Annotated in this window: 46 protein-coding genes, 1 tRNA gene, 2 rRNA genes and 1 riboswitch (1 of these 50 running past the window's edge); of the genes, 12 read left to right on the top strand and 37 right to left on the bottom strand. The window is 38.6% G+C overall.

Annotation, left to right across the window (positions count from 1 at the left end; all coding sequences use genetic code 11):
* From HNP77_RS11950 to HNP77_RS11925, 6 genes are all read right to left on the bottom strand, one after another.
* Positions 1-576, bottom strand: partial view of an endonuclease/exonuclease/phosphatase family protein gene (locus HNP77_RS11950; protein WP_184653690.1) — the 5' portion only. It extends 417 nt beyond the left edge of the window; 576 of the gene's 993 nt are visible here — the first part of the coding sequence; the start codon lies at positions 574-576; the stop codon falls past the left edge of the window.
* A 236-nt stretch (positions 577-812) separates the two neighbouring features.
* Positions 813-1862: a 5-methylcytosine-specific restriction endonuclease system specificity protein McrC gene (mcrC, locus tag HNP77_RS11945; RefSeq protein ID WP_184653688.1), complete on the bottom strand. Its 1050-nt coding sequence runs from the start codon at positions 1860-1862 to the stop codon at positions 813-815.
* A 1-nt stretch (position 1863) separates the two neighbouring features.
* Positions 1864-4098 (bottom strand): AAA family ATPase, encoded by a 2235-nt coding sequence (locus HNP77_RS11940; protein ID WP_221266596.1) that lies wholly within the window; start codon positions 4096-4098, stop codon positions 1864-1866.
* A 62-nt stretch (positions 4099-4160) separates the two neighbouring features.
* Entirely contained in the window at positions 4161-4631 is a 471-nt protein-coding gene (locus tag HNP77_RS11935; protein WP_221266595.1) for a YiiX/YebB-like N1pC/P60 family cysteine hydrolase, read from the bottom strand.
* 47 nt (positions 4632-4678) lie between these two features.
* Positions 4679-5047, bottom strand: coding sequence for a fluoride efflux transporter CrcB (gene crcB / locus HNP77_RS11930; RefSeq protein WP_184653686.1), 369 nt, complete (start codon positions 5045-5047; stop codon positions 4679-4681).
* A gap of 6 nt (positions 5048-5053) precedes the next feature.
* Positions 5054-5254, bottom strand: a complete 201-nt coding sequence (locus HNP77_RS11925) for a hypothetical protein (RefSeq protein WP_184653684.1) — start codon at positions 5252-5254, stop codon at positions 5054-5056.
* Positions 5255-5526: 272 nt separating this feature from the next.
* Between HNP77_RS11925 and HNP77_RS11920 the strand changes: the two genes are divergently transcribed.
* Complete coding sequence (locus tag HNP77_RS11920) at positions 5527-5679, top strand: DUF3737 family protein (RefSeq protein WP_083425775.1); 153 nt, start codon at positions 5527-5529, stop codon at positions 5677-5679.
* A gap of 134 nt (positions 5680-5813) precedes the next feature.
* Here HNP77_RS11920 and HNP77_RS11915 read toward each other — a convergent pair whose 3' ends face one another.
* The 6 genes from HNP77_RS11915 to istA form a co-directional block, all read right to left on the bottom strand.
* Positions 5814-6737 (bottom strand): radical SAM mobile pair protein B, encoded by a 924-nt coding sequence (locus HNP77_RS11915; RefSeq protein ID WP_184653682.1) that lies wholly within the window; start codon positions 6735-6737, stop codon positions 5814-5816.
* Positions 6713-7411 (bottom strand): radical SAM mobile pair protein A, encoded by a 699-nt coding sequence (locus HNP77_RS11910; RefSeq protein WP_184653680.1) that lies wholly within the window; start codon positions 7409-7411, stop codon positions 6713-6715. The genes HNP77_RS11915 and HNP77_RS11910 overlap by 25 nt, the downstream gene beginning before the upstream one ends.
* Complete coding sequence (locus tag HNP77_RS11905) at positions 7408-7845, bottom strand: radical SAM mobile pair system MarR family transcriptional regulator (RefSeq protein ID WP_184653679.1); 438 nt, start codon at positions 7843-7845, stop codon at positions 7408-7410. Before HNP77_RS11905 ends, HNP77_RS11910 begins: the two co-directional genes overlap by 4 nt.
* Before the next feature lie 872 nt (positions 7846-8717).
* Positions 8718-10085: a carboxypeptidase-like regulatory domain-containing protein gene (locus tag HNP77_RS11900; RefSeq protein ID WP_184653677.1), complete on the bottom strand. Its 1368-nt coding sequence runs from the start codon at positions 10083-10085 to the stop codon at positions 8718-8720.
* Positions 10086-10322: 237 nt separating this feature from the next.
* Complete coding sequence (gene istB / locus HNP77_RS11895) at positions 10323-11069, bottom strand: IS21-like element helper ATPase IstB (RefSeq protein WP_221266594.1); 747 nt, start codon at positions 11067-11069, stop codon at positions 10323-10325.
* The gene (gene istA / locus HNP77_RS11890) at positions 11056-12564 is read right to left on the bottom strand and encodes an IS21 family transposase (protein WP_184653675.1); all 1509 of its coding nucleotides are present in this window, start codon (positions 12562-12564) and stop codon (positions 11056-11058) included. Before istA ends, istB begins: the two co-directional genes overlap by 14 nt.
* A gap of 478 nt (positions 12565-13042) precedes the next feature.
* On the opposite strand from istA, the gene HNP77_RS11885 reads away from it, so the two are divergent.
* A complete protein-coding gene (locus HNP77_RS11885; RefSeq protein ID WP_184653673.1) occupies positions 13043-13702 on the top strand; it encodes a tyrosine-type recombinase/integrase in 660 nt (219 codons plus the stop codon).
* Positions 13689-14717, top strand: a complete 1029-nt coding sequence (locus tag HNP77_RS11880; RefSeq protein ID WP_184653671.1) for a tyrosine-type recombinase/integrase — start codon at positions 13689-13691, stop codon at positions 14715-14717. Before HNP77_RS11885 ends, HNP77_RS11880 begins: the two co-directional genes overlap by 14 nt.
* A 201-nt stretch (positions 14718-14918) precedes the next feature.
* Here HNP77_RS11880 and HNP77_RS12545 read toward each other — a convergent pair whose 3' ends face one another.
* From HNP77_RS12545 to HNP77_RS11830, 10 genes are all read right to left on the bottom strand, one after another.
* Positions 14919-15287, bottom strand: coding sequence for an integrase core domain-containing protein (locus HNP77_RS12545; protein WP_184653669.1), 369 nt, complete (start codon positions 15285-15287; stop codon positions 14919-14921).
* Complete coding sequence (locus HNP77_RS11870) at positions 15288-16154, bottom strand: BRO-N domain-containing protein (RefSeq protein ID WP_184653667.1); 867 nt, start codon at positions 16152-16154, stop codon at positions 15288-15290. It lies immediately after the preceding gene.
* Positions 16151-17305 carry a winged helix-turn-helix transcriptional regulator gene (locus tag HNP77_RS11865; RefSeq protein WP_184653665.1) on the bottom strand — a complete coding sequence of 385 codons (1155 nt, stop codon included), beginning with the start codon at positions 17303-17305 and terminating at the stop codon, positions 16151-16153. Before HNP77_RS11865 ends, HNP77_RS11870 begins: the two co-directional genes overlap by 4 nt.
* A 94-nt stretch (positions 17306-17399) precedes the next feature.
* A complete protein-coding gene (locus tag HNP77_RS11860; protein ID WP_184653663.1) occupies positions 17400-17786 on the bottom strand; it encodes a GxxExxY protein in 387 nt (128 codons plus the stop codon).
* A gap of 46 nt (positions 17787-17832) precedes the next feature.
* Complete coding sequence (locus HNP77_RS11855) at positions 17833-17997, bottom strand: hypothetical protein (RefSeq protein WP_184653661.1); 165 nt, start codon at positions 17995-17997, stop codon at positions 17833-17835.
* Positions 17994-18392, bottom strand: coding sequence for a PaaI family thioesterase (locus HNP77_RS11850; protein WP_184653659.1), 399 nt, complete (start codon positions 18390-18392; stop codon positions 17994-17996). The genes HNP77_RS11855 and HNP77_RS11850 overlap by 4 nt, the downstream gene beginning before the upstream one ends.
* Positions 18393-18400: 8 nt before the next feature.
* Positions 18401-18832 (bottom strand): ACT domain-containing protein, encoded by a 432-nt coding sequence (locus HNP77_RS11845; protein ID WP_184653657.1) that lies wholly within the window; start codon positions 18830-18832, stop codon positions 18401-18403.
* A gap of 53 nt (positions 18833-18885) precedes the next feature.
* Complete coding sequence (locus HNP77_RS11840) at positions 18886-20196, bottom strand: phenylacetate--CoA ligase family protein (protein WP_184653656.1); 1311 nt, start codon at positions 20194-20196, stop codon at positions 18886-18888.
* 333 nt (positions 20197-20529) lie between these two features.
* Complete coding sequence (locus HNP77_RS11835; protein WP_184653654.1) at positions 20530-22209, bottom strand: ammonium transporter; 1680 nt, start codon at positions 22207-22209, stop codon at positions 20530-20532.
* A 21-nt stretch (positions 22210-22230) separates the two neighbouring features.
* Positions 22231-24336: a glutamine synthetase III family protein gene (locus tag HNP77_RS11830; protein ID WP_184653652.1), complete on the bottom strand. Its 2106-nt coding sequence runs from the start codon at positions 24334-24336 to the stop codon at positions 22231-22233.
* Positions 24337-24805: 469 nt separating this feature from the next.
* Between HNP77_RS11830 and gltB the strand changes: the two genes are divergently transcribed.
* Both gltB and HNP77_RS11820 read left to right on the top strand, forming a co-directional pair.
* A complete protein-coding gene (gene gltB / locus HNP77_RS11825; protein ID WP_184653650.1) occupies positions 24806-29422 on the top strand; it encodes a glutamate synthase large subunit in 4617 nt (1538 codons plus the stop codon).
* A gap of 9 nt (positions 29423-29431) precedes the next feature.
* Positions 29432-30988 (top strand): glutamate synthase subunit beta, encoded by a 1557-nt coding sequence (locus HNP77_RS11820; RefSeq protein WP_184653648.1) that lies wholly within the window; start codon positions 29432-29434, stop codon positions 30986-30988.
* A 121-nt stretch (positions 30989-31109) separates the two neighbouring features.
* Here the strand turns inward: HNP77_RS11820 and HNP77_RS11815 are convergent, their stop codons facing one another.
* From HNP77_RS11815 to asnB, 6 genes are all read right to left on the bottom strand, one after another.
* Positions 31110-31673, bottom strand: a complete 564-nt coding sequence (locus HNP77_RS11815; RefSeq protein WP_184653646.1) for an ANTAR domain-containing response regulator — start codon at positions 31671-31673, stop codon at positions 31110-31112.
* A 12-nt stretch (positions 31674-31685) separates the two neighbouring features.
* Positions 31686-32906: a glutamine synthetase family protein gene (locus tag HNP77_RS11810; RefSeq protein WP_221266593.1), complete on the bottom strand. Its 1221-nt coding sequence runs from the start codon at positions 32904-32906 to the stop codon at positions 31686-31688.
* Between the two features lie 13 nt (positions 32907-32919).
* Entirely contained in the window at positions 32920-36102 is a 3183-nt protein-coding gene (gene carB, locus HNP77_RS11805; RefSeq protein WP_184653644.1) for a carbamoyl-phosphate synthase large subunit, read from the bottom strand.
* A gap of 128 nt (positions 36103-36230) precedes the next feature.
* Positions 36231-38189, bottom strand: coding sequence for a hypothetical protein (locus HNP77_RS11800; protein ID WP_184653642.1), 1959 nt, complete (start codon positions 38187-38189; stop codon positions 36231-36233).
* A gap of 77 nt (positions 38190-38266) precedes the next feature.
* Positions 38267-38410, bottom strand: a riboswitch (cobalamin riboswitch).
* 50 nt (positions 38411-38460) lie between these two features.
* Positions 38461-39579, bottom strand: a complete 1119-nt coding sequence (locus HNP77_RS11795) for a carbamoyl phosphate synthase small subunit (RefSeq protein WP_184653640.1) — start codon at positions 39577-39579, stop codon at positions 38461-38463.
* A complete protein-coding gene (gene asnB, locus HNP77_RS11790) occupies positions 39563-41353 on the bottom strand; it encodes an asparagine synthase B (RefSeq protein ID WP_184653638.1) in 1791 nt (596 codons plus the stop codon). Before asnB ends, HNP77_RS11795 begins: the two co-directional genes overlap by 17 nt.
* Positions 41354-41675: 322 nt before the next feature.
* Between asnB and iorA the strand changes: the two genes are divergently transcribed.
* Entirely contained in the window at positions 41676-43457 is a 1782-nt protein-coding gene (gene iorA, locus HNP77_RS11785) for an indolepyruvate ferredoxin oxidoreductase subunit alpha (RefSeq protein WP_184653636.1), read from the top strand.
* A gap of 25 nt (positions 43458-43482) precedes the next feature.
* Entirely contained in the window at positions 43483-44049 is a 567-nt protein-coding gene (locus tag HNP77_RS11780; RefSeq protein ID WP_184653634.1) for an indolepyruvate oxidoreductase subunit beta, read from the top strand.
* Positions 44050-44357: 308 nt separating this feature from the next.
* Here the strand turns inward: HNP77_RS11780 and HNP77_RS11775 are convergent, their stop codons facing one another.
* On the bottom strand, positions 44358-46001 hold the full coding sequence (locus HNP77_RS11775; RefSeq protein WP_184653632.1) for a class I adenylate-forming enzyme family protein: 1644 nt from the start codon (positions 45999-46001) through the stop codon (positions 44358-44360).
* 80 nt (positions 46002-46081) lie between these two features.
* Here HNP77_RS11775 and HNP77_RS11770 point away from each other — a divergent pair, with 80 nt between their 5' ends.
* The 4 genes from HNP77_RS11770 (at position 46082) to HNP77_RS11755 (ending at position 48681) form a co-directional block, all read left to right on the top strand.
* Positions 46082-46609, top strand: a complete 528-nt coding sequence (locus tag HNP77_RS11770) for an NUDIX hydrolase (RefSeq protein WP_184653630.1) — start codon at positions 46082-46084, stop codon at positions 46607-46609.
* Positions 46602-46901 (top strand): hypothetical protein, encoded by a 300-nt coding sequence (locus tag HNP77_RS11765; RefSeq protein WP_184653628.1) that lies wholly within the window; start codon positions 46602-46604, stop codon positions 46899-46901. The genes HNP77_RS11770 and HNP77_RS11765 overlap by 8 nt, the downstream gene beginning before the upstream one ends.
* Before the next feature lie 7 nt (positions 46902-46908).
* Positions 46909-48552 carry a Na/Pi cotransporter family protein gene (locus HNP77_RS11760; protein WP_184653626.1) on the top strand — a complete coding sequence of 548 codons (1644 nt, stop codon included), beginning with the start codon at positions 46909-46911 and terminating at the stop codon, positions 48550-48552.
* Positions 48553-48609: 57 nt separating this feature from the next.
* Positions 48610-48681: transfer RNA gene (locus HNP77_RS11755), tRNA-Cys, on the top strand.
* Between the two features lie 121 nt (positions 48682-48802).
* On the opposite strand, the gene nudC is transcribed toward HNP77_RS11755, so the two are convergent.
* The 6 genes from nudC to HNP77_RS11725 all read right to left on the bottom strand — a co-directional run bounded on the left by nudC (position 48803) and on the right by HNP77_RS11725 (position 56363).
* On the bottom strand, positions 48803-49573 hold the full coding sequence (gene nudC / locus HNP77_RS11750; protein WP_184653624.1) for an NAD(+) diphosphatase: 771 nt from the start codon (positions 49571-49573) through the stop codon (positions 48803-48805).
* Between the two features lie 45 nt (positions 49574-49618).
* A complete protein-coding gene (locus HNP77_RS11745) occupies positions 49619-51544 on the bottom strand; it encodes a sulfatase-like hydrolase/transferase (RefSeq protein WP_184653622.1) in 1926 nt (641 codons plus the stop codon).
* A gap of 114 nt (positions 51545-51658) precedes the next feature.
* Entirely contained in the window at positions 51659-52615 is a 957-nt protein-coding gene (locus HNP77_RS11740) for a DUF4340 domain-containing protein (RefSeq protein WP_184653620.1), read from the bottom strand.
* A gap of 14 nt (positions 52616-52629) precedes the next feature.
* Entirely contained in the window at positions 52630-54702 is a 2073-nt protein-coding gene (locus tag HNP77_RS11735) for a Gldg family protein (protein WP_184653618.1), read from the bottom strand.
* Between the two features lie 3 nt (positions 54703-54705).
* The gene (locus HNP77_RS11730) at positions 54706-55434 is read right to left on the bottom strand and encodes an ABC transporter permease (protein ID WP_184653616.1); all 729 of its coding nucleotides are present in this window, start codon (positions 55432-55434) and stop codon (positions 54706-54708) included.
* Positions 55431-56363 carry an ABC transporter ATP-binding protein gene (locus HNP77_RS11725; protein WP_184653614.1) on the bottom strand — a complete coding sequence of 311 codons (933 nt, stop codon included), beginning with the start codon at positions 56361-56363 and terminating at the stop codon, positions 55431-55433. Before HNP77_RS11725 ends, HNP77_RS11730 begins: the two co-directional genes overlap by 4 nt.
* A gap of 167 nt (positions 56364-56530) precedes the next feature.
* Here HNP77_RS11725 and HNP77_RS11720 point away from each other — a divergent pair, with 167 nt between their 5' ends.
* Complete coding sequence (locus HNP77_RS11720) at positions 56531-57355, top strand: purine-nucleoside phosphorylase (protein WP_184653612.1); 825 nt, start codon at positions 56531-56533, stop codon at positions 57353-57355.
* 38 nt (positions 57356-57393) lie between these two features.
* Here the strand turns inward: HNP77_RS11720 and rrf (HNP77_RS11715) are convergent.
* Both rrf (HNP77_RS11715) and rrf (HNP77_RS11710) read right to left on the bottom strand, forming a co-directional pair.
* Positions 57394-57504, bottom strand: a 5S ribosomal RNA gene (gene rrf, locus HNP77_RS11715).
* Positions 57505-57584: 80 nt separating this feature from the next.
* Positions 57585-57671, bottom strand: a 5S ribosomal RNA gene (gene rrf, locus HNP77_RS11710); the annotation flags it as partial.

Below are 57671 nucleotides of genomic sequence, written 5' to 3'. Positions count from 1 at the left end.
CTGCCTGTTTCTCCATTTTTCCGTTACCTCTTCTCCCCCACTCATACTTTTCCAGTGATTTACGGCAAGGGTAACTTCTGAATCTTTTATTTTTACATCCACGCATATAAGAGGACGCAAAGAAGGCTGCCCTTCATTTTCACTTTGAATGGCAGCTGAATGCACACTCATGTTATAAAGAGGAAAACGAGACAGAACTCCACAGCCTACAGCTCCGTGTTCTTCTTTTGCAAAACAGGCCCAGCGGTACACTTTAGAAGAATCCCATTCACCTGCAAGAAAATTATATAAATCATACAGATTTTTTTTATTTTCAAGTTCTTCCAGCACAATAATGTCAGCATCAATTTTCTTTACAGAAGCCGCCAGTCTTTTTAAGCGCTCAACATAAACTTCCTTATTCCATCTGTCGTTTTTCAGAAACTGTGAATATTCACAGCCATCATTTTTCCCGTCAAAGAATGTCTGAACATTCCACGTTGCCACAGTGAATGATTTTCTATCCGTCATACCGCTGCATGAAAAAAACAAAAATACAGATACCAGCAAGATTATAGTAGTGCAATAAGTTTTCATAAAAATTCCCCATATATATATTTGCACTGAATTTTCAAAAACTACACAAATGGGGGGAAAATTTTTAATCTTTAGTTCAGGATGATACAGTTTTCACGAAAAATATTTTTTTCTATCGGAACTTTAAAAGTCAATTCATTGTATATCGCGGTAGCAGCAATAAGCAAATCCATATCTTCGATTCATATACCTTTGTCAAACATTTTTGCCTTTATGTCAGCAAAAACTTCCATAACTTATAGCTGTGCAATATTTGATATTACTATCTCATCTAGCATATTTTTAATATCATCAAACGGAACATTCAAATCCAGTGTCTTTACAGAAATCTGATTACCACTCATTTGATATGTTTCATCCGGCTGAATGTCCTCATCTGTACGAGCATATAAAAGCATTCCGCTTACTTTATGGTTTTTATCTTTTAATTCAGCTTCTTTATTTTTTACATATGTAAAAATCTGATAGATATTTGCAGAATGAATCGAATGTTTATCAAATTGAACTTGAGTTGTATGACTATAATATTTTGCATCGATAATAAGAACTGTAGTTCCCTTCTCTAGCATAATATCAGACTGCATAACTGGGAGCATATTGTCTATACCATCGTCTAGCTGCCAGTCGATTTCTTTTGAATTTGCTTTTAATTCTGGATGCTCTTTTCTGTAGTATTCCAAAATAAATTTTTCATAAAGACGACACATTCTCTGTTCATCAAGGAAGTCCATAATTTTTACATCGGTTCCATTTTCACTATGAAGCAAACCTTTAACAGTAAAATAACAGATACCTATCAACATTTTGTAAGTCTGATTATTTCTGCTGTACTTTACATTCCAATTAACTGTATGTAAATCAATTATTGAAACTTCTTCCAAAAACATTAAGAGATTTCTGATATTTTTTTTACGCTCAGTTTTGATTTCAGATTTCATCAAAAGAACAAGAGTACTTTTTATAATCTGATTCAATGATGTATCTACTGAATAATCATCATAAATACATTCAAGTCGTTTCTTGATCAGACTATTTTTCTTAAGAGAAGCAGAAACATCTATTTTTCCACGCAAGAAAGACAATTCTTCAGATTTCTCTATATACTCCTTAGTAAGGCCTCGCTTAAGCTGCACACTTACTCCCTGAATCAGAATTGCAGCGAACAAATCTGCAGTATTCTTAAATTCTTCACTTCCAAGATGTTTATAGCCATCTTCCTGCAAGACCTTAAAGGCATACGAGAGCATGTAATATATGTTTTTAATCTGAATATTATGTTCAATCATTTTATCGAACTACACTCAACAAAGCATTTGACCACTGCTTAACTTTCTCAGGTTCGTCGAACCAGTATTCTTCCAACAATGGAATCATTTCGTATTCAACTATTTCCTGGAGCTTCTCATCAGAAATTGTTTCAGGTTTTAAATTACAGAAGTAACTATGACCAATACAGAAACCTTTCCCCAGAGAAGCGTCATTCTCGATTGCCTGATTCAAGTCTTTAATTTTCTGAATAAGTGCATCAAATTTTGTAAACTTCAATTCATCTTGATAGTCTCGGAAGCCTTCTGAATCAAAACCTGGCTTAATATTAAAAAATGCAAATCTACGGCGTAAGGCATAGTCAAGCATCGCCAAGCTTCTGTCAGCTGTATTCATGAGTCCAATAATATAAACATTTTTTGGAACACTGAACATTTCTTTTTTATAAAGGAGTCTAAGTTCCTGTCCACGTTTATCACTTTCAATAAGCATGAAAAGTTCCCCGAATATCTTGCTTAAGTTACCACGGTTGATTTCATCAATTATGAAGTAATATTTATTTTCTTCATCTTCAGATGCTTTTTTACAAAAATCATAGAAAGCTCCTGTTTCCAATTTAAAGCCATTTTCAACAGGACGATATCCCATAATGAAGTCTTCATATGAATAACTTTGATGGAATTGAATCATTTGAACTCTTGATGAATCTTTCTTTTCCATAAGGGCATAAGCAAGACGTTTTGCAGCGAATGTTTTTCCAACTCCAGGAGCCCCCTGAAGAATAATATTCTTTTTTGAAGTAAGAAGATGATCAATGGTGTTCAAATCTTTTTCGGACATGTAAACATCAGTTAAGAAATCATCTTTTGTATATGCTTTATAAGAAATATCTGATTCTTCAATTTCCTGAGTTAATTCTTCATCTCCAAGGAATAGTGCATTTAATGATTCTACATAACCGATATCTTTTGTAATATCTGTAAGAGTCTTCATTGTTGCCATTCCATCAGGATGTTCATGTTCTTCATTATGTGTCCATTTAACTTCTCGAAGATGTGGATAGTCACTTTCTTTATCATCAAAATAATAATTTGAAGTTACGATACCTCTACCAATCAAAGTATTTCGCCCCTTCTTTGCGAAAATAACATCACCTTCCTTCATTTCATATACAAACTGCCAAGCTGCCAGGGAATCCATTTTGAAGTTTCCTGTTCTGCCAGATACAGTTTGCATTTGAGCAACCATATCAGATCTGGTTGCATAAGAGGAAAGATTTCCTATTTTTTCAAAGGAAACACCCATAACTCCTTTTTCTCGGAATTCATCCCATTTATCAGCCTGTGTACCTGGTGAATAAAGCCAGTAATGAACTTTACTGTCAGAAGCAAAATTATCGTTTTCAGTTTCTGTATTTTCTTCGGAAATTTCCCATTCTCGCCAAAGACCAGACTTCCAGAAATTAGCCTTATCAACTGTTTCAGCCAACGCATGACTTTTCTCTGCAAATCCTAGTGTTTGATCAATATTATGTATTCTACACAAGTAATTTAAAGCCTTATCCTGGAATATGTTCATCATATTCTTATTTGAATACATGAATGCAATTTTCAGTTTTACTGACCTACTAAAATCAATCTTGTCAATTTCTGCAAAGTTTCCTTCGTTTGCAAGATGAGCTACTTTAGAGACTATCGCTCTAACATTTTTGAAAGCTTCCTGAGCAGTTTCACCATATTTCTTATACCAAGCATATTTATCATCCTGCATAATTCCAGAAACATTACAATCTTTCTGCTTTTTAGCATAAATTCCATGTTTAGCTGCAGTTCCTCCGCCAATACCACCAAGGGCACGAGTCTTGAACTCAATCAAGTTTGAAAAATTATCGTTAGAAAGACCGATAACATATTCATCAATATCCATCGAATCAAGTTTTTCCAGTGGAAACCTTTTTAAGAAATCCATATGAAGTTCATCTAATTCAACAGAATTTTCTACAACTGGATTCACTTCATTAAAGATATCAATTAACAAGCGACCATTATATTTCCAATAAGGTAATGGTGGCATATTATTCGAAAATTTACCTACCTGAACTGTTAGACTTGAAAGAGAAACCGTCTGTCCCTGATATATAACGTTATGTTCATCTTTTACAGTACACTTAATATTTTCATCATTCTTAAAAACCAGTTCTGCACCTGGTTCTATTTCCATTTCATCGAAACTAAATCGTCCGCGTTTTTTTGCCATATATAAACCTCTTTTCCTTATTCCTTACTATTCTTATCCTTCTATTATGATTATCGAATATTCTATCCATCAAATTTACCGACATATTTCAACCATTCAGACTTTGCAAGCTGACCGGGATTTGTGCCCGGCTTACCTACAGGAACCGGCACTCTTAATTCCTCGTAATACTTCTTCCAGTAATCAGAAATTTCATTTTCACTATCACCAAACTTCATCGGGATAATATCAAAAATCAGAAGGATTTCTGAAATGTATTGAGAACAGTAAAACTTTCCATTGTCTGGATAGAAGGAATGATTATATTTACAACCCAAATATCTCTCTGCCCTCTCCCTGATGATTTCGGCATCAATTTCCGGGTAGCGGTAAATGAAAACTTCATGTTTTTCTTCGGCAAGATATTCTTCAGGATTCTGTTTTGCCACGCCCCTTTTTCGTGAAGCATGGTAAAGCATTCCGTCAAAGTAGATTCCAACGTGACTATATTTTTCTGTTGTTTCGATAATTGCTTTTTGATAAGTCTGATTCATCGCTCATAAAAAGCAGGTCGCCGTTTTGTAAAATACTTTTATTCATCCTACTTCCCTACGACCACTTGCCCTGCAAATACCAGCCCTACTCCTACAACCACGCTCAGTGCAATATAAAGAAGCGCAAGTCCAATATGTCCTGTCTTAATAAGAGTCTCTGTTTCTAAGGCAAAGGTCGAAAAAGTCGTAAAGCCTCCGCACAAGCCGGTCTTTATAAAAAGTACACTCTTTGGTGAAAGCGAACTATTCTTTACGGCAAGTGCTGCAATAAGTCCGATAACAAAACAGCCAAGAAGATTTATCACAAGAGTCTTTATCGGAAAGGTAAATGGTTCTTTGAGGGGAATCAGACCTATCAGATATCTGAGGCAGGCACCGATTCCACCGCCCAAAGCTACTACTAAACAATTCAACATATAATCCTACTTTGCCATCTGCATGGCCATATACATCCTCATATTAACATCTTTATTGCGGGTGTTGAAGATTTTCTCAAAGTAATCTGTCCACTCGTAACTTCTCCAGCAACCGAAATCATCTATGTAACCGTTATCGAAATTGAGTCCTGCAAAGTAAACTCCGTTTATCTGATTTGCTTCGTACATACTTGAAAAACCTTTCATCGGTTATCCGAATATTAGGATAATTAAGTTTATCCTAATAAATTTATTATCCTCATATTTTTCAATATCTGCTTATAGTATAAACAAATAAAAATGAAAATATGAGGATAAAATATACAAGAGTCAAACCATTAGAAGATAATTTTGGCCCTTACCTCACAAGAGAAAACTGAGGTTTCAGTGTTGTGCGTATTGCCAATAAATAAAAATTATCAGTTAAAATCAATCAAAAGACTTGTCACATCTGGCAAGTCTTTTTGATCTTAAAAAAAATGCAGTGTAACCGCCACACTAAAGTATGCGGAAAAATCGACAGCGTAAAAAATCCTCTTGCAGGAAAAATCACAGCAGATTCAATCGGTCAGATAATTATGGAAGAAGAAATCTGCGATAAATCAAAAACGCAAATTATCTGCAAAGAATAAAATATCAGGAGAAATAAAATGGCAATTACAGTAAATCTTCGTTACACAGGAAGACTTCCAGAATAAAAATATGAGCTTCAGTCCTACTTGGGCTGAAGCTCCTTTGTGCGATTATCTTCCGGTTTATTCTTCCATCAAGGATTATGTATTACATTTCTCTTTCCACTATTGGCAGTTCCTCTTACTTCTTCGTGGTAAAAGTAATCTACAATTGTTGGATGTCCTTTCTCTACTCTCTCATACGGAGTTTCATTATCAACAAACCTGCAATCATACTTTTTAGCCAGCTCTTCTGCTTTCTTTTCCAGCGCTTCAAAATAGCTGCGGTTCTTTTTGTTATAAATTTCGTCATACAGTGGCACCAGATCCGGATGTTTATCGGAAATGTATTTCATGATATCTGCCTTAAAACCTCCGCGAAGATTCAGATTCTCAAGCCATACAAGGTCACACTGATCTTTTGTCCTGTCTATGATTGCTTCTATATCGGTAATCCCTGGGAACACGGGTGAAATGAAGCAAATTGTACGAATGCCTGCCGCATATACCTCTTTCATTGCAGCAAGCCTTCTTTCTATGCTTACTGCCGCATCCATATCATCTTTAAACTCTTCATTGAGAGTATTGATTGACCATGATACTGTAAGTCTGCTATTTTCATTAATCTCTTTTAGCAGATCCAGATCTCTTAGTACAAGGTCTGACTTTGTGCAGATAAGTATGTCCGCACCACTGTCCTTTAGTTCCTCCAGAAGTCTTCTTGTATTTTTATATGTTTCCTCTAGCGGATTATAACCATCCGTAACTGTTCCAATAATCACCTTCTGGCCGGCATACTTCTTTGGATTTTTTATTTCAGGCCAGTCTTTCACATCCATGAAGGTTCCCCATTCTTCCGTATGCCCTGTAAAGCGTTTCATAAATGATGCGTAGCAGTATTTACAGGCATGGGGACACCCCACATAGGGATTCACCGAATATCCTCCAATAGGAGTATTCGATTTTGTCATTACACTTTTTGTTTCTATATGATTTACTTTGATTTCTGGTTGTTCCATATTCTCTGTTCCTCCAGCACTTTGTTAAAAGCATCCGGCATTTCCTGTATCATTTCTTCTCCCATAATCGGAACAAGATCTTCTTTCCAGAATACAGGAATGTTCAGTTCATGAGCCTGTTCTGTCAATGAATAAACCCACCCGGAATCTGTTTTAACAGTCCTGCTCTTTGCACCTGTCATAGTTCCCACCACAATCCAGTCAATGCCTGTAAGATCAACCTTACCCGGATCATCGAACAAAGGCTCAAAGGTCACATGATAATGCTTTGCCCTTACATTGCTCCGCAGTGCATCAATACGCCATAACTCAGACTTTCTCGTAACTGTAACGCCAAACCATGCATTATCAAGATTTGTTTCAAAAGACAGAAGATCCGGTCGTTTGGTAAGAAAAAGAAACTGGTGCTGAGGATTCTCTGCTATCTTTTTAAAGACTTCCTCTCGCCATTCCTCATGCCAGCCCGAGAGATCGCTCATACCGGTCAGCAGAAAATTCTGCGGCTTTTTCTTTTCCATCATACGAAGCTTGCCTTGAAAAAACTGTGGCTTTTCAAAATCATCTATGATGTGATAACGCCTCGTATTGTTTCTGGCATAGCAGTACGGACATCCAACAGTGCACCCTATAACAAGATTCATGTTCTGAATCTGATCTTTAATACAGATACTCATTTGTCACTCCATTCCTCAAGGTTTACCCTGATGCGGTTAAGATACTCTTCAAACTGAAGAATCTCTTTATCCGTAAAATCACGATAATAAATATTCCCCATCTCATTGGATACGGAGTCATAAGCTTCTTTAAGTTCTTTGGTTTTATCTGTGAGGAACAGAAGAGTTTTTCTCTTATCAGCTTCATCCGTTTTGCGGCTTATCAGTCCGTTTTTTTCCATCCGCTCAAGCATGGTCGTAAGTGAAGTAATTGCAAGTCCGCTTTTCTCGGAAATAATTTTAATAGGAACGCCATCTTCCTGCCATAAGACATACAGAATCCTTCCCTGAGCTCCGTTAAATGCATCAATGTTTTTTTTTGCCAGTATCCTTTCAAATATACGATCACCCAGCTGTTTTATTTTTGTAACAAGAAATCCACCATTTGTCTTCATAATTAAATATTCCTATATCGTAGTTTTATACTACCATATAGGAGTATTTGTATCAAGCGCACATATCATAACTTCCAATTTTGTGTTCCAGCATTCATCACGACAAACAGGAATTTGTATCACAGAACCATCAGCAATGTTCCGGCTCCAATTTAGAATGAAGGACGGACATTTTGAAAACATCTGTCCTTATTATCATGAATTGTGAAAACGGACTGACCTCTGATCCATTCATCAATAAACTTCATCTCTTTAATCTTATAATTTCCGATGAGGCTAGATTGAAAGCGGCTGTCAAAGACCTCTTTTGGGAAAATGTGACTGTATGTAACCCGCCAGACTTCATCTAAAAGAGTATACCATTCATATCCGTCTTCTTTTCTAACGTATCCGCAAATTAAATTTAAGTTTAGCTAATTATTGCACACATTAAATCCATTCTCCTGATGAAATGGGAATTCCAATATAGTTGTTCGCAAATGGTGACATTTCCATCAGGAAGTATGAATAAACGACTGCTTAGTACAAAACTTGCGGCACCGTGAAACTTTTTACTGCTTCCTTTATCGGAGTAATACCTTTTATTTATTATGGCATGCTTCATTAGGAAATCTTTGCATGAAATTCAGTACGTTTATAATAATATTTCGCTTATATACTATATTATAAATATACTGAATTTCTGCAAAGATAAAAAATACTATTATGTAATAGTTTACCAAATATTTATCTGACGTTAAATATATTAACGAGTATCATATGGATAGTGGTTTTATTTAATATTGTTTCCATTAAGGGAAACTGTGCTGAGCAAAGACTCTTTGAGAATAATGGCTATGTAAACAGGGGCAAACTTGCTTTTGCCTATCACTTCAGTCTTTCCAAAATTTATCGACATCAGGTGTGCCTCGGCTATAACCAACAGCCATTGGGTCGAAATTCAACAAGCCAAATAAATACCATGCGCTCGACGATATGCAAATATTTGTGTCTGCTCCCTTCCAAAGTTGCAAGCTGCCATAGGTAGTGCCAAGATTTGATGCATAGGGCAATCCTATGGAATTAGGATAGAGCGTGCTTGATATCAGTAACTTTCTCATTTCTGCCAAATAGGTTGTCGACTTGTAGGAGTCGGCAGCTTTTTGGTAAGCCACCACCATCTGTCCTGTGCCCTCAAGCCATACAATGTCTTTGTCGATGTCGGGTGCAAACCCTGTTATCAAGGCGCCATTGACTGTGGCTCTTTGGGTGTTTGCATACATTGTTGTTTTTTCGAGCACTGTTTTGGGGAAATCCTCAAATGTGCAATATCCCCAACTGTGGTTGTCGAGTGCATATTCATAATAATTTCCTAGCCATGACACCAACAAGCCATCAGTACTGTTGTATCTGTTTTCTTTAAGGTATGAGAGGAGTTTTTTGTGAAAGTCGTCATATCCCTGCACTGCACAGTAGGCATCAATCATACCTTCGGTATTTTTCGGGATAGTACTATTGCTTGCAGTGATGCCTCCCCAAAGTCCACCATCTTTGTCTTGCAGTGAACGAATCCAAATCTCCAGCGTCGACTTTAGTTTGTCATATTTTGTAGTCTCTACCTTTGCCGTGTAGTTGTTCAGTGCTATTAGCAGCCAGGCATTGTCACCAAGCCATCGGTCGCCCGAAGTGGTACCGTCGGTACTGCGGAACTGATAAAAACCACCATTGGTTGTGAGCTCACTACCTATGCGCTGATTAAAGAAATTGAAAATAGATTCAGCCTTGGAATACTTGCCCGTGGCAGTGAACACAAGTGCTGCTAGGGCGTTGTCGTAGAGCGATATCGTGCTGCTGCTCTCGGTGCTTGGCAGTAGTCCGTTGGAGTACTGCACATTTTCAAACCATGCCACGATGTTTTCGGCCTCAGCCGACAGGTTGATGGCTGTTTTCTCAGCAACAAAGGTAACAGTCAGTGTCGATGACGCTGTTGCCGATGCTGGCGTAAAGGTGTAGCCATCGGCCATAGGAGTTATTTTCACACTGCCCTTCAAGTTGGATACGCTCCACTCGCCCGATGCTAAACTGTAGACCGTCTGGTTTCCAATTGTTAGTCTTATGTTCGCAAGTCCACTGCCATCCGAATCAACAACTTTTCCTGAAACAGTAAACGTTTCGTCTACTTCCGAACTATTGTTGTCACTTGAACATCCTGTAAGTAGGAAAATGCTCAGTATAAAAAATGATATAATGTTTTCTTTCATATTATCTGATGCTATGTTTTTTAATTGTAAACAAACGAGGCAGATATTACATCGCGGCTATTAGGACCAATCATCACCTCGAATTCGCCTGGCTCACAAACATATTCTAATTCATGATTGTAGAATTTTAAATCCTCTGATGTTCTTTTGCAATAGAAATTCCAAATTATTTCCAACAAAATTCCAATAAATTTGCAAATGGAATTCCATGGAATTTCCATCTGCAAATTGCTTGATTTAATCTTTCATAAGGGCGTGTTCTAGACGCCAGTCTTTGTTTCCTGTATTAATCAGGTGACCATAATGAACAATCCTATCAATAATGGCAGCAGCAAGCTGGTCATCAGTGAACAGTGGCCCCCATTCATTGAAAGTCAGGTTTGTTGTAATTATCAGGGACAGTCTTTCATAGGCATTGGAAATTACAGAAAACAGAAGCTGTCCGCTTTCGAGATCCAGCGGCAGGTAACCCCATTCATCAATGCAGATCAGATTCTGTGCCATAAGTGTCTTATATGCCCTGTCCAAAGTTCCGTTGTTCTTTGCAGTCTTCAGATACATGACAAGGGATGTAAGCGTGAAAAACTTAACCTTGTAATCAGCATTACATGCATTAACTCCAAGGGCTATTGTTGCGTGAGTCTTCCCGGAACCGCAGCCTCCATAAAAGACAATTGTGTGTTTCTTTGTGATGAAGTCCAGGCTCAGCATTTCGTCTTTCGTGAAATTCTTTGGAAACTTGATTCCCCTGAAGTCATAGTCATCAAAGGATTTCATCGTAGGAAAACTGGCGCTTTTCAGGAAACGGGCCCTTCTTGAAACCGTTCTGACATTCTTTTCATCTTCCAGCAGAACTTTCATATTTTCCAGCTCTTTCAAGCCTGCCTTTTCCATGTATCTGTTGATTACAGGCTGGGAGAAGAACATTTTCTTCATCATTTCTCCAACTTCACTCTGTAATTCCTTTTTATCAGATTGCTGCATCGTTGTTTTCTCCTTCGTACATCATGAAACATCCATATTTATCAAAGCTGACACCAGTCTGGTTGAAGCTGAAATCAACCGGACATGAATTTACCCTTGAGCAGCATGCCATGACATTGCATTCCTTTGTCATATCTACTTCCCTTGCCGCCATTTCCGTAAAGGCTTCCATGACAACCGTATATTCAAAGCTGCCCATTGCCTTCTCAAACTCGTAGAAAATCCTGTGCCTAAGGTTTTCATCCCTTGTCCTGTCCAGATATTCCTTAAACGGATTCCCGTTGAGAAGATTCGCCCTGAAAATACTGTTGCTCCATGATCCCGGTTTTCTTACAAGAGACCTAAGGCTCGTAACTGCACTTATGGATTCTGTCCTTTCGCTGCCGTATTCCCGGTCAAATTCTTCGATCAGATTTCCGCAAAGATCATAAACAGCTACTTTCCATGCCCATGTCTCAACAATAACTTCGCTGTTCCTGTATTCTGACGGAAGCGTATATTTGTGGATGTTCTCCAGCGTGACGTTGGCATAATTGTCGGTTTTCCTGTTGAGGATTCTTTTTGCGGCAAAGCGTTTGGGTGGCAGAGGAAGCAGAGCCGTTTCCCTTTCTTCCTCAAAAAGCTCATCCACCGGTTTCTGATGGATGTAATGCATTCTTTCGCCCATAAGCTTTTCATTCATGACCAGAAGTTCAGTCTCGTTGAATTCCTGGATGTCAGACGGAATCTGGATTGGAGGCGAAAACATGTTCCGGCGGATATAGCCTACGTTTGTTTCTACATTCCCTTTTTCATGTCCTGCATACGGATTGCAGAACCGGCTTTCAAAGCCATAATGAATTCTGAAGCGTATGAAGACTTCATTCTCCTCAAGAATTTTGCAGGTTCTTCTTCCGATTCCTGTTGCATTATCAAACACTATCTTTCCCGGTACTCCTCCGATATATTCAAAAATGTACAGAAGCCCCTGCATCACACATTCGCAGTTCTCGCCCCTGAAAATCTGAACGAAGGCTTTGTTTGAATAGGGAAAGGAAAGTACAAGATATTTCAGACGCTGCCGGCCACAGGATGTGTCAAAGTCTGCTTCTCCAAAATCCGCCTGTGCTTCTCCGGGATACCACGTAAGGTGACTGAATCCTGCATCTTTTTTATTCTTCCTGTTGTATTCATTTAGAAAGCGGTTTACTGAACTGTAGGATGTTTCCGCTGCCGGTTGCGCCTCTTTCAAAAGCTTATAGACACGTTTTGCGGTCAGTTTCTGTTTGTACCAGTTATGCTCATTCTCTTTCAGAAGCTGCACTATCCAGTCTTTATACTGGTCTACAATTTTGGGCTTCTCACTTCTGGCTGGCAGCGGCTCGCTGAAATCTTCTTTTTCGATGTACTTTTTTGCTGTCTTGTAATCGACTTTTTCTTCACGGCAAATCTGTGCAATGGTCATGCCATTTCTGTGTTTTTGCCGTATACTTTCTACGGTGGACATTGAAATCATCTCCTTGACTCCTCTTAGTTTTTTGCGTTACCAAGAGTGTCTCATAAAACGGGGATGAGCTCATGTCCCCATTTTATTTGTGTGCAAATTCCATGGAATTCCTGTTGGAAAATATTGGAATTCTTGTTGGAAATTTGTTGGATGATTTATTGTAAATTAACATACTCTTTCCTTATCAGATTTACATATTTGAGAGGTTACTGATGAAGAATACTATATTTTCAAGTTCACTTGGATATTTGTTCGAAGGGTTTATACGGCAGAAGCAAAATGAAGGTTTTAGTTACGAGGAGCAAATTTCTCGACTAAAAAATTTTTGATAAATATTGTTTAAAAAAGAATATTACTGCTGATTCTATAACAAAAGAAAACCTGAGAAACTATTTGACTATAAAAGAAACTGAATCAAAAAATTCGTTTTATGCACGATTCTGTTTAATTCGACAATTTTTGATTTATATGAATGCACGGAGGATTCATGTTTCTATACCTAATATTTCAATTTCAAAATCTAAGCCAGTTCCTTTATGAGCAGGTAGAGGCATTTATTTCTAGTGTTGATAAGAATCCACCAAAGAGAAATTTTAATTATTCTGTGTTTTTCAGACTGCTATGTACAACAGGATTAAGAGTAAACGAGGCTCTTAAGTTACGAATTAATGATTATGACGAAATTAATAAAAGTTTGACTGTCATACATGCAAAAGGAAACAAGGATAGAATTATTTATCTGGCAGATGATATGAATCAGTTGCTAAGAACTTATTTGAACAGCAGGAAGAGAAGGTCACCATTCATATTCTATGGAAATGATATAAATAAACCACATACTTATGGAGTTGTGAGTAAAACTTTTAGAAAAAGATGGATGCAAACTAAATTTTATACGAATACAGGGAAAAATCCAACTGTTCATTCTCTAAGACATTATTTTGTAATTAAAAGAATCAATTTATGGGCTTCCGAGGGAATCTCTATTAATTCAATGATTCTTTATCTATCGAAACATCTGGGGCATGCAAGTCCAAATGAAACTTATTATTACTATCACCTCATTAAGGATTCCTTAAAAATAATGTCTACAAAGGATGTTACAGGAAAAAAAATTATGGAAGGTATTAAATATGAAGAAGAATAGTGAATTATTTTTTTCTAAGACAAAAAATTTTTTAACTGTGTATTTAGTTAAACAATGTAATAAGAGTGTTTATACGGTTAAGTCATATAAAGACACATTAACAATATTCAGAAGATTTATTGGTGAGGTTGAAAATATTTCAATCAAGACATTTAAATTTTCAGATTGCAAGCGTGATGTATTGCTTAAGTTTATTGAATATTTAAGAAATGGCAAAGCCGCAGTAAGCACAATCAACAACAAATTGGCAGGCATACGTGCTTATTTATGGTATTGTTCTGACGAAGATGTAGAATTGCAACCAATAGCAATTATGGCTTCAAGAATTCCTTTATTAAAGGAACCCAAATTGATAAGACCTATAATCTCACCTGAAATTATGACCGATTTTCTTTCGGGTGTTTTTTCTCATACATCAAAAAGTAAAAGAGATCAATTAATGCTTATGCTGCTGTATCAGACTGCTGGAAAAGCAAGTGAGATAACTGCAATTAAAATAAAAGATATTATACTGTCAGAAAGAATTATTCTTTTTCATGGGAAAGGGGATAAGGAAAGAATTGTAACTTATGATGAAGTAGCAGCTTTACACTTAAAGGCATTCCTTAAAACAGACCATAAAAACATGAATCCTGATGATTATTTATTTTTCACAAAAATAAAAGGAGTTAAATATCAAATGTCTTTAGGAAATGTTGAGCGCATTGTAAATAAATATGCAGAGTTACTAAAAGAGCTACATCCAGAATTACCTGAAAGTGTTTATCCACATATGTTTCGAAGAACCAGAGCAACTAATTTATATCAGGATGGAGTTGATTTAGAGCTGATTTCGAGATATATGGGCCATTCCTCTACTGTAACAACAAGAATATACGCACAACCATCTATGGCTATGTTAAAAGAAATTATGGATCGAGCAAATCCGTTTTCAGAATACGATTCTACCAATAAAGATGAATTTGATAACTTAACAGAAAATGATATTATAGAGATGTGTGGTTTAAGACCATAATAATTTTATCCTCATATTTTCATTCTTATTTGTTTATACTATAAGCAGATATTGAAAAATATGAGGATAATAAATTTATTAGGATAACATCGAATACATGTCTTTGCAGAAAACAAAGCTGATAGTTGTGTCGGGATTGTTCAACAGTAGTCCTCCTCCAAAATCTGACCAGATTTAAGAAGAGTTTTTCATACTTTTTAGTTAAGTTTTGAACTGACTTGGACTCAATTCCTTTAATCCTTTTTGTGGCCGTTTTTCATTATAATCAAGCCGCCAGGATTCTATTATTTCTTTTGCTTCTGACAGAGACGTAAAATAATTTACATTAAGACATTCATCCCGAAATACCCGGAATAAAACAGTTGTCTGTAGGTTTTCCAGGACTAGAAAAGACCTGTTTAACCGAATGAGTTTTACACCAGTTCTGTACAGCTGAACTTCTAAATTCAGGTCCATTATCTGTCTGTAAAAATGAAAAAGGTTCATCGAGCCATATTCAAGAGATATATTCCTTTCTTCTACTTCTTCAATTAAATCTGAAAATCTATATTCTTTATAATTCGCATTCATCTACTTTTCTTCCTCATCTTCCAAAAAAACAGAGGCCTTTGTATCTTCTGTAAGACCGATACCGTCTCTTGCATTGAGTGGCGTAACGACTTTCTTTCCTGTTTTCTGCTCAAGTTCAATGCGTGCATTTTTGGCGATGCTTGCGCCGTCTACTGCATTCTTTACATGGTCGCTAAAATTTTTAGGGTCGTTGGACTCAGAGATTTCTTTTGTAGAAAGTTCTGCCAGCATATTCAAGACAAGCTCCTTGTTGGTCATGTTGTCCCGTAAATTCTCTTTTTTAAGACCTTTGTATTCCTTGTATTCTTTTGCAGTTTTGCCTGCCCATGTTTTATAGATTATGTCCGTGAGCGTGGCAAACTGAACACCTTCTTTTAAACCGTGCTTTTTCCATTCGTCAGTAAGGTCTTTGCGGATTTCTATAGATTTAAGCCGCTGGTTTATCCAATTTTCCGAGTATCCTAAAGCCCGGTATTCAGCCAAAGCCCGCTGAATTCCCTGCTCAGGATCCTGCATTTCATCAAGACGTTCTTTTGCAACCTGAGCCATCCAGAGTTTAAATGGCTCAGCCTTTGGAGAAGGAATTGACTGAATCAGTCGGAAAAGCTGCTCGGTGTTCATGCAGTCGGTTTTGTACATTTTACCGTCTGATGATGGCATTTTCAGTTGACTACAATTTGTAGTCAACTCACTTCCTTCTGCTTTAAGGCGAGTTTTTAATACACTCCAGTATTTTCGTGGATTCGGACTTTCCGTCAAAACGGCGACAACATCCACAACCGAAAAATACCACTCTTCGCTTTCTTTATCCCAAAGGGTGCGGACTTTTTTATCTTCAAACAGTTTTATCTGGGTATTTTCTGTCATTCAATCACCTCCCAATGGCCGTTTTTGTCTGCACCGATACGCTTTATGATGCCCTGCTCCTGCAATTTTTTCATGTTTTTATTTATGTTAAGGCGTGCAATTCCTACAATATTTGATAATTCTTCTTGTGTAATAAATGGATTTTCTTTAATAACTCCAATTATTTTTTGCTGATTTGCAGTAATCTTTACAGTTATCTTTTGTGTAATCTTTTCAGTTTCTTTTACAGATACCTTTTTCATATATTCATCATAATCAATATGGGTATATCTGTTTTTAAGTTCGTTGTTTTCGCCAAGCAGAATGTTACGAAAAAACTTTTCAAGATATTCCGTATTCATATAAATGCCCTTCTGCATGTTTGTATAATTTGCACGCACTAAGGCATTTCGGAAATACCAGCTGTGTTTTTCAAAAGGCTCGTTGTTCACATTAAAACCTAGCGATCGAAGATATTTGATTGTAAAAACGGCTGTTGTTCTTGTGTTACCATACGCCGCTCCGCGTCGTTTGCATGAGTGGAAATTATTGACGTTTGTGCCTTGCGGCACATGCGCATCACCAAATGGATGAATCTGCCACATGTTCGCAACAAATCGTGTAATATGCTTTACAGCATCTTCCTTTGAAAGTTTGGAATAGTCAAAACTCTTTTCCGTTTCAAAATCATATTTCAGAGTTTCTTTAATCAGATCTGCATTGGCATACAAAACTGTGTCACCGTTCAACACCCATTCTTTTTTTGTAATGTTGTAATCGCGAAATTTTCCGGCTTTTACTTTATAAAATACGCCTTTGAATAAACGCTCGTGAATTGATAACAATTGATTAGGAGTGAAACTAAAAGATTTTTCAGAAAGAAGTTCTGTAATTCTAGTCGAAACTTTATCTGCTTCTTCTGTGTCATCATCATCTTCGGTGCAGGATGTTTTTGATTCGTAATAAGAGTCTATAAGTTTTTTTGCTTCTTCAATTGAAATCTCACCTTCAATATTACGCTTTGCAGTTTCATATAGATAAGCTGAAGGTGTAAGTCCATCAACCTGCTGTAAGCCAGTTGCAATTGACCAGGCGATGCTTTTCTCTTTTTTGTCAGGTTCACCTTCGCGGATGTAGGATTCAAAATCTATTTCGTATGGATTCTTTTCCACTTCAAACCTCTTTTTATCAACAAACGGATTTGTTCAGGTCTAACGACCTTCACTTTTTAATGAGAGCATCGTTAGATGCGAGCAAATCCGTTTGTTATTTTTCCTTATTTTTCAATAAGGTTAGTCTTTCCCATTTCAATGAACTCTCGCCAAAATTTACAAGTAATCCAACAGCAAAATGTGTTCCATGCAGATAGTTTATGACCTGAGCTTTATTTGCATTTACAAGTCTTGATACACATTTCAACTCAACAATTATTTTGTCATAACAAATAAAATCGGCATAATATTCTTTATTAAGTTTATTTCCTTTGTAAAATATCTCAATCTTAGCTTCTTTCTTATACGGAATTTTCATTAATTCAAATTCAATAGCCAACGCTTCCTGATAAACTGCTTCCAAAAAACCATTTCCAAGTTCATTAAAAACATTCATGCAAGCTTTTATAATCTTTCCAGTTTCTTCTTCATATACTAACATATAAACTCCGTGAGCATCGTTAGATGTGAACAAATCCGTTTGTTTTTCATACTTTAATTTCAAGCAGTTCTTTTTTGCTTTCTTCTTCCTGTTTGAGAAGGTCTGTCAATTCTGATTGAAGAGTTTTCATGGCAATCTTCAATGCACTAGAAGAATTATTATATGGAATAAAATGATAATTCCTAAGCGGATTTATCAGCTGAGATTTCACCGCGCAAGCTTCATTCCGTTAATCGTAACAAATGCAACTTTTGTTCCCAGTTCATCGTTTATTTCTATTGAGTAAAGACATGTAGAACGGCCGTCTTTTATCAGTGAGGAACGGGCTGTAAGTTTTGTACCCTTTGCCGCACCGATAAAAGAAATATTACTTGAAACAGAAACTGTCTGAACGGAATTAAAATTGGATGCAACCGCAAACGTATAATCTGCAAGAGTAAAAATAGCGCCGCCCATAACACCGCCATAAGCATTTTTATGAGCCGCTGTAATGGCAAGCGAACACACCGCATAATGCTCTGCAACTTCTTCTATCACGATTCCGGTAGTTTCTGATGCATAAGTATCCTTACCAAAAAATTCCCTTGCCTTTTCTAAATCCGTCATATTATTTCCTAGCACTTCAAAAGTTCATCCTGACTTGCCATGCGGATTCCGTTGGCGTCAAGAATACGTTCCGTTTCTGCAACATCAGTACAGCGGATAATCATATATGCAGTCCCGGATTTATGCCCCGTAAATCCATACATGTATTCTACATTGCGGTTATTGTCTGCAAGAATCTTAAGTATGCGGTTAAGGCTTCCTGCTTCATCAGGAATTTCTACAGCAATTACCGGAGTAACTTTTACAATGTAAGCTGAACGTTCAAGAGCTGCCTGAACCTGTTCCGGATTATCTACAATAATGCGGGCAATCCCAAAGTCACTGGTATCAGCAATGCTCAGAGTCCTGATATTAATCTTATGTTCAGCAAGTACATTAGTAAGTTCAGAAAGAGCATTCTTACGGTTTTCAATAAAAATAGAAATCTGTTTAATTGTCATAATCTTCTCCTTGATAAAGCCTCAACGGCAGTCGCAGGCTATCATGATTACCTCTAATCATGAAGTTTTCTTGTATCAATTACACGCTTAGCTTTTCCTTCTGAGCGGGCAATAGTCTTTGGTGCTACAAGAGTAACCTTTGCCTTAATCTGAAGAACACTGAGCAATGCACTTTCAAGCTGTTTTTCCTGCCTGTTGATTTCAGAAATAACGTCACTGAATTTTTCTGCAGTCATTTCAACTTTTATTTCAAATGTATCAGTATTGTTTTCTCTGCCGACATGAATTTCATAATTAGCAGGATAACCATTCTGCATGAGAACGCCTTCGATCTGACTCGGGAATACATTAACGCCGCGGATAATAAGCATGTCATCAGTACGTCCCATAGGTTTGGACATCCTTACAAATGTTCTTCCGCATGAACACTTTGCACGGTTAAGGACACCGATATCCTTTGTGCGGAACCTCATTAACGGGAAGGCCTGCTTTGTAATTGCAGTAAATACCAGTTCACCCTTTTCTCCATCAGGAAGGCGCTTGCCGGTTTTCGGATCAATTGTTTCTATAATAAAGTGATCTTCATTTACATGCATACCCTTCTGTTCTGCACATTCATAGGCAACACCAGGCCCCATAACTTCTGTAAGACCGTAAATATCGTAAGCCTTAAGCCCGAGAGATTTTTCTATATCACGGCGCATTTCTTCAGTCCACGGCTCTGCACCAAAAATACCCGCCTTAAGATGAATGTCATCAGGAGTAAGTCCCATTTCCTTTAAGGTTTCACCAAGATAAGCTGCATAGCTTGGCGTACAGCAGAGAACTGTTGACTTTAAGTCCTGCATGAAAGTAATCTGGCGCTGAGTGTTTCCGCTGGAAATAGGAATTACCTGACATCCCAGTCTTGTCGCTCCACCATGAACACCAAAACCTCCGGTAAAAAGTCCGTAACCGTATGCAACCTGAACAATATCATTTTCATCAGCACCAACTGCCACAAGCTGTCGTGCCGTACATTCATCCCATATATCAAGGTCTTCTTTTGTATAACCTACAACAATCTGCTTTCCTGTAGTTCCACTGGAAGCGTGAATGCGGACAACCTTACTCATAGGTACTGCAAAGAGTCCGTAAGGATATGTCTGTCTTAAATCGTCCTTACAGGTAAAAGGAATTTTATCAAGATCCTCAAGTCCCTTTATATCATCAGGAGTAACACCTGCTTCCTGGCAGCGCTTTCTGTAATACTCTACATTTTCATAAACATGGCGGAAATTGGCAGCAAGACGCTCCCCCTGAAGCTTGCGCAGTTCCTCCAGAGACATGCATTCTTTTTCTGGCTGAAAATACTTTAAACTCATATATTCCTCTTTTTGAGATTTTTATTTTAAAAGGAAACTGAACGGATACAATGCACCTGGTTATCCAGCACACCTGCAGCCGGCCTTTTCAAAATCTCAGTTTTTATTATGTAAAAGATTAGTTACCGTGCACGGTTCCCGGAACGCATTGCACAAAAAGATAAGAGATGTTCGCCCTCAGGCGAAAAAGAAATAAAAAGAAAAGAAGCGGCCAAAAGAACGGCCTGCATTTCGTATCATACTATATATAGTATCATCAGCCTTTTTTGTTGTAAAGAGAATTATTGGTAAAATTCCACTGAATTTTACCAATAATTCATTTTGTTTTTTTAATTAATCCTGTAAAGCTTCATAACCTTCTTCACCGGTTCTGACCTTTACTACGTTCTGAACATCATATACAAAAATCTTTCCGTCACCGATATTACCTGTGTAAAGAACTTCTTTTGCAGCTGTAATTACAAGATCAACAGGAACTTCACTTACGACAATGTCTACCTTTATTTTTGGAAGGAGAGTCATATCCATCGGAACACCACGATACTTCTGTATCTGTCCGTGCTGAACTCCGCAGCCTAAAACATTTGTAACTGTCATTCCAGTAACATTAATCTCATTCATTGCAGCCTTAAGATCGTCAAACTTACTCTGACGGGTGATGATTGTAACCATATGGAACTTTGCATCAGGTCTGCTTGAAGCACGGGCAACCGGTACAGCTTTTTCTACAGGAACGGATGTTTCAGAAATTCCTGAACCTGGTTCACCGTCTGTCATTACCTGTGGAGCCATAATGAATCCACCGTATGCAGATTCAATTCCATGCTCAAGCTTATCAAGACCTACAACTTCTTCTTCACGACTTGCACGAAGTCCATGGAACTTTTTTATCAGAGCAAAGACTATAATCATGCACACAGCAGTCCATGCAACAATCGTAAATTCTCCAAGAGCCTGAACTCCAAGATGCTTAAAACCTCCGCCATAGAAAACTCCGGATTCAACATTGAAAAGTCCGTCTGATAAAGTACCCCAGATTCCGTTTGCAAGATGAACTGCAACAGCACCTACCGGATCATCAATATGAAGTTTAAGATCCATGATTTCTACAACAACTACCACAAGAATTCCTGCAACAATTCCGATGATGCTTGCACCTAAAGCATCAACAGTTGCACAGGTTGGAGTAATTGCAACAAGACCTGCAAGAGAAGCATTCAGCGTCATTGAAACATCAGGCTTACCGTTCTTTATCCAGGTAAAGAGCATTGTCGTAACTGCAGCAAGAGCAGGAGCAATAGTTGTAGTTGTAAATACTGCAGCAAGTCCTCCTACTCCAAGAAGCTGTGTACAGGCAGCACCGTTAAAACCATACCATCCGAACCACAGAATAAAAGTTCCCAGTGCACCGAGAGTCAGGGAATGTCCGGGAATTGCATGAACCTTTGTTACCTTTCCCTTCTTGTCATAATCATATTTTCCGATACGGGGACCAAGGAACATTGCACCAAGCAGAGCTGCTGTTCCACCTACGGAATGAATTGCAGCACCTCCGGCAAAATCTACAAATCCAAGCTGTACAAGCCAGCCTTCAGGATTCCATACCCATCCTGCTTCAATAGGATAAACCACAGCAGAAATTACAGCTGAATAAATACAGTAGGCACTGAACTTTGTACGTTCAGCCATTGCACCGCTTACAATGGTTGCTGCTGTTGCACAGAATACAAGGTTGAATACAAATGAAGACCAGTTAAGTTCTGCAAAATTCGTAAACAGCTGCATGTTCGGTTTTCCGATGACGCCAAAAATATAATTCTCACTCATCATCAGGCCAAAGCCTAAAAGCATGAACATCGGTGTGCCGATACAGAAATCCATAAGGTTTTTCATGATGATGTTTCCGGCATTTTTTGCACGGGTAAAACCTGTTTCAACCATGGCAAAACCGCACTGCATAAAGAATACAAGTGCAGCTCCTATTAAAAACCATACACTCCAAACTTCAGACATATAAACCTCCGTAAAAAAAATTTATTTAACACTGAACAGCAGGTCACCATAGCTTGGGAACGGCCACAATTCTTTTGGTGTAATTGTTTCAAGTTCATCTGCAGCAGTACGAAGTTCATTCATTGCTGCAAACACATGTTCACGATAGAAGAAAGCAGTCTTACTTGAATCAGAACTGTCAGCTGTCTTTCTTGCCTCTACAACCTGGCTTTCAAGATTTTCTGTCTTGCTATAGATGACAGACGTAAGTGCAGAAACTTTTTTAAGCATTTCTGATTCATAGCTTGCATCACATTCACTGCAGACAGATTTTTTAAGTCCGATGGTTTCTGCCAGTTTATTTGCATATTTGCTTGCAGCAGGAAGAATGTCTTTCTTTGCCATTTCAAGCATTGTTTCTGCTTCGATATTAATTATCTTTGAATAGTTTTCATTATGAATCTCAAAGCGGCTTGTAAGTTCAACCTTTGAGTAAACACCAAACTTTTCAAAAAGCTTTATGTTTTTTTCATCCAGAATATGAGGAAGAGCTTCTGGTGTAGAACGAAGGTTAAGCAGGCCTCTCTTTTCAGCTTCCTTTACCCATGAATCATCATAACCGTTGCCGTTAAAAATAATTCTCTTGTGTTCCTTGATTGTCTTCAAAATCAAATCATGAAGAACCCCGTTAAAATCTTCTGCCTTTTCAAGAACATCTGCAAACTGACTTAATTCTTCTGCAACAGCTGTGTTCAGGAAAACATTTGCACATGCAATTGATTCATTTGAACCCAGCATGCGGAACTCAAATTTATTTCCGGTGAATGCAAAAGGAGAAGTTCTGTTTCTGTCTGTCGTATCCTTATTGAATTCTGGAAGAACAGTAACTCCAATCTTCATTTTTTCTTTTTCATGCTTTCCGTAAGGAATTCCCTTTTCGATCGAATCAAGAATTGAAGAAAGTTCATCCCCAAGGAAGATAGAAATGATTGCAGGCGGCGCTTCGTTTGCTCCGAGACGATGGTCATTACCTGCTGATGCAACTGAAATTCTCAGCAGATCCTGATATTCATCTACAGCCTTTATTACGGCACACAGGAACAAAAGGAACTGTGCATTGCTTTCTGGTGTTGCTCCAGGATCAAGAAGGTTCTTTCCTGTATCTGTAGAAATAGACCAGTTATTGTGTTTACCGCTTCCGTTTACACCGGCAAAAGGTTTTTCATGAAGAAGACAAACCATTCCGTGTTTTGCAGCTGTCTTTTTCATCAATTCCATTGTCAGCTGGTTATGGTCACAGGCAAGGTTTGTTGTAGAGAAAATCGGAGCAAGCTCATGCTGTGCCGGAGCTACTTCGTTATGTTCAGTCTTTGCAAGGATTCCCAGTTTCCAGAGTTCCCTGTTCAAATCTTTCATGAAGGCCTGAACTCTCGGCTTAATCATTCCAAAATAATGATCTTCAAGTTCCTGCCCCTTTGGAGCTTTTGCACCAAAAAGAGTTCTTCCTGTATAAATCAGATCTTCACGTTTATCATAAACACTTTTATCAATCAAAAAATATTCCTGTTCAGGACCGACTGTTGTTTTTACAGAAGTAACATCTTCGTTTCCGTCAAAAAGATGAAGAACACGAACAGCCTGTTTACTGATTGCCTGCATCGAACGAAGAAGAGGAGTTTTCTTATCAAGAGCTTCCCCTGTATAAGAACAGAAGGCTGTCGGAATGCAGAGTGTGCCGTCTTTTATAAAGGCATAGGAAGTCGGATCCCATGCTGTATAGCCGCGGGCCTCAAATGTTGCGCGTATTCCTCCGCTCGGGAAACTTGAAGCATCAGGTTCTCCCTGAACAAGCTCCTTTCCTGAAAATTCCATGATTACTTTTCCGCCTTCAATCGGCTGAATGAAGCTGTCATGTTTTTCTGCAGTAATTCCTGTCAGCGGCTGAAACCAGTGAGTAAAATGAGTTGCACCTTTTTCTACTGCCCAGTCTTTCATTGCATTAGCAACAACTACTGCTACTTCAGGATTAAGTTTTTCTCCACCTTCAATAGTTTTCATCAGCTGTTTGAAAGTTTCTTTTGGAAGCCGAGACTTCATCACGGTTTCATTAAATACGTTTTCTCCAAAAATCTGCGTAACTTCGTCCATTTTTTTCTCCTTACAAAAACCTGCATCCGCAAAAACAAAAAAAGGCGCTGAAAATTCCATCTGTTGTACACCAGACAGAAAAGTCAGCGCCATCGCCTTTTGTAATTTGTTATGTGCAGTTTATCTTGCTGATTTTAATTCAGCACTTAAAAAACAAAAAAGGCCGCAAGAATGATTTTCCTGCGACCTCGTTGCCGTTTGATGATTTACTTATAGCGTCAGAATTTTTTTTTGTCAACAGCCCGAAGAAAATATTTTTTTTATTTTCAATGCTTGACAGTAAAATTGTATTTCGGAATAATAAGAAAAGACAAAGAAGTCGCAGGCAGTGTTCTGAATTTTTATTCAACACACAGTCTGCGACTTTTTTTATTTTATTAACTAACTCAAAGACGACGATGAAGCCGCATAAGGTCAGAAAAATACTTCTGATCTTATGCGGCTTTTTTTTCGCTGACAGGAAGGCAACATGAAAACAAAAACACTTTACGAACCTTGCTTTGAACATGATGCATGCGGTATAGGTGCAGTTGTAAATATTGACGGAAGCAAATCCTACAAAATCGTAGATAACGCACTGAGCATTGTAGAAAAACTTGAACACCGCGCAGGTAAAGATGCCAGTGGAGAAACTGGAGACGGCGTAGGAATTTTAATTCAGATCAGTCATGATTTTTTTAAGGCAACCTGTTCCAGAGGAGAAATAAAAGGCAAAAAAGAAATCTGTAAAAGTCTTGGAGAAGAAAGGGATTACGGAATCGGAATGTTTTTCTTTCCTGTAGAAAATGCTGAAAATAATACTACAGATAAAGAAAAAAATATTTTTGAAGAGTGCTGTAAAGAAGAAGGACTTACCCTTGCAGGATGGCGCAAGGTTCCGGTTAATGCAGAAGTTCTTGGGAAAAAAGCCCGTGACTGCATGCCTGAAATCTGGCAGGCATTTATCCTGCGTCCTGAAACATGCAAAAAGGGACTGGACTTTGACAGACGTCTTTACATTTTAAGAAGGGCATTCGAAAAAAAATGTTCACCAGAAACCTATACCTGTTCACTGAGCAGCAGAACTGTTGTTTACAAGGGAATGTTCCTTGTAAATGAATTACGTACCTTTTACAAAGATCTTCAGGATGCAGAATATAAATCAGCACTTGCTGTCGTTCACTCCAGGTTTTCTACAAACACCCAGCCGAGCTGGAAACGTGCACACCCGAATCGCTTTATAGCTCATAACGGAGAAATCAATACAATCCGCGGAAATGCAGACAGAATGCTTGCAAGAGAAGAAACCCTCTCCTCACAGGAATTCACTAAAGAGGATATGAAAAAAATACTTCCTGCTGTCGATACAGAAGGAAGTGATTCGGCAATGCTGGACAACACCCTGGAATTCCTTACGATGAACGGCATTCCTCTTCCCCTTGCCGTAATGATGTGTATTCCTGAACCCTGGAAGCACGATGATAATATGAACTCCAGCAAAAAAGATTTTTACCATTACTGGGCAACGATGATGGAAAGCTGGGACGGACCTGCAGCAATTCTTTTTTCTGACGGAGACATTCTCGGAGCAACTCTGGACCGTAACGGACTCCGCCCAAGCCGCTACTACATAACTAATGACGGTATGCTTGTCCTTTCCAGTGAAGTCGGAGTTCTTGATATTCCGGAAGAAAACATAAAAACAAAATCCAGACTGCAGCCGGGACGCATACTTCTTGTAGATACCATTCAGAAAAAAATCATAAGTGATGAAGAATGTAAAAAAGAATATGCAGAACTTTATCCTTATGGTGAATGGCTGGACATGAACCTGATTCATCTTTCTGAATTAAAAATCCCGAATAAAAAAATTCCTGTACACAGTCAGGAAGAAAGAAACATTCTCTACAGGGCTTTCGGCTGGAACTATGAGGATGTTAATGAAATGGTTTTACCTCTGGCAAAAAACGGAGTAGAACCAACAGCAAGTATGGGAGTTGATACACCTCTTGCAGTAATGAGCGAAAAACATCAGAGTCTGTTCAGTTATTTCAAGCAGCTGTTTGCTCAGGTAACAAATCCTCCTATAGACAGTCTCAGGGAAAAAATCGTAACAGATACAACTGTTTACGTAGGAAAAGACGGAAACATTCTCAAACCGGATTCTAAAAACTGCCGTGTTCTGGAAATAAACAATCCGATTCTTACCGGTGTTGATTTAATAAAAATCGCAGCATTAAACAAAGACGGACTTAAAGCAAAAACTCTTTCAATTCTCTTTGAAATAAAAAATTCCCCAAAAGAAAAAACAGAAAGCAGATTAAAGGCAGCCCTTGAAAATCTCTTTAATCAGATTGATTCTGCTTACAGCGAGGGATACAACATAATAATCCTCAGTGACCGGGGAACTGATGCAGACCATGCAGCCATTCCTGCAATTCTTGCCATATCTGCCGTAGAACAGCATCTGATCCGGACTAAAAAAAGAACAGCCCTCTCCATAATTCTTGAAAGTGCAGAAGTAAGGGATGTTCATCAGGCAGCAATGTGTCTCGGTTACGGAGCCAGAGCCATCAACCCGTATCTTGCCCATGAAGCAATTGCAGAACTTATTGATCAGAAAATTCTTGATAAGGATTATCACACTGCAATCGATGACTACAACAAAGGCATCATAAACGGCATTGTAAAAATTGCTGCTAAAATGGGTATAAGCACAATTCAGTCTTATCAGTCAGCACAGATTTTTGAAGCAGTAGGAATCGCTTCTGATGTTATAGAAAAATACTTCACCAATACAGTCAGCAGAGTTGGTGGAATCGGCTTAAAAGAAATTGAAGAAGACGTGCTTTATCATCACGCCCAGGGCTTTGATCCTTTAGGACTTACGGTAAACACTCATCTTGATTCCGTAGGAAATCATAAACTCCGCATGGGACCGACAGCAGAAAGACATCTCTACAATCCGGAAACAATTGTGGCCTTACAGCAGGCAACCAGAAACGGAGACTACGGCAGATTTAAGGAATATACAGCCCTTGTAGATTCCAACGATCACCCGCATACATTAAGGGCAATGCTGGACTTTAACTTTCCGGACAACGGAGGCATTTCAATCGATGAAGTTGAAAGCGTAAGTTCCATCGTACAGCATTTCAAGACCGGTGCAATGAGTTACGGTTCAATCAGTGAAGAAGCCCACAAATGTATGGCAGCAGCAATGAATCACCTCCATGGAAAATCCAACAGCGGAGAAGGAGGAGAAAAACCTGAGCGTCTGGGAACTGAATACAACAGCGCAATAAAGCAGGTTGCATCAGGAAGATTTGGCGTTACAGAAGAATATCTTTTAAGTGCGGCAGAGATTCAGATAAAAATGGCACAGGGAGCAAAACCAGGTGAAGGCGGACATCTTCCGGGAAAGAAAGTATATCCATGGATTGCAAAAACAAGATATGCTACACCAGGTGTTGCTTTGATCTCTCCTCCACCTCATCACGACATCTATTCAATAGAAGATCTTGCACAGCTCATCTATGATTTAAAAAACGCAAACCGGGCTGCAAGAATATCCGTAAAACTTGTAAGTGAAGCCGGAGTAGGAACAATAGCTGCAGGCGTTGCAAAAACAGGAGCACAGGTCATCTTAATTTCCGGACATGACGGAGGAACAGGAGCCGCCCCTATATCTTCAATTCATCACGCAGGTCTTCCATGGGAACTTGGATTAAGTGAAGCACACCAGACTTTAATTCAGAACGGTCTCAGGGGAAGAGTCGTACTTGAAACAGACGGCAAGCTTATGAGCGGAAGAGACGTTGCAATTGCCTCTCTGCTCGGCGCAGAAGAATTTGGATTTGCAACAGCACCTCTTATTGCAATGGGATGTTCCATGATGAGGGTCTGCCAGCTTGACACCTGTCCATTTGGAGTTGCAACGCAAAATGAAAAGCTTCGTGCTAAGTTCCCGGGCAAACCGGAATATGTTGAAAACTTCATGAACTTCATTGCACAGGAACTTCGTGAAATCATGGCAAAACTTGGTGTGCGTTCAATCGAAGAAATGTGCGGAAGAACAGACCTGTTAAAACTAAAAGCAAAACAGGGATTTAAGAGAGCAGCCCTTGTTGATTTAACCCGCCTTCTTGCATCTTCTGGCACTCAGGAAGAAGACTGGAAGGCTGACCGTTCAAAGTTCAATTTCAACCTGGAAAAAACTCTTGATGAAAAAATTCTTGTACCGTGGTTTAAAGATGTCGCAGAAAAAACAGTTGCTGCATCAGTTCAGAAATCAGAACTGCCTTCAGTTTCTGTTCAGTCAACAAACCGTACTTTCGGTACGATTCTCGGCAGTGAAATTCAGAAAAAGTTTAAGGGAACCCTCAGCGACGATACATTTATCATAAATGCAGAAGGCGGAGCCGGACAGAGTTTTGGAGCATTTATACCGAAAGGCCTGACAATAAAACTTACCGGTGATGCAAACGATGCTTTCGGAAAAGGACTCAGCGGCGGAAAATTAATTCTGAAAAAAGCTTTGAACTTTAACGGAGAAGCAGACAAAAACATAATCACAGGTAACGTGGCACTCTTTGGAGCAACCAGCGGAAGTGCATTCATTAACGGAACGGCAGGAGAAAGATTCTGCGTAAGAAATTCAGGAGCAAGTGTTGTTACAGAAGGATGCGGAGATCACGGGCTTGAATATATGACAGGAGGAACTGCAGTAATCATCGGAAGTACAGGAAAAAATCTCTGTGCGGGAATGAGCGGCGGTATTGCATACATTCTGGATGAAAACCACGATCTCTACAAACGTCTTAACCATGAACTGGTAACAATGTATGAACTTTCTGATGCGGTTACAACCCTTAAGGATTCTACTGATGAAGAAAATCTGCTTTCCCTCATTGAACAGCATGTAAAAGAAACTGACAGTTCAAAAGGAAAAGAAATTCTTTCTCATTGGGAACACTATAAAAAATGTTTTAAGAAAATAATCCCGAATGATTATCTTAAAATTAAAAATGAAATCTCTATCAGAGAAAACGAAGGCTCTGATCATGAACAGGCTGTTTTAGAAGCCTTCAGAAAATGCACCGCATAGGAGAAATAAATGGCACAGGCAACAGGCTTTATGGATTACAAAAGAAAAGAAAACGCAAGCATTGTTCCTCTGGAACGAATAACTAATTTTAAGGAGTTTCATCCGAAACTTGATGAAAGTGAACGGCGCAATCAGGCTGCCCGCTGCATGAACTGCGGAGTACCGATGTGTCAGTCTGCACTTCGACTGAAGGGAATGGTAACCGGATGTCCACTGCACAACTATATTCCGGAATGGAATGACGCTCTTTATAACGGACAGTTTGATATGGCAGCCTGGAGGCTTTTAAAAACATCAAACTTTCCCGAGTTTACAGGAAGAGTCTGTCCTGCTCTCTGTGAAAAAGCATGCAATTGCGGCAACCCGGTTGTAAATGAAGGTGCTGTTACAATTCATGACAATGAACTGTTTATAATCGAAAAAGCATTTCAAACCGGCTATATGAAAGCCGAACCTCCGGTACACCGCAGCGGAAAAAAAATTGCGGTAATAGGTTCAGGACCGGGAGGTCTTGCAGTTGCAGACTGTCTTAACAAACGGGGACATTCTGTAACGGTTTTCGAAAGAGAAGATAAAGCCGGCGGACTGTTAATGTATGGTATTCCAAACATGAAGCTTGAAAAATCAATTATTGAACGCAGGGTAAACCTTATGAAAGCAGAAGGCATTGAATTTATTTTCAATGCAGATGTAGGCCGTTCAATTTCAGCAGAACACATTCTAAAGGAATACGATGCTGTTGCCCTTTGCTGCGGAGCAAAGAAAGCCCGTCCTCTTACTGCAGCAGGAATAGAAAAACTTGAAAAAAATGAAGCAGCAAAAAATAACGGCGGAATGATTTTTGCCGTAGACTTCCTTACAGCCGTTACAAAATGCGTAATAGCAACAGGAGATGCCCTGAACAAAATCGGCATGGAACCGACCAACGGACAGATAGCTCAAATGCTCGAAAAACGTAACGGAATAACTGTAGAAGGAAAAAATGTTGTAATCGTCGGAGGCGGCGATACAGGAAACGACTGCTGCGGTTCTGCAATAAGACTTGGTGCAAAAAGCGTTGTTCAATTAGAAATGATGCCGTGCCCTCCGTCAGAACGTGCTGCGGACAATCCATGGCCAGAGTGGCCTAAGATTCTGAAAGTCGATTACGGTGCAGAAGAATCAATTTCAAAATTCGGACATGACCCTCGTATATACGAAACAACCGTTAAAGAAGTTATTTCAGAAAACGGACACATAACTGCAATTAAAACAGTACAGGTGGAATTTACAGTAAAAGACGGTAAGAGGACCCTGGTCGAAAAAGCAGGCACAGAAAAAACACTTTCATGCGATCTGCTTCTCATTGCAGCAGGATTTACAGGCTGTGAACCTTACACAGCACAGGCTTTTGGTGTTCAGACTGGTGACAGGGGAACTGTAACAGCAACTGAATATTCAACATCAGTAGAAAAAGTCTTTACTGCTGGTGACATGCACAGGGGACAGTCTCTTGTAGTATGGGCCATTGCCGAAGGACGTGAATGCGCAAAACAGATTGACGCATACCTTAATAACCAGAACTGAGTTTAAAATACGTCGAGTCAAGGCACGCTAAAGCTTAAAGCCTTGACTTCGCCGTTTTGAGGGTTTGTACTACCCCCTCAATAAAAAACAGTGAGATGCTTTATACAACACCTCACTGTTTTCAAAACTCAGCAATTATTTTTTCTGCAACTGCAGTTCTTTTTAATCCCTTATCCATGGATTCTTTTTCAAGATAATGATGGGCTTCCTGTTCCGACATTCCTCTCTTTTCCATAAGTAAAAGTTTTGCCCGGTTCACAACCCTGATTTCTTCCATCTTGCTCTTAAGTTTAACAGTCTCACTTGAAAGCAGCCGGACTTTGTATTCTACAGCAATCGCAACCTTAATCATATTATAGAAATAAAAAGGCTCAAAAGGTTTTATAAGGGTAAGTATTCCATACCCTTCAACCCGGTAGGAGATTTCATCAAAGTGTTCATTAGGAACAAAAAGCAGTACGGTTGAATATGAATCAGAAACGCTTATTGCAAAATCAGTATCATATCCATCTCCAGAATCAACTATGATGATGTTGAAGTTTTTTTCTCCTGCAATTCTTCTGGCCTCATTAAAATCTGAACTTACGGTAAGTTCAAACAGAGGAGGAATAAGAAACGCCTTTACCTGAGAAACTATTTTACTGTCATGAGAAACTAAAAGTACACTATGGCATTCCGTCTGCATCGTCTTTCCCGATTATAAATTAAAATCACCAGTTACAGCTTTTACAAACATACTGTTTGCTGCAACTTCCCTTGCTTCTTCCAGAGACTGAGGAAGTGTTTTAAGTCCGAGCCTGGAAGCAGTCCTGTTATCAAAAAGATTTTCTTCAACAGAAGGCTGCAGGGAAAGTTTATTTTTTATTCCGTCAATTGCTGCGTGAATCATAAATGTAAGGGCAATATATGGATTACATTCCGGATCCGGAGAACGGACTTCAAGTCGCATTTTGTTTTTTGAAGACGGTATGCGTATCAGGGCAGAGCGGTTTCCATTTCCCCAGCTTATATATTTAGTTGCCTTTGCAGAACCAAGGCGCTTATAAGAATTTTCAACAGGATTTAAGAAATAAGTGATTTCTTCAATATGATTGAATATTCCTGCAAGAATATAATTAAGAGTTTCATTCATTTCTTCTGAATCATCATCTCCAGACTGTGTTCCGGTTTTATGACATGAAATGTTTATATGCATTCCGTTTCCTGCTTCTCCAGCAAGAGGCTTTGGAGAAAAATCTGCATAAAGTCCGTTTGCAGCAGCTTTGGTATTAACAATCCATTTAAATGTGGCAACATTATCTGCAGCAGTAAGCACGTCAGAATAGCGGAAATCTATTTCATTCTGTCCAGGGCCTTCTTCATGATGACTTGCCTCCGGAGTAAATCCCATCTGTTCCAGAGTAAAACAGATATCCCGGCGTATATTTTCTCCGTGATCAAGGGGAGCTATATCCATATAGCCTGCGTTATCAAAAGGAACTTTTGTCGGATTACCATTTTCATCCAGCTTAAAAAGATAGAACTCTATTTCTGTTCCAACCATAAGTTCAATTCCGCATTCATTCTTTAACCTGTCACAGGCATTTTTCAAAAGCATGCGGCTGTCTTTTCTGTAAGGCTCTCCTTCGGAAGTAATAATATTACAGAACATCCTGACAACTTTTCCTGTCATAGGCCGCCATGGAATAACTGCAAGTGTTGACGGATCAGGAATCAAAAACAAATCTGATTTTTCCGGACCTTCAAATCCCTCTATCGAAGATGCATCAAAAGCAATTCCTTCTTCAAAAGCCCGTTCAAGTTCTGTCGGCATGATGGAAATATTTTTTTGCCGTCCCTTTACATCAAAAAAAGCAAGGCGTATAAATTTTACATCTTCTTCATTTACAAAATCCAGAACATCCTTTTTTGTATACATTATTCATTCCTTCTTATAATTCACAAATATTTACAAGACTCACATTATCCAGTGAATACTTTCCCATAAGACAGTCTGCCAGAGCATTTGCAGTATCCATCGAAGTAAGGCAGTCAATATCCCGCTCTACAGCAAGCCGTCTCAGCTTAACACTCTCAGCAACAGGATCCCTTCCTTTTGCAGAAGTAGAAACTACATAAACTACCCGCCCGCTTTCCAATAAAGTCATTACATTGTCGTGATAATCTTCATGCACTTTAGCAACATGAGTAACCTGCATTCCGCTGCGTTCTATTGTTGCAGCATTTCCTGTGGTTCCGTAAAGCTTAAATCCCATATCATAAAATTTTCTTGCAAGAGAAGGCAGTTCAGGTAAATCTGACTCTCTAACCGAAAAAAGAATTCCGCATTTATCATTCAAGGCTTCATCTCTGCCATCAAACGCGTCATTCTGACAGGAAGAATTCTCAGAGCAAAAATCCTTCGGATGAATCATCTTCCAGCCGGCGGCAGCCATTCCCTTAAAAAGAGCTTCTTCTCTTGTCGGCGCAATTCCAAGAACTTCACCTGTACTCTTCATCTCCGGACCAAGATGTGTATCAACGTTCATTAGTTTTTCAAAGCTGAAAACAGGAACTTTTACTGCAAAATAATCCGGCGCTCTGTAAAGACCGGTACCAAATCCCATATCAGAAACTTTTTCTCCAAGCATTGCTCGTGTTGCCAGTTCTACCATAGGCACCCCTGTAACTTTAGAAAGATAAGGCACTGTTCTGCTTGAGCGTGGATTTGCCTCAATAATATTGAGTTCACCGTTATAGAAAAGCCACTGAATGTTAACCAGCCCTTTTGTTCCAAGAGCAAGAGCCATAGCAGTAGATTTTTCAACAACCTCTTTTGTCATTTCAGGTGTAAAAGACCACGGCGGATACACAGCAATAGAATCTCCTGAATGAATTCCTGTCCGCTCTACATGTTCCATTATTCCAGGTATAAGAACTTCATGTCCGTCACAAATGCAGTCAATTTCAAGTTCAGTTCCTTCCATGTATTTATCTATCAAAACAGGATTTTCTATTTTCTGAGACAGAATTATTTTCATGTATTCTTTTATATCTGCACTGTTCCTGGCGATAATCATATTCTGTCCGCCAAGTACATAGCTTGGCCGCATTAAAACCGGATAGCCCAATTTCGCTGCAGCTTCAAGAGCTTCAACTTCCGTAAAGACAGTTTCTCCTTTAGGTCTGTTTACATTCAGTTTTTCACAAAGTTCCTCAAAGCGTTCCCTGTCTTCTGCAAGATCAATGGCATCCGCACTCGTTCCAAGAATTTTTATTCCCTGGCTGTGTAAGAATTCCGCAAGCTTGATTGCCGTTCCGCCGCCAAAAGCAACAACAACCCCTTCCGGTTTTTCCACATTTATAACATTCATTACATCTACAGGAGTAAGAGGTTCAAAGTAAAGCCTGTCTGCAATGTCAAAATCTGTAGAGACAGTTTCCGGATTATTATTAATGATTGCAACTTCATAACCAAGTTTCTTTAATGCCCATATACACTGAACGGAAGAATAATCAAACTCAATTCCCTGTCCGATTCTTATCGGCCCTGAACCAAGAACAACAATTGTACCCTTACTGTCTTTTTTACGTGTCTCGGCAAGGAATTTCTCGGCTTCATTTTCTCCCCCCGCAGTTGAATAAAAATACGGAGTCTCAGCTTCAAACTCACCGGCACATGTATCAACCATCTTGAAGGAACACGGAGAATATAATTCTGATGAAGATTCAGCAATCTTCTCCAGCTTCCACAAAAACCATCTGTCTATTCTGGTAACTTCATGAATTTCATCAACAGACATAAGGTGCCGTTTAAGAGCCTGATAAATTGCAAAGATTCTCTGATCCGTACACTGAGATACTCTTTCTTTTATTTTTTCATCAAACTCTTTTTCAAACAGAGGAAGATTTAAATCCTTTACACCGAGTTCAGCTCCCCGGACAGCTTTAAGTATTGCCTCTTCAAAATTCTGACCGATTGCCATTACCTCCCCTGTTGCTTTCATCTGAGTTCCGAGCTTACGGCTGGCATACACAAATTTATCAAACGGGAACTTCGGCATCTTTACGACAACATAATCCAGCACCGGTTCAAAACAGGCTTTTGTTTTTTTCGTAACAAAATTAGGAATTTCATCCAGAGTAAAGCCTACTGCAATAAGAGCTGCAACTTTTGCAATAGGATATCCGGTAGCTTTACTTGCCAGTGCAGAAGAACGGGACACACGGGGATTTACTTCTATTACTGCATATTCAAAAGTATCAGGATTAAGTGCAAACTGACAGTTACATCCCCCTTCTATTTCCAGTGCCGAAATTATATTTAATGCTGCAGAACGAAGCATCTGGTATTCTTTATCAGCAAGAGTAACCGTCGGAGCAATTACAATTGAATCCCCTGTATGAACTCCAACCGGATCAAAGTTTTCCATTGAACATACAGTAATTACATTTCCCTTACTGTCCCGCATAACTTCAAACTCAATTTCCTTCCAGCCGGAAATACATTTCTCTACAAGTATCTGATGAATAGGAGAACGATGCAGACCATTATGAGCAATTTCATCAAACTCAGCCCAGGTATTTGCAATACCGCCTCCGGTGCCTCCCAGAGTAAAAGCCGGACGTATGATTGCAGGAAGTCCTATTACGTTTTTTGCAAAATCAAGGGCATCTTCATAAGAAGTAACAACTTTTGACGGAATGCACGGTTCTCCGATAGATTCCATCGTATCTTTAAACATCTGCCGGTCTTCCGCCTTATCGATTGTCAGAGGCCTTGCCCCTAAAAGTTTTACCCCGTGACTTTCAAGAAAACCTGACTTTGCAAGTTCCATACTCAGCGTCAATCCTGTCTGTCCGCCCAAAGTAGAAAGAAGTGAATCAGGTTTTTCTTTTTCTATTATTCTCTGTAAAGTAGTAAGGGTAAGAGGCTCAAGATAGATTTCATCAGCCATGGTCCTGTCGGTCATAAGAGTTGCCGGATTAGAGTTTACAAGACATACTTCAAGGCCCAGAGACTTCAAAGCCTTACATGCCTGATTTCCTGCATAGTCAAATTCTGCAGCCTGACCTATTACAATCGGGCCGCTTCCAATAATCATTACCTTGCGGATGTCGTTATTCAGTGGCATTTAGAACTCCAAAAAAAAATGGCGACACCATCACTAAAGACAGTGTCGCCATCGACTTAAACTAATATATCGGAATTAATTATTTTTGTAAACTCCAAAAAGCCGGCTTTATCTATAACTCAGCCGGTTCATTCTGCAGTAAAATGCCTTAAAATTGATTCCGCATCTTTTGCGGAAATAACATAATTTCCAATTATTGAATATGTATCAGAGTATTCATCTTCCTCTTCATCATAATCCCAGGTGCCTTTTGTAAATGACATGCACCAGCCCATATATTCAACATCAGCAAGCTGCAGTTCATAAAAGTCCTTTACAGGATATGATACTTTTCCTGGAGTCCTGTCATCAGAAAGCCAGAGATAGTCATTTACTTCCATTTCCATTCTGCCATCACCGGCAGGCATGCTTAATGATTTACCATTTCCCTTTTCCCTGAAGACTGCCGTAAAACTATCATTTCCTGATTTTACATCAATACTGTCCCCTTCTCCCGTGATAAATAAAGAATTCTCATTACCTTTAACGATTTCACACCAGAACGAAGAATCTTTCGAAATAAGATTTTTCTGTGATTTTCCAGTCTTACAATCATCAGACTGATAATCATAAACAGCAGGACATTCAGTTAAGAATGATTCCAAAGGTAGTTCAAAATTTACATAGTTTTTAGTTCCATCCGGTTTATTTATATAATACCAGACAGAGCACAGATAATTCTGCCCGTCTTTTTTTACAAGATATGCTTCCCGGTTAGGATTAGTTTCATCATCATTCCACAGCGTCCAGGATGCTCCGTCAACAATTTCATAAATACTTTCATTCCATTGAATTGTAGTTTCTGTAATCTCAAGATATCCTTTATCTTTGCTGTAGAATTTTCCCGGTCTTGTATATACAGAAGCCTGAGCAGGTTTTTCTTTTACAGAGAGATAGAACTCATAACTTTCCAGCGAAGGTTTATAAGAATCATTCAGTTTATACACAAAAGAATCTTCTATTGAGGTAATTGAATTCGTACTGTACCACCAGTAGTCAGGAATCATATTTTCAGGAAGATTTATTTTAGATTCAATCTGATTTTCTTCATAAATTTCTTTCCAGCTTTTATTTACAGGAAGATCAGATTCAAATTCAACTGAATAAATAAGTTCTCCTTTTTCTACGATACACCAGCCGTTTTCATCTTTTGAAGGATTACCGAAATAAAATTTATAGCTGTATTTTATTTTAGAAGTTGCAGGTCCTGTAAAAGTGTCCTTCATATTAAGTTCTGCATTCAAAGCTTCATAAGGAGAATTCTTCCAGTCAGAAGACCAGGCAATTTCCCAAATCGATCCCGGCTTTGCAGTAAGCGTCATGTGAGACCAGAAAAGTCCCTGCTCAGAAATAAAAGGCTCTTCTCCCGTAATTCCAGGATCAATTGAACCGGAAGCATCCTTTTGAGAAGAATGTGCCAGCAGAAAATCATATTCAGCCTTTTCTTCATCATAAACCGCATTAAGAACATTCGCATTCCAGTAATGCAAATCGTCCTTATGCAGATTAATTTTCGCTCCCACATTAAGTGCAATTCCTGTTGAATCAAGAGTGTAACTTCCATCAAAATTTCTGAGATAATCGGTTTCCAGCGCTGCTACTTTTGAAGAATCAAAGGAAGATGCCGAAACCCCTTCATAACAGGAAAGACTGCTTAAGCTGATTTCATCACTTTGAATGCAAAGCAGTCCATTTTTAAGACCGATTTCTACTGAAAAGTTTTTTCCTATTTCTCGAATATCTGCAGACCATACAATTTCTGCATCAAAGCTCGTATTCTCTTTTGGTACAAGTTTAATCCAGCGGCTTGTATTCAGACCGTCAGGTAAATAATTAAGATAAAGTTCATCTGAGACTTCCAGAAAATCGATGCGCACATCATCTGTAAACCAGGCAGTATCATTAAGTACCGCAGGCTGCAGATACGAAGTTTCGTTATTGTCTTCAGGATCTGAAGAATCAGAATCGCATGCAGAAAAAAACGTCAGACATAAAACTGCAAGCAGGCCTTTAAAAATGGCACGGCGAGAAAATTTAAAATGTTTCATTAATTCCTTCCCGGGAACCGAAACTGCGCAGTTCCCAAAAATAAGAGTTAACCTTTCATACAAAAGGCTGTACCAAAGTTTCCGGACTTACAGTTTTTATTAAAAACAAATGAGCCTTCCCAAAACATTTTAAAAGCTTCAGTGGCTGTTTTCATCTGCCGCATTTTCCAATGCATACTGCATACCGTTGCGCATTCAGTTCAGGCCTCTCACCTGATTCCATTGAAATACAGAAGGAATATAACACAATAAACGTTTCTTGTCAGTGTTCTTAAATAATCCTTAAAAACCTGTCAAACAAAAAATTTGTATCATGAGGACCACCGCATGCTTCAGGATGAAACTGAACGCTAAATGCCGGAATATCGGTATACTCCACGCCTTCACAAGTTCCATCATTTAGATTTACAAAAGTTTCTTTTGCAAACGAAGGCAGCGACTCTGTTTTTACAGCATATCCGTGATTCTGACTGGTAATATAAATACGTCCGGTCTTCACGTCTTTTACAGGATGATTGCCACCTCTGTGTCCATATTTAAGCCTGCAGGTTTCAGCACCCCTGGCTAAAGCCAGCATCTGATGACCAAGACAGATTCCAAAAACAGGAATCTTTCCATAATCACAAATTTTTTTTATTTCTTTAATTACGCCGACATTCTCTGCAGGATCTCCCGGTCCGTTACTGAGCATAATTCCATCCGGATTCAATTCAATTATTTTTTCTGCGGAAGTATCATAAGGAACCGTAATGACGCTGCAGCCTCTTTTTTCAAGTTCCCGCTGAATATTTGCTTTTGCCCCGAAATCAAAAAGTACAACTCTTTTACCCTTACCTGCTTCACATTTGCAGTCAGAAACAGACTGCACGTTTTTTACAGCATCAACAATTTTATACTTCCTGATTTCTTCAAGACATTCTTCCAGTTTAGTTTCATCTAAATTACCATCCGGCAGAAGAAGTTCAAGCATATCTGCACCGCTTAAAATCATTCCATTCATAACTCCGCTCTCCCGAAGTTTTTTCGTAAGGGCACGGGTATCAATTCCGCAGATAGCAGTAATATTCTGCTTTTTCAAAAATTCATTCAGGCTGGATTCACATCTAAAATTACTTGGACCATCACAAAGTTCCCGCACGATATAACCGCGGACGTATGATTTTTTACTTTCAAAATCTTCCGGGATTACACCATAATTTCCAATCAGCGGAAATGTCTGCGTAACTATCTGACCGAAATAACTTGGATCCGTAAGAGTTTCAAGATACCCGGTCATACCTGTCGTAAATACAGTTTCTCCAACAATCTTTCCCTTTACACCGGCAGCTGCACCTTCAAATACAGTTCCGTCTGCAAGTATAAGATAAGCTTTATCATTTATAGGAATCATTATGTACTCCGTTTATTGCGCGACCACTTGGTTCATCCATATTCTTCCATGCTGCATCCCACTCCAGTGCCTTCGCCGTAGAGCAGGCAACCCCGGCTTCATGAGGAACGCATTTTGCAGCACTGTCACTAGGAAACAGTCTGCTGTAAATCTCTCTGTAATAATACTCTTCTTTTGTCTTAGGAGGATTTACAGGAAAACGATTTTCACGGCGGGCAAATTCTGCATCACTTACTTTTTCTTCCGTAATGCGTTTTAAGGTATCAATCCAGTTATAGCCTACTCCATCAGAAAACTGTTCCTTCTGCCTCCAGCAGATATCTTCAGGAAGCATATCCTCAAAAGCCTTTCGTAAAATCCACTTCTCCATTCTCTGATGAGTACCGCCATTTTTTTCAGAACCATCAGAAAGTAAAATAATATTCATTTTGTCTTCAGGATTCAGTCTCATTGCAATATCAATAAAATCTTTATCAAGGAACGGAACGCGGCCTTCAACTCCCCAGGCCATAAGGGATTTATTTGCACGCAGACAGTCATAAAGATGAAGCTTACTCATTTTTCTAACAAGCTCTTCATGAAACTCTTCAGCATTCGGAGCCTTATGAAAATAAAGATAACCGCCAAAAAGTTCATCACTGCCTTCACCGGAAAGAACCATTTTTATTCCCATGGATTTTATAACTCTGGCAAGCAGGTACATCGGAGTACTTGCACGCACTGTTGTAATGTCATAAGTTTCAATATGATAAATTACATCCGGCAATGCATCCAAAGCTTCCTGTATAGTAAAGTGAACTTCATGATGAACCGTACCGATATAATCAGCAGCTTTTTTTGCAGCAACCAGATCAGGACTTCCTTCAAGACCTACCGCAAAAGAATGCAACTGCGGCCACCAGGCACTTTCCTTACTGTCACTTTCAATTCTTTTCTTCGAATACTTCTGTGTTATTGCCGCAATAATCGAAGAATCAAGTCCGCCGGAAAGAAGAACTCCATAAGGAACGTCACTCATAAGCTGAGCCTTAACTGCACTTTCAAGACCATTTCTTACTTTTTCAATAACCTCAGGATTAATTACCCTGCCCTTTTTATCCGCAGCACACTGATTATTCTTTACAGCCTCATAACTTTCCCAGTCACGATAATACCACTTCACCGGAGAAGAATTCTTTTCTCCTGACCACAAATAGCATCCGTTTGGAAATTCTTCGATAGTAACACATTCACCTTCCAGAGCTTTCAGTTCACTGGCAACATAATAATGACCGTTTTTATCCCAACCCTGATATAAAGGAATTACACCAATCTCATCACGGGCAACCAGATAAACATCCCGCTCGCTGTCATAAAGTGCAAAGGCAAAAATACCGGAAAGCTTTTCAATCATTGAAGAAAAATCAAAGCCATTCTGAATACATTCTTTATAAAGAGGAATAATAACTTCACAGTCACTTCCTGTCCTGAAGTGATACTTATCTCCTATAGCTTCACGGATTTTCTTGTGATTATAAATTTCACCATTTGCCGCAAGAATGATTTTTCCATCATCACTCACAAGAGGCTGTTTACCGGAAAGTGGATCTACAATACTAAGCCTTTCATGACTGAGTATCGCATTTTCTCCAGTATATACACCGCTCCAGTCCGGACCACGATGACGAATCCTTTTAGACATTTCAAGTACGTGAACGCGAAGTTCATCACGAAGACCTTCTGCAAGCGGCTTACCGCCGGAATTTAAATCAAATGCACCTACAAATCCACACATCCTATCAGCGCTCCTTAAATTTTGGCAAAAAAAAATGGCGACTCCGCTAAATACGAAGTCGCCATCGACTTTTTCAATGTAGCATTTTTTTACGCTTATGGGAAGTAGAAGTAATATTAAAAAAAATTATTTTTTCTTCTATATATTAGCTTAAATACATAGACAACAGACTCTCCGTACTGACAAAAAAAACACCCTTATGTTATAATTGGCAGTATCTCTAAAAATCCTCCTGAATGAATTTTAGAGATGCCCTAAAAAATCATTTTATAATTAAACAGAAAGTTTTTCTTTTTTCAAAAAAATTCGAGGTTAGAAAAAAATGAAACAATTAATGCTAGGAAATGCCGCAGCAGCCAGAGGTCTTTACGAAGCAGGCTGTGAATTCATTTCAAGTTATCCCGGAACACCAAGTACAGAAATCACAGAAGAAGCTGCAAAATTCAAAGAACTTTACTGTGAATGGGCTCCTAATGAAAAAGTAGCAATGGAATCAGCATTCGGTGCCTGTCTTGCCGGAAGACGTGCTTTCTGCGGAATGAAACACGTAGGACTTAACGTTGCAGCAGATCCTCTTTATACGATGAGCTACACCGGTGTTAATGCAGGTCTCGTCATCGGTGTTGCAGATGATCCGGGAATGCACTCATCTCAGAATGAACAGGACAGCCGCCATCATGCAATAGCAGCAAAAGTTCCTATGATTGAACCAAGCGACTCTGAGGATGCACGTAATTTTGCTGCCCTTGCTTTTGAACTCAGCGAAAAATTCGATACACCTGTTTTATACAAAATGTGTACCCGTGTTGCCCACAGTCAGAGCATCACTGATACAGCAGAACGCAAAGTTCCTGAACACAAAGCTTACGAAAAAAACATTCAGAAATACGTAATGGCTCCTGCAAATGCAATCAGACGTCATCCTTTTGTTGAACAGAGAATGAAGGACATTGAGGCATGGAGCGAAACAAGCGGAATTAACCGCATAGAAAAAGCATCCGGTTCAGGCTCAGAAAAAATATTTGATGTACCTGCTTCAAAAATCGGTATCATTACTTCTTCTACAAGCTATCAGTATGTAAAAGAAATTCTCGGAGACAGCGTAAACATTCTTAAGCTGGGAATGGTTAATCCTCTTCCTGCAAACATGATCCGGAACTTTGCAAAAGGTCTTGAAGCCCTTATCATTGTTGAAGAACTTGATCCGATCATCGAGCAGTTCTGCCGTGGTCTTGAACTTGGAATAAAGATTTACGGAAAAGACATCCTTCCGATATGCGGAGAATTCAGTCAGAATATTGTAGCAGCAGCATTCAAAAAAGAAGTTCATTCAGGAAAAAAACTTAACATAAACATTCCTGTACGCCCTCCGATTATGTGTGCAGGATGTCCTCACCGCGGAATGTTCTATGCACTGAACAAACTTAAAGTAACTGTATTCGGAGACATCGGATGCTACACCTTAGGTTCAGTTGCACCACTTTCAGCAATGGATGTAACCCTCTGTATGGGTGCTTCATTCTCAGGACTTCACGGATGGAATAAATCAACCGGAGCAGATCATGAGAAAAAATCAGTTGCCGTAATCGGAGACTCAACCTTCATGCATTCCGGAATGACAGGTCTTGCAAGCATTGCCTACAACCAGTCAAACTCAACAGTTATCATTCTCGACAATTCAATAACCGGTATGACAGGTCATCAGCAGAATCCTACAACCGGAAAAAATCTTTACGGAGATCCGGCAGGCAAAGTAAATCTTGAAGCTCTTGCCCGTGCAATGGGAATCAACAGAGTCCGTGTAGTAGATCCATACAACATGGCTGAATGTGAACAGGCCGTAAAAGAAGAAATTGAAGTTGAAGAACCAAGCCTTATCATAAGCCGAAGACCATGTGCCCTTCTTAAAGAAGTAAAACACAATCCGCCCCTTGTTGTTGATGAAGCAAAGTGCCGTTCCTGCAAAATGTGTATGAAAATAGGCTGTCCTGCCATCGCAATGAAAAACGGAAAAGCAAAAATTGACAGCACTCTCTGTGTAGGCTGCGGCGTATGTTCACAGATGTGTAAATTCGATGCATTAAAAGGCACCTCAAAAAACTAAATAAGGCAGTATGGAGATTAAAACTATGGTAAAAAATATAATGATAGTTGGTGTCGGCGGTCAGGGAGCACTGCTTGCATCTAAAACTTTAGGACAGGTACTGCTCGATGCAGGTTTCGACGTAAAAGTAAGTGAAGTTCACGGAATGAGCCAGAGAGGCGGTTCTGTTGTTACTTACGTACGTTATGGAGACAAAGTATATTCACCTATAGTTGATAAAGGAGAAGCAGACTTTATCGTATCCTTTGAACTTCTTGAAGCAGCCCGCTACACAGAATACTTAAAATCAGACGGACAGATTGTCGTTAACACACAGAAAATTGATCCTATGCCTGTCATCACTGGAGCTGCAGAATACCCGGAAAACCTTGAAGAAACAATGAAAGCTGAAGGTTTTAAGGTTGATGCTTTAGACTGTCTTACTCTTGCACAGAAAGCAGGAACTGCAAAAGCAGTAAACATAGTTCTCATGGGAAGGCTTTCAAAATACATGGATTTTTCAGAAGAAGCCTGGCTGTCTGCAATCGAAAAACTTGTAAAACCGCAGTTTCTTGAGGTTAACAAAGCTGCATTCAAGCTTGGAAGGGGATAACCAATAAGTATGAGTCATTGCCGTGCTCGACACCCTGTCATTGCCGCACTCGACAGCCTGTCATTGCCGCACTTGATGCGGCAATCTCTTGTATTGAGGGGGTAGTACAAACCTAAAAACGGCTGTGTCAAGGCTTTAAGCGTTAGCGTGCCTTGACTCGACGTATTGTAATTAAATAGATTTTCGGGTCGAACCCGAAAATGACAGTTTTTAAACTTATTGGTCAGCCCCTTAATTAATCCATAAACAAAAAAGGCTTTAAGATGCATTTACTTCCTGCATCTTAAAGCCTTTCTTTTTTTATTCTTTTACTCACCGCTTGTCATGCTTGCAAACGGATCTTCAGTTCTATACATCTCCCTGAGTTTAGGTTTTTCAATCTTTCCGGTAGGATTTCTCGGAACCGGAGCAAAAATAATTTTTCTCGGTCTCTTATATTTTGGAAGTGCCATACAGAAATTATTTACATCTTCTTCAGTACACTTAAATCCCTGCTTTACTTCAATAACAGCTGCAGCAATTTCTCCAAGACGTTTATCAGCAAGTCCGATAACGGCAACATCCTTTACAGCTTCCATTTTATGAAGGAAGTCTTCAATCTGGACAGGATAAAGATTTTCTCCGCCGGTAATAATTACATCCTTTTTACGGTCAACCAGATAAATAAATCCGTCATTGTCCATCTGAGCCATATCACCGGTATAAAGCCAGCCGTCATTATCCATTACTTCAGCCGTAGCTTCAGGATTTTTATAGTAGCATACCATTACGCCAGGTCCCTTAACGGCAAGTTCCCCTACCTGTCCCTGAGCAACTTCCTTTCTTTTTTCATCTACAATCTTCACCTGCCAGCCATATCCGGCAATTCCAATAGCACCGATTTTATGAGTATTGCCAATTCCAAGATGAACACACCCCGGCCCAATACTTTCAGAAAGACCATAGTTTGTATCATAGTCATGATGAGGAAAATATTTCTTCCAGTCCTCAATCAGTTTTTTAGGAACCGGCTGAGCTCCTATATGCATCAGGCGCCACTGCTCCAGATGATAATCAGAAATCTTCAATTCTCCGCGGTCAAGTGCATCAAGAATATCCTGTGCCCACGGAACAAGAAGCCATACAATTGTACAGCGTTCATCAGAAACAGCTTTTAAAACCGTTTCAGGTTTTGTTCCCCTGAGCAGAACCGCTTTTCCTCCGCTTATAAGCGAACCGAACCAGTGCATTTTTGCACCGGTATGATAAAGAGGCGGAATACAAAGAAAAACATCATCCTTAGTCTGACCGTGATGTTTCTGTTCAACAGCCGCAGAATGCATCAGGGCGCGGTGTTTATGAAGAATAGCCTTAGGAAATCCAGTTGTTCCGGAACTGAAATAAATCGCACCGTCATCATCATCTGAAATTTCAACATCAAGATTTGCTGAGGAATAATTCATTGCCGACATGAAATAGCTTTCCGAAAAAGTTGGAGCAATTCCTTCCCCTACAAAAATAAGAAGGCGGTGCTGCATGATTTTTTCAGAAATTGCTTCAAGACGTCCTATAAACTCAGGTCCAAAAAACAAAACTGAAATGTCTGCAAGATTAAGACAATATTCAATCTCATCAGATGCATATCTGAAATTAAGTGGAACCGCAAGAGCTCCGGTCTTTAATATTCCAAAATAAATCGGAAGCCATTCCAGACAGTTCATCATCAGGATACCGACTTTATCTCCTTTCCTGACCCCGCGCTCAAGAAGATAATGAGCACAGCGGTTTGCCTTTTCATTAAAAATATGCCAGCTTATTTCCCGGCGGTAAGGCAAGTTAGGTTCAGGCTGAGTCAATTCATACTCTTTCCAGGTAATACGCCTTGTTTCTCTCATTTCTGGATTTAATTCAACAAGGGCACAGTCATTTGCATACAATTCTGCATTTTTTTCCAAATATTTTGTAATAGGCATAGCAGTATTATTATACACCATAAATCTAAATACAGCACTTATATTTTACATTTTGTAAAATTTTCGCTATACTTTCTGCCATGAACGACTTCAAATTTTGCCCTATGTGTGGAAGCCGGAATATTCAGACTCTCATGAACGGAAGAAAATGGCTGTGCCCGGACTGCGGTTTTGATCTTTACAACAATACCGCCAGTGCCGTAGGAATAATAATTCATAATTCCGGGAATGAAGTTCTTTTTGAAGTCAGGGCTAAAGAACCCCGCAAAGGTTATCTTGCACTTCCCGGGGGATTTACAAACGCTGACGAAAGTGCAGAACAGGCTGCAGAGCGGGAATGTATGGAAGAAACAGGACTCTCCATAAAAAACCTGACCTACGTCTGCAGTTTTCCAAACGATTATGAATATAAAAACATTCATTACAAAACCTGCGATTTATTTTTTTCAGCAGGCATGCCGGAACAGATGCAGCTGAAAGCACAGGAAACTGAAGTTCAGTCTTTTGTATGGAAAAAAATAAAAACTGAGGATGACATTCAGAATCTTCCTTTAGCATTCAGTTCCGCAAAAAAATCTTTATTATGCTGGTTACAAAAAAATGCTTAAGTTTTTAATCAATCATCCTGCTTTAACAATCTGTTCAGCAAGTCTTTTTATATTCATCTGTACATTCATTTATTATCTTATAAAAATTAACGGACTAAAAAAGAATCTTCTCTTACAGGGAAAACTTCCTTCAAAAAAAACATCAAGCTACACCGGCAGCATAATACTCTCCTTTGCAGTTGAAGTGCTGCCTTTTTTAATTCCGCTGAGAATATTTGTACTGACAATAATCTGTGCCTGCGGAATATTAGGTGAAATAATCATATTCAGAGAAAGAATCTCTACACTTTGAGGTAAATATGACAGACAGAATTTTATTATTAATAGGAAGTCTCGGTTTTCTTCTTTACGGAATGAAACTCATGAGTGACGGTGTACAGAAAAGCGCCGGCGGACACTTAAAAAAAGCGCTGGGCTTTATGACAGGCAACAGAATAATAGGTCTGTTCACCGGTATCTTCATAACGATGATAATTCAATCTTCCGGTGCAACAACTGTCATGGTCGTATCTTTCGTAAATGCCGGTCTTATTACACTTACTCAGTCAGTAGGCGTAATTTTCGGTGCAAACATCGGAACTACTGTTACCGCATGGATAGTTTCCATCTTTGGATTTAACTTTAAGATATCTTCCTTTGCCATTCCCCTCTTTGGTCTCGGCTTCTTCATGACCTTCGTTAAGAAAAACGGTTTAAAAAATTTAGGCATTGCAGTCATGGGATTCGGTCTTCTGTTTCTTGGACTTGGAGGACTTTCTGACTGCTTTACCTTCAATGCAGAAAATCTTGATTTTCTTGAAAAATTTCAGAAACCGGGTGTATTCACAATTCTTCTAAGTTTTGGAATCGGCATAATAATCACAGCCCTCATGCATTCTTCCAGTGCTTTTTCTGCAATCGTAATCACCATGGCCTACAACAAAATCATTACCTGGGAAGTTGCAGCTGCCATGACACTAGGAAGCAACATCGGTTCTACCATTGATGCCATTCTTGCAGCTTTGGGAAGTACCAGTGATTCAAAACGTGCAGCTTTTATTCACGTATTCTTTAACGTTGCCGGAAATGTAATAGCACTTATCTTCTTTAAGCCGTTCCTTAAACTTGTTCTTTTCCTGACACCAAGTACAAATATCGCAATTCAGATTTCAATGCTCCATACAGTTTTCAAAACAATCAGCACGATTATCTTCATTCCTTTTGTAAATCAGATTGTTAAACTGGCACAGTTTGTGATTAAAGACGATAAATCTAACTCTGCAAAAGAATATCACCTGGACTTCCATGAAATCGGAACAGGAAAAGAAAGTTCTGCCGCCCACATACTTCGTGTTGAAAAAGAAATTACAAATATGACTGATGTCGTAAGTCAGATGTTTGACCGGATGCAGATAGGCTTTACTGAACGCAACGAAGAATTTGTAAAAGTACAGATGCCATATCTTGAAGAAGAAGAAAATTACTGCGACCAGATGCACGAACAGATTATCAATTACATCATACACTGTGAACAGCTTTCTATTACAGAAGATGAACGGGCCGGACTTTCAAACATGATTCAGATTATAGACGATCTTGAAGCAATGTCAGATGAATGTTTTGCAGCCGGCAAACTTATTCAAAAATCTGTTGATAAAGGAATGGAATTTAAGACAGAAGACACAGACCGTCTTATTCCATATGTAGAGCTTGCACGACAGTTCCTGCAGTTCATTCACATCAACATCAACAAACCTCTTCCACCGGAAAAACTTGAGTTTGCAACAAGTCTTGAAAATGAAATAGACGCACAGAGGAAACACCTTAAAAAAGTTGCCAGAAAACGTCTTGAAAAAGGAGCAGACGTTAAGGCTGAGCTTCTGTATATCGATCTTGTACGCCAGATTGAAAAAATCGGTGACCACGCATTCAGTATTTCAGAAGTTCTTTCAAATACAAAATAAAAACATAAAAAGCACTAGACAAGGATTATGTTTTTTGTTAGAGTATTAACACTTTAAGGCGTCATACCCAAGTGGTAAGGGACTGGTCTGCAAAACCACTATGCATCGGTTCGATTCCGATTGACGCCTATCATAAAAAAAGCTGCTTGATTTCAAGCAGCTTTTTTTATGACTTCCAGACCTTTCGAGCAAAGCTGGGGTCTGTTTCTATATATACATGAGGCTGTCTTTTCCGACAGCCTCAATTATTTTAAAACCTGTCATTGATTAAATTCCATGCAACCGATCCCGGTTTAGGAATCTCCGGAAGACAGTCCTTCTTAAACCACCTTGCATCTGAAAGTTCTTCTTCCTGGATTCGTATTTCACCGCTGTCATACTCGGCAGTAAAAGCAAGCATAAGCTGATCCGGAAAAGGCCAGCTCTGACTGCCCCTGTAAACAACATTCTTTATCTCTAAGCCTGTTTCTTCCCTTACTTCTCTGTGAACACAATCTTCAACTGTCTCACCTATCTCAACAAATCCTGCAACACAGGCCCAGAAATTCTTAGTATGACTTTTATTACGTACAAGAAGTATTTCATCTCCCCGATGAACTAAAACAATAATGGCCGGTTCAATTCGCGGAAAAAGCAGATTGCCGCACTTTACACATCTCCGCGCGGTAAACTCTGAATCATCCTTTAATTCACCTCCGCAGGAAGGACAGAATCTGTACATTTCCCTCAGTTTCAAAAAACCATGTGCTCTTGCAGCTCCAGCTTTTTTTTCTGGAAAATCAAAAAAGAATTGTCGTAAAGGAATATAACTAAAACCGTCAGGAAGAGACTTTGTTTCCCTAAGCATAAAAGCAGAATAATTAAAATCAGGCTCAGAAAAAAATTCCCTGCAGTCTTTTACAGTACATATGGATTCAGCCTCTTTTTTTTCAGGCAGCACATTATTTTTTACAACAATATTATTTTCATCAAAAATATAAATATCATCATAAAGTATATCCGGATCAGTGTATATTTTCATATCAGCCATTATACAACATAACACTGACCCGGTCACTTATCAAAACTATCTGTTTGCGGCAGATTTCTCCGAAACAATGTCCATAACTTCAGAATAACCTCTATAGAGAAGTTTCTTTACAGACCTGACTTTTGCATATATAAGAGTAGCAGACGGACGCAAGAGACGGTTGTACTGCTTTGTATTTTTTCTCAGCTGAGCATCAACTTCATTCAAACCAAACTTCTCAAGAAGAGTCTTTTTTCCAGAAAACAGAGAACGTCCAAATCCCAGACGGCGGCCTTCAATAGTTACCCCCATAGCTTCAAGAACACTCGGGAACATGTCAAATGAAGAAAACTTTCTGTTCATTTCATAATCAGTTTCAATACTTGAATTAATAAAAAGATTAATCCAGTAGCGGGGATTACGTTCTGCTTCAAGATCATAATCCGTGTCATCAAAAATGGAGAATGACGGAACTTCCATAAATAAATGGTCTCCGGCAACAACAATAAGAGTATCTTCATAGAAGGACTGTTCTTTTATCCATTCAATAAAACTGCTTACCTGTGCATCAGCGCACTTTACTATATTCTTATACCGTGAACGGGGATCCGTACCTTCATAATCATTAGGGCAGTATTTACACAAAAAACCTTCCGGATAATGAGTATCAACAGTAAGCAGGACAGCAGCAAAAGGCTGTTCCTTTTCTGCAAGAGTAAGAATATCCTGTTTGGCAAAATCATAAAGCATATAATCCTCAAATCCCCAGAAAAGATTATGATACTTTGAAGCAAGCCTGCCATGAGCCTTATAATAATTTATATCATGAACTTCAACATTTCCGTGAGTTTCAAAGAAAACATCCCGCGAAGCAAAAGTTTTATCCGAACCACAGATAAAAAGCTGATTATAACCATTCTGATACAGAATATCAGTCAGCGTTGTTGCACCAGGAAGAAAAGTCTGCATCTGCGAAGGATTTTTTGATGTAGGCAGCTTAAAATGAATACCGGCCATTTTAGAAAGAATTCCGGCAATAGTCCATCCTGTTCCTTCTACCTGAGTTCCGCCTCCAAGGATTCCAGAATTTCTGAAACTGACAGCTCCCTCTTTTGCATATTCCGTTAAATGAGGCAAAAGATTATCATCCATTTTGCCGCCGTGTGCTGAATCAACAAAAGAACTTTCAAGAGATTCCATAAGAATATAAATTACATTACGTTTTTTCTCGGGGAAAGTAATTACGACATCCTTCGGATCAACAAATTCTTTCTTATAAAACTCTGAATCTTCAGCCGGCTTCAGAGATTCATAATAATACACAAGATACATCCACGGACGCATTATAAACAGAAAAGCAGAAACACCAACAATACAACTTGCTGCGGCAATAAATCCATAAAGAGAGTGCCGCTTTCCACGAACATGAGCTGCAGGGTAAATTCCCTTTTTAATCAAAATTTGACGAACACCAAAAAGCAGAAGGACAATTAAAACACATGGCAGAAGTACCCTAAACAGGAACGTAGAAATTACTGAACCTGAAACCCCGCCCTTTACACCATTTGACATTACAAAAAAAACTGTCCTCGGCTGTCTGATAGGAAAACGAAAAACAGCCCAGAAAAGTCCAAGAATAAAAAACCAGCCGATAAACATCATGACTGTAATCAGCAGCCAGCGTGTCCTGAAAAAATCCTGATATTTTGAAAACTTAACATGACAGAAATTTAACAGTAAAGTAGAAACAATGAACTGTCCGTAATAAATCGCATAGAACTTAATATAACCGATATACGATGCAGAACTTTTTATATCAAGATAAAACAAAAACCAGCGTATACCATTATTCATTATTATGAAAAAAATAAAAACAAATACTACAGCACTTATGAAAAAATTTATTGCTGTTTTTAAAACATTTCTATAGATTGCAAATAAAATAAAAACCGGTGCAATAATTAATGAAATTCCTAAAAGCATACAGCACTAAGTATACATAATAAATAAAATACAATCAATTTGTTTAGAATAGACTTAAAAAAAATACCGTTTGAACACATCTCATTCAAACGGTTTTTAAGACTGTTCTTTTATTTATTCAGCATTCTCATGCTCTACAATGTCATCAAGATGCTTGCCAAATCTGTTTACAAAATACGCAGGAACCGTAAACTTATAAGGCGTTGCAGAACAAGTAACCTGTACATCGGAATTTTCTTCAGCGCCCTTATACATCTTAACGGAATATGTATTTACGCCGGCTGTGATTTCAACCTCTACATCTGCATTTTCATGATACAGAGCCGTATCTGTTCCCTGCCAGTCTCCGGCATCAAGACTACTGATAAGATTAAGCCATGCCTTTACTTTAGAAGTATCTGGAACTGGATTTTGAACCGAAGTATTATTCAAAGTTACGTTCCATTGAACCCCGGCATCACTGCCATTTACAATTCTGCTAAGCTCATATTCTTCCTCTGCAGTCTTAACATGAACTTTTGTAATAAGATTTGAATCTGTTGAATAAACAGACTTAGATCGTACAGTTTCTTCCGTTACAGCAAAAATTCCATGAAATGCCCCCTGAACTGTTACAACCTTATCTTCATCATCAAGACATACAAAACTTCTCGTATTCGTTGAACTGTCCTTTCCTACAAGAATTCTGCGAACTTTTTTATTTCCCTTATAAACATTTACAGTAACGGCATTTTCTTCTTCAAGCCCATATCTGACTTCATTACCGCTTACAGAAGACGCAACAGTTCCAAGAATTTTTATAGATTTTATGGCATTTTCCATTTCTTCTACAGAAGAAACATCTGCTTCATAATTGTTCTTTTCTGTAAAATACTTACCATCTTTTTTTACAAGCTTAAGGTTTATATCCTCAGCCCCGTCCTTCCACTGAATTTCTATTGAATCAAAAGAAGGCGTTTCTACAATTCTTGTTTCTGTGTTTCCGCTGGTTGCAAGCTGAACTATATAAACACAAAGAAAAACTGCAATCAAAAAAAGAAGCACTAATTTTTTTACACAAAACTTTTTCATCATCCACCCCAAAATTACTCATCAGATTTTTTCTGCACAAAGCGCGGATCGTCCGGATTATACTTTTCACGTATTGCATTACGATGCTTATTACGTGCAAAAAGAACCAGAAGACCTGCAACAGCAACAAAAACTGCCAGACCAATCTGTCCAAACCATTTATAGAAAGTTTTGCTTCCATCAGAAATATCAGAACGAAGAGCATTAAGACTGAGATTTTTTGTCCTCATCGAACAGAAATCTTCATTGCCATTCATGTAATCAACTGCATTACGCAGGAAAATAACGATAGGTTCTGAAATACTGGTTAAAAGCAAAGGTGTTGTCGGTGTTGAAGTTGAAATCAGCAAAACCTTTCCACGCTGAACACTTTCACTGATATGTGTATCAGAAGTAAGACCGGAAGTATTTTCTTCCTCAGAAGGATTCTTTTCAAAAGCACTCTTAAATTTACCTTCCACAAGAACACTTAAATCCTTTGCACCCATAATACTTTTATCAGAAGGAGGTGCATAATACAAAGGATTCATGGAAATATTCTGGCTCTCAACCCAGGAAGCAGAAGAAGTACGGGCAAGTACAGTCACTTCTGCATTTGGATTCTTACGGGCCTGTGAAGAATCAATAGCTGAAGCACTTGAGAAAAGAACAAAACCAAGATTCTTTGTAATCACATTGTTCTGGTTAAGATCTTCTTTTCTAAGCTGGGGAACCATATAATATTTAACTTCCCCATAGTTCTGATCATTACGCTTAAAACAGTTATCATCCATTACCCAGCCTTTCTCAATTTTCAAACCATATGCATCAAGAAGCTTTGAAAGTCCATTTTCTACTGCTATAAACTGAGACTGCGGGCGCTGATACATATTTTGTGACTGCTGCTGAATTTCCTGATAAGAATCATTAAAGACAATAAGATTTCCGCCCTTAAGAACAAACTGATCTATCTTATAAAGTTCTGCATCTGTAAATTCTGATTTTGAACCATTAATTACGACACACTTTATATCAACAGGAATTTCTTCTTCTGCAAGCTTGATTTCCTTAAAGCTGTAAATATCACTGATTAAAGCAGAAAAATTAGCAGAACCTGTACGGGAGTCATTTAAATCATTTTCACCATGACCGGTAACATATCCGATAACAGTAGTCTTAGAAAGAAGATTCTGAATGCTATAATTAATATTATCCTCTAAAGAATCAAGCCCGCTTACAACATACTGAAAAATAGCATTTTCAATTCCCAAAGCAACAGGGTAAACATTATCCCCATTTGACACTGTAATACCAAGTGCACCAGTATTAATCGTACCGTCTTTTTCTTTCCAGTTCAGAGAAACAATACCGTAATTCTTTTTAAGATCTACAGACTGCTGAGAATCAGGATTTACTTTAACAAGTTCAACTTTATTACCAAATTTTTTACTTACATTTGCATAAACCTGATCCACAACAGAATCAATCTTATCAAAATTTGCAATATTAAAATCACCAAGACGTTCTGTCTTATAAAGTGTAATTCTTACCTTTCCTTTTAATCCTGCAAGAATATCTGTACTGGAAATAACTTTAGAAATTGTTGTAGTAATTTTATACTCAAGACCTGAAGTTTCATTTGAATCACTCAAATAAAGTACTTCAGACTGATCACCGTAAGAAACAACAAGACTCATGTAGGCATTTTTAAGAGAAGCTTCTTCCTTTTCTATCTGCTGAATACGAACTTCGTTAACTCCAAAGTTTGAAGCAATTTTCTTATTCTCTTCTTTATCCATGTCATACCATTCAACTTTAAAGTTTGAATTAGCAGCATTTTCATATTCACTGAGAAGATCCTTAAGATACGTATATGTATCAGAATAAGGAGAAGGAAGACTTTTTGTAAAGAATACCTTCAAAGAAAGCGGCTGCTCTATCGTTTTTACAGCTTCACGGCTGGATTCTGATAATGTATAACTCTTAGGCCCTGTAAGATCATAACGAACAAAAAGTTTTGAAAAAACAAGATTAACAAGGACAACAAGAATAATAAGCAGGAGTATATTTCCTTTAGAATTTTTTAACCATTCAATTACTTTTTTCATACTTTAACCTCTTTTCGTATCCTGAATTTTCTGAACTGTAAGGGCTACGAAAATAACAATTACAGAAACAAAATAAAGTATGTCCCGCAAATCAACTATACCCCTCGAAATAGAAGCAAAATGACTCTTTGCACTTATAAATGTAACAAACGGAACGAATGCAGAAGATACAAGTACAGCAAAATCAGAAAGCATCCCTAAAGCAAAACAAATTGCAAAAGAAACAAAAAATGATATTATCTGATTCTTTGTAATTGAAGATGCAAATACTCCAATAGCCGTATAAGAAGCCGCAAGCAGAACTGCCCCTATGTAACCGCCAATAATCGGACCTTTATCAGGAGTTCCAAAAGCGTAACACATTATTACATAGAATAAAGTAGGAACCAGCAGTGCTATCGACGAAACTACGGAAGCTGCATATTTTCCTGCAACAATAGACGAAGTCTTAACAGGAAGTGTTATTAAAGTTTCCATTGTTCCGCTGCGTTTTTCTTCACTAAAGATTCGCATTGTAAGAGCTGGAATAAAGAAACTGAATAATGTAGGCAGCAGTTCAAAAAAATACCTCAGTTCAGCACGCTTATTCAAAAAGAATGTTGAAAAAAACAAAAATCCTGAAAAAATTAAAAAAAGTGCACATACTATATATGCAATCGGACTGGTAAAATATGCTTCAAGCTCACGACGTGCAATCACAAGCCATACCGGTTTTTTAGCAGCAGCTTTCATTTCTGAGCTCCTCCGTTTGTAAGTGTACGGAATACATCCTCAAGACTATTCTTATTTTCTCCAAGTTCAAAAAGCTGCCAGCCTGAATCAACAGCAGCTTTAGCCAGAGCAGGACGAATTTCTTTATCCCCTGTAACGCTTACATTTACAATTAAATTCGAATTATTATTTTCAAACGTAATATTTTTTACGCCATCTATCTTACAAAGTGCTTCCTGAACAGTTTTTTCTTCAACTGAACCAATACAAAGTACAACACTTTTCTGAGAACCATAATGCTGTTCAAGTTCTTCAGTAGAAGAATCCGCAACTTTTTTACCACCAGAAATGATTATTACCCTGCTGGCAAGAGCCTCAACTTCACTAAGAATATGAGTTGAAATAATTACAGTACGTGTCTTACCTATTTCCTTAATAAGTTCCCTGACCTGAACGACCTGGTTTGGATCAAGACCACTTGTAGGTTCATCCAGAATAAGAATTTCCGGATCATTCATAAGGGCATGAGCAAGTCCAACTCTCTGTTTATTACCGCGGGAAAGCTCATTAATATTCTTATGCATAACTTCTTTTAATCCGCAAAGTCTGCATAATTCCGGTATTTTCTCAACTGAATCGGCACCTTCTACGTCTGCAACATATTTCAAATAATCTGCGACAATCATATCACCATAAAGAGGTGCACTTTCAGGCATGTAGCCTATTTTACGCTTAGATTCTACAGGATCAGAAGTAATATCTACTCCGTCAATTTTTATCACACCGGAAGTAGGTTCAAGATATCCTGTTATCATTCTCATAGTCGTGGTTTTTCCGGCACCATTAGGTCCAAGCAGGCCTATAATCTCTCCCGTTTGAATGGAAAAACTGATGTCATCAACCGCACTGAAATTTCCAAATTTCTTGGAAACGTGCTCTACTTCAATCATTTTTTTTCTCCCAAGTTTTTTTGTTATTTAAATTAACTTCTATTATCAAAAGTTACAAGTACAAAAAATACATGCTGTTGCTTTACATAAATTTAAAATAAAAATGCACAAATCAAGATTCTGATGTATCATGGTAATTCCCAATAAACTATATACAGGAGATATTAATGATTACAATTTCAGAAAAGCTCAACGAATGCCTTAAAAGTGTCCGCAAAAAGACAGGATTTGTACCCAAAGTTGCCTTAATTCTCGGCTCAGGCCTTGGAGATTATGCAGATGGAATAAATATTGAATGTGAAATTGATTATCACGATATAAAAGGTTTTCCAGTTTCTACGGTACCAGGTCATGCCGGAAAGTTCATATTCGGCTATGTGGGTGAAGTACCTGTTGTATGTATGAAAGGCCGTATTCATTATTATGAAGGATATGACATTTCAGATGTTGTTCTGCCAGTGAGATTGATGAAACTTTTAGGGGCCGAAATTTTATTTCTTACAAATGCATCAGGCGGAGTAAATAACACTTTCAAAGCCGGTGACTTAATGCTTATTACCGATCACATAAGCTGTTTTGCCCCAAATCCTCTTATCGGAAAAAATATTGATGAACTCGGTGTAAGGTTTCCTGATATGACCCAAGTATATAATAAAGATTTGCAAGCAATCATCAGAAATGTCGCAAAAAATAATTCAATTACACTAAAAGAGGGAATTTATACGCAACTTACAGGCCCTAGTTTTGAATCTCCTGCAGAAATCAGAATGCTCCGTACTTTAGGAACAGATGCAGTAGGTATGTCTACTGTAGTAGAAGCCATTACAGCTAATCACATGAACATGAAAGTTTGTGGTATTTCCTGTATCTGTAATTTAGCAGCCGGTATGACAGAGACTCCTTTATCCCATGAAGAAGTTCAGCAGGCCGCAAATGATGCAGCTCCAAAATTTAAAAAAATTGTAACAGAAAGTATATTATTATTTAAATAAAAAAAATCCGTCCTTATGGACGGAGTAAAATATAAAAAAATCGGCAACTACCTACTTTCCCGCTAAAGAGCAGTATCATCGGCGCAAGAGAGCTTGACTTCCGTGTTCGGTATGGGAACGGGTATTTCCTCTCCGCCATGATCACCGATATATTTTTTTTTCAATTCTCTATCTCTTACTAAAGAACTTCAATAAGAACCTGAATTTTTTTAATAAAAGACAAAAAAAAAGCCGGCAGCTACCTACTTTCCCGCTAAAGAGCAGTATCATCGGCGCAGGAGAGCTTGACTTCCGTGTTCGGTATGGGAACGGGTAT

The organism is Treponema rectale, from assembly GCF_014202035.1.
Classification (GTDB): Bacteria; Spirochaetota; Spirochaetia; order Treponematales; family Treponemataceae; genus Treponema_D; species Treponema_D rectale.
The sequence above is the reverse complement of the archived record's forward strand: the minus strand, read 5'-3'. Positions and strand labels throughout refer to the sequence as shown.

Bases quoted from the DNA above. Each gene is read 5' to 3' on its own strand.
- mcrC (WP_184653688.1), bottom strand. From the start codon at position 1,862: ATGATTGAACATAATATTCAGATTAAAAACATATATTACATGCTCTCG.
- HNP77_RS11940 (WP_221266596.1), bottom strand. From the start codon at position 4,098: ATGGCAAAAAAACGCGGACGATTTAGTTTCGATGAAATGGAAATAGAA.
- HNP77_RS11935 (WP_221266595.1), bottom strand. From the start codon at position 4,631: ATGAATCAGACTTATCAAAAAGCAATTATCGAAACAACAGAAAAATAT.
- crcB (WP_184653686.1), bottom strand. From the start codon at position 5,047: ATGTTGAATTGTTTAGTAGTAGCTTTGGGCGGTGGAATCGGTGCCTGC.
- HNP77_RS11925 (WP_184653684.1), bottom strand. From the start codon at position 5,254: ATGAAAGGTTTTTCAAGTATGTACGAAGCAAATCAGATAAACGGAGTT.
- HNP77_RS11920 (WP_083425775.1), top strand. From the start codon at position 5,527: ATGCAGTGTAACCGCCACACTAAAGTATGCGGAAAAATCGACAGCGTA.
- HNP77_RS11915 (WP_184653682.1), bottom strand. From the start codon at position 6,737: ATGGAACAACCAGAAATCAAAGTAAATCATATAGAAACAAAAAGTGTA.
- HNP77_RS11910 (WP_184653680.1), bottom strand. From the start codon at position 7,411: ATGAGTATCTGTATTAAAGATCAGATTCAGAACATGAATCTTGTTATA.
- HNP77_RS11905 (WP_184653679.1), bottom strand. From the start codon at position 7,845: ATGAAGACAAATGGTGGATTTCTTGTTACAAAAATAAAACAGCTGGGT.
- HNP77_RS11900 (WP_184653677.1), bottom strand. From the start codon at position 10,085: ATGAAAGAAAACATTATATCATTTTTTATACTGAGCATTTTCCTACTT.
- istB (WP_221266594.1), bottom strand. From the start codon at position 11,069: ATGCAGCAATCTGATAAAAAGGAATTACAGAGTGAAGTTGGAGAAATG.
- istA (WP_184653675.1), bottom strand. From the start codon at position 12,564: ATGATTTCAATGTCCACCGTAGAAAGTATACGGCAAAAACACAGAAAT.
- HNP77_RS11885 (WP_184653673.1), top strand. From the start codon at position 13,043: ATGTTTCTATACCTAATATTTCAATTTCAAAATCTAAGCCAGTTCCTT.
- HNP77_RS11880 (WP_184653671.1), top strand. From the start codon at position 13,689: ATGAAGAAGAATAGTGAATTATTTTTTTCTAAGACAAAAAATTTTTTA.
- HNP77_RS12545 (WP_184653669.1), bottom strand. From the start codon at position 15,287: ATGAATGCGAATTATAAAGAATATAGATTTTCAGATTTAATTGAAGAA.
- HNP77_RS11870 (WP_184653667.1), bottom strand. From the start codon at position 16,154: ATGACAGAAAATACCCAGATAAAACTGTTTGAAGATAAAAAAGTCCGC.
- HNP77_RS11860 (WP_184653663.1), bottom strand. From the start codon at position 17,786: ATGTTAGTATATGAAGAAGAAACTGGAAAGATTATAAAAGCTTGCATG.
- HNP77_RS11850 (WP_184653659.1), bottom strand. From the start codon at position 18,392: ATGACGGATTTAGAAAAGGCAAGGGAATTTTTTGGTAAGGATACTTAT.
- HNP77_RS11845 (WP_184653657.1), bottom strand. From the start codon at position 18,832: ATGACAATTAAACAGATTTCTATTTTTATTGAAAACCGTAAGAATGCT.
- HNP77_RS11840 (WP_184653656.1), bottom strand. From the start codon at position 20,196: ATGAGTTTAAAGTATTTTCAGCCAGAAAAAGAATGCATGTCTCTGGAG.
- HNP77_RS11835 (WP_184653654.1), bottom strand. From the start codon at position 22,209: ATGTCTGAAGTTTGGAGTGTATGGTTTTTAATAGGAGCTGCACTTGTA.
- HNP77_RS11830 (WP_184653652.1), bottom strand. From the start codon at position 24,336: ATGGACGAAGTTACGCAGATTTTTGGAGAAAACGTATTTAATGAAACC.
- gltB (WP_184653650.1), top strand. From the start codon at position 24,806: ATGAAAACAAAAACACTTTACGAACCTTGCTTTGAACATGATGCATGC.
- HNP77_RS11820 (WP_184653648.1), top strand. From the start codon at position 29,432: ATGGCACAGGCAACAGGCTTTATGGATTACAAAAGAAAAGAAAACGCA.
- HNP77_RS11815 (WP_184653646.1), bottom strand. From the start codon at position 31,673: ATGCAGACGGAATGCCATAGTGTACTTTTAGTTTCTCATGACAGTAAA.
- HNP77_RS11810 (WP_221266593.1), bottom strand. From the start codon at position 32,906: ATGTATACAAAAAAGGATGTTCTGGATTTTGTAAATGAAGAAGATGTA.
- carB (WP_184653644.1), bottom strand. From the start codon at position 36,102: ATGCCACTGAATAACGACATCCGCAAGGTAATGATTATTGGAAGCGGC.
- HNP77_RS11800 (WP_184653642.1), bottom strand. From the start codon at position 38,189: ATGAAACATTTTAAATTTTCTCGCCGTGCCATTTTTAAAGGCCTGCTT.
- HNP77_RS11795 (WP_184653640.1), bottom strand. From the start codon at position 39,579: ATGATTCCTATAAATGATAAAGCTTATCTTATACTTGCAGACGGAACT.
- asnB (WP_184653638.1), bottom strand. From the start codon at position 41,353: ATGTGTGGATTTGTAGGTGCATTTGATTTAAATTCCGGCGGTAAGCCG.
- iorA (WP_184653636.1), top strand. From the start codon at position 41,676: ATGAAACAATTAATGCTAGGAAATGCCGCAGCAGCCAGAGGTCTTTAC.
- HNP77_RS11780 (WP_184653634.1), top strand. From the start codon at position 43,483: ATGGTAAAAAATATAATGATAGTTGGTGTCGGCGGTCAGGGAGCACTG.
- HNP77_RS11775 (WP_184653632.1), bottom strand. From the start codon at position 46,001: ATGCCTATTACAAAATATTTGGAAAAAAATGCAGAATTGTATGCAAAT.
- HNP77_RS11770 (WP_184653630.1), top strand. From the start codon at position 46,082: ATGAACGACTTCAAATTTTGCCCTATGTGTGGAAGCCGGAATATTCAG.
- HNP77_RS11765 (WP_184653628.1), top strand. From the start codon at position 46,602: ATGCTTAAGTTTTTAATCAATCATCCTGCTTTAACAATCTGTTCAGCA.
- HNP77_RS11760 (WP_184653626.1), top strand. From the start codon at position 46,909: ATGACAGACAGAATTTTATTATTAATAGGAAGTCTCGGTTTTCTTCTT.
- nudC (WP_184653624.1), bottom strand. From the start codon at position 49,573: ATGAAAATATACACTGATCCGGATATACTTTATGATGATATTTATATT.
- HNP77_RS11745 (WP_184653622.1), bottom strand. From the start codon at position 51,544: ATGCTTTTAGGAATTTCATTAATTATTGCACCGGTTTTTATTTTATTT.
- HNP77_RS11740 (WP_184653620.1), bottom strand. From the start codon at position 52,615: ATGAAAAAGTTTTGTGTAAAAAAATTAGTGCTTCTTTTTTTGATTGCA.
- HNP77_RS11735 (WP_184653618.1), bottom strand. From the start codon at position 54,702: ATGAAAAAAGTAATTGAATGGTTAAAAAATTCTAAAGGAAATATACTC.
- HNP77_RS11730 (WP_184653616.1), bottom strand. From the start codon at position 55,434: ATGAAAGCTGCTGCTAAAAAACCGGTATGGCTTGTGATTGCACGTCGT.
- HNP77_RS11725 (WP_184653614.1), bottom strand. From the start codon at position 56,363: ATGATTGAAGTAGAGCACGTTTCCAAGAAATTTGGAAATTTCAGTGCG.
- HNP77_RS11720 (WP_184653612.1), top strand. From the start codon at position 56,531: ATGATTACAATTTCAGAAAAGCTCAACGAATGCCTTAAAAGTGTCCGC.